Below are 56,969 nucleotides of genomic sequence, written 5' to 3'. Positions count from 1 at the left end.
CGGCACGGCCCACCCGGAGTTGAAGCTCCTGTCCGCCAACTAGGCCGCCTGTGCTGACGATTCACACGGCGGACGAGGGCGGTGCCGTCGCCGTCGAGGGTGCCCGGGTCGTGGGTGTGGGGACGCTGGCGGAGGTCCAGGAGCGGTTTCCGGGGGCGAGGGTGCGGAGTTGGCCCGGTGTGCTGGGTCCCGCCCGCGTCCACGAGGGCCCACTTCCGGACGCCCCGAGCCCCCGGGAGCGGATCCACGCCGTGCTCAAGTCGGGCGCGACGGCTGTCTTGGAGAAGTACGTCGACTCGGCCGAACTCCGGTCGGCGGCGAAACGGAACGACGTCCAGATCCTCACTCACCCAACCGCCGCCGACCAGGGCCGTGCCGACCTCGCCGTATTCGACGAGGCCGGCGAGTGCATCGCGACGGTGTGTGCAGGGCGGCTAGTCCACAGACGCCGGTAGGTGTGGGTCTTTTGTCTTCAGGGGCGCGGGGAACTGTGCGCCCAGCCACAACGCACCGTCACTCGGCAACGCACCCGTCACCCGGCAAACGCTTCCCCGAACGCCCCGGCCGTCTGACTCACCCCACTGCAATCGGTCGCCGCATCATCATCGGACGACCCGCTCTCACACTGCTGATCCCGGAACGTCGACCACATCGACACCCACGCGATCTTCTTCGACTCGGCGAACGCCCGCACCTGCGCCGCATCCGAGAGCGAGAACGTCTCCCCGGAGACATCGTTCACGCCGATCATCGACGTGAGCGCCATCCCCTGCCAGGCCCCCGCGTCCGACAGCCCGAACACCTTCTTCAGCTGGGTGTGCGTGGCCGTCGCCGACGTGATCGCGTAGTCGCCCATGTCATCCGTGTACGACTCGCCGTAGTTCATCGTCATGATGTTCACCGTGGAGACCTCGACCGCGTTGTCGTTGGCGGACTCCAGCAGCGCCAGGCTGTCGGAGTCGAGGCCGGACGGCATCACGGGCAGGGTGAAGGAGACCTTGAGGTCGGTGCGCTCCTTCTGGAGCAGGGCTATCGCCTTGGAACGCAGGGCGACCGACGTGGAGTCGGTCAGCGCGTCACCCTCGATGTCGAAGTCGGCCTGGGCGGAGCCGGCTGCGTCCAGCGCCTCGCCGTACGCCTTCGCGAGCGCCGTCGCGCTGGTGCAGGTCTCCGCCAGCTCCTTGCCGGACGCCCCGCCGAAGGAGACCCGGACCGTGGCCCCGGAGGTCTTCAGCGCCGAAATCCTGGACTTCACCGCCGAGTTGTCGATCGCGGTCGTACCGTTCCACTCCGGCGCGCAGGTGCTGCCCTTGGCGATGGCGAAGGACAGGTTGTACGTCGACGGCGACCCCTTGCTGTCCATGTCCGCGGCCGTCGTGGCGCTGACGTACGGGGCGTAGGCCGTGGTCGACGACGAGTCCGACGAGGCGGATGACGAAGGCGTCGACGACGGTGTCGGCGTAGCGCTCTCCGTCCCACCGGAGGACGAGTCCGACGAGTCACCGGAGCTGGAGGAGCATCCGGTGACCGCGAGGGCAAACAAGCAGGTGAGCCCGGCCGCCGGTTTCAGGAAACTCCTCATATGAGCATGCACCCTTTCCGTCTCGGGACGGTGATTTCTGTCTCAGGATGGAAACAGAGTCGGTTTCCGAAGGCTAAATGAAGCACATGGGGCTGTGTCTCACGAAGACAGAAAGAACATAGAGTACCCACGGGTATCGGCGCACGAAACGGTCAAGCCGGGCGGCGAAGCGGAAAATTGGGGACACTACTGACACCGGCCGCTCATAAGGCTTTTCCTGGGTTCTCTAAGGGAAGCCACAGCTTCCGCCTTTTTTCTTGGCGGGCTCACAAGAGAATCAGAGTTTTGGTCACATAAAGGCGGCCTAATGTCTGGGGAATGCAATCCGAGTCCGCCATCGAAAACCGCGCCTCTGCGCGGGGTCGCCGCCGCAAAGCCGGCAACGGGTCCGCTGAAGGTCCCGTGTTCGTTGACAACTCCGGCCGCCGGTCAAAGGTGCTGCGCCGGATCGGCCTCCTCATGGGCACCGTCTGCCTCGGGTACGCGTTCGTACTCGGCATGGCGTTCATGGGCTGGGGCATCTCGATCAACCCCTCCTCGCTGCTGCCGTTCGGCGGCGGCCAGGCCGGTTCCGCTCCCGGCGGCGGCAACGCCCCGGGCGGAGGCAGAGGCGGCGTAGCGCCCTCCGGTGTTCCGACCGGCGCCCCGACCGACATCCCCTCGGGCGCCCCCACGGGTGCGGCCCCGTCCGCCTCAGCCACCGCACACTGACCGGAGCACCACCGCACTCATGACTACGACGACTCCTTCGCGCGGGCGCCGACGCGCCCCCACCCGGATGGAACGCGCGGCCGGCAAGGCCGCCGCGCTCCAGCGACCCCGGGTGATACTCGCCCTGCTGCTTCTCCTCGGCCTCACCTGCGTGATGCTGCTCGACGGCTACCTGCGCGCGGAAGTCGGCGGCGACCAGCGCGTCCGGGACGGCGCGAGCGCCAGCAAGGTCCCCGACAAGGTCCTCTACGGCGGCCCGATCCTGACCTTCCGCAACGGCAAGCCGACCACCCAGACCATCCCGAAGAAGACCATCGTCCTCACCTTCGACGACGGCCCGAACCCCACCTACACGCCCACGGTCCTGAAGATCCTCAAGAAGTACGACGTGCCGGCCACGTTCTTCCTGGTGGGCTCGATGGTCTCGCGCTACCCCGACATCGTGAAGCAGATGGTCGAGCAAGGCGAGGAGGTCGGCATCCACACGTTCACCCACGTCGACCTCTCCTACCAGAGCGACGCCCGCATCAAGCGCGAGATGGAGCAGACCCAGCTCGCGCTCGCCGGCGCGGCCGGCATCACCACCACGCTCTTCCGCGCGCCGTACTCCTCGGAGACGGACGCCATCGACAACTACAGCTACCCCGTCTACAAGAAGCTCGGCGCCTCCGGCTACACCACCGTCTTCGTCGACACCGACAGCGACGACTGGAAGCAGCCCGGCGTCTCGAAGATCATCAAGTGGGCGACGCCGTCCGGGACTTCGGGCTCCTCGGTGCTGTTCCACGACGCCGGCGGTGTGCGCTCGCAGACCATGAAGGCACTGCCCAAGTACATCGAGAAGATGAAGGCGAAGGGCTACACGTTCACCACCGTGAGCGGCGCCATCGCCAAGAACAACGACGCCAGCCGGCCCGTCACGAGCACGGGCGCGGCCGCCGGGACGAGCACCGGCACGGTCGAGGCCGGCGGGCAGCCCTCCGCCGCTCCCACCGCCGACGCGCAGCCCACCGGCGCACCCACCGGCGCACCCACCGGCGCACCCACCGGCGCGCCCGGTGGCACCCAGACGACGGTCGGTTCGGCCGTCGGCGGCGCCGCGGGAGGAACGGGCGGCACCGGCTCCGGCACCGGCCGGACCTCGGTCCTTCAGGGCGCCCACCGCGAGGCCACCGGCATGACCCTCTACGAGGGCAAGGCGCTCATCTACGCCGTCACCGTCGCGGAGTGGGTGGTGCCGGGACTCGCGGCGGGCCTCACCGTCGTCGGCGTCGCCGTCATGAGCCGCTTCGGGATGATGCTGATCCTCGCCCGGCGCCATTACAGACAGCGCAACAAACGCAGGTTCAGCTGGGGGCCGACCATCACCCGCCCGGTGACCGTCATCGTCCCGGCGTACAACGAGAAGGAGTGCATCGCCAACACCCTTGAGTCGCTGGCGAAGAGCACCCATCCGATCGAGGTCATCGTCGTCGACGACGGTTCCTCGGACGGCACCTCCGAGATCGCCCGCGAGGCGGCCCGCTCCTTCGGCATGACGAACGTCCGGGTCATCCGCCAGGAGAACGCGGGCAAGCCCGCCGCCCTCAACAACGGTGTGCGCAGCGCGAGTTACGACATCGTCGTGATGATGGACGGCGACACCGTCTTCGAGCCCGACACCGTACGGCACCTCGTGCAGCCCTTCGCCGACCCCGAGGTCGGCGCGGTCGCGGGCAACGCCAAGGTCGGCAACCGCAACACGGTCATCGGCGCCTGGCAGCACATCGAGTACGTGATGGGCTTCAACCTCGACCGCCGCATGTACGACCTGCTGCGCTGCATGCCCACGATCCCGGGCGCGATCGGCGCGTTCCGCCGCGAGGCCGTGCTCCAGGTCGGCGGCATGAGCGAGGACACGCTCGCCGAGGACACGGACATCACCATCGCCATGCACCGCGAGGGCTGGCGGGTCGTCTACCAGGAGCACGCCAAGGCCTGGACCGAGGCCCCGGCCTCGCTGAAGCAGCTGTGGTCGCAGCGCTACCGCTGGTCCTACGGCACCATGCAGGCGCTGTGGAAGCACCGCAAGTCCCTTACGGACAAGGGTCCTTCGGGCCGCTTCGGCCGGGTCGGCATGCCTCTGGTGGTGATCTTCCAGATCATCACGCCGGTCTTCGCCCCGCTGATCGACGTCTTCACCGTCTACTCGATGATCTTCGTCGACTTCTGGGCGTCCCTCGCGATGTGGTTCGCGGTCCTCGGCATCCAACTCCTGTGCGCGGCCTACGCGTTCAGGCTGGACCGGGAGAAGTACCGCTACCTGCTGATGATGCCGCTCCAGCAACTGGCCTACCGCCAGATGATGTACCTGGTCCTCATCCACTCCAGCATCACCGCCCTGACCGGCGGCCGGCTGCGCTGGCAGAAACTCAAGCGGACCGGCGAGGTCGGCACACCGGCGGGGGCGAGCTGATGACCTGGGAGCAGCAACAGCAGGGGTACGGCGGCGGCTACGGCCAGCCGCAACAGCCCCAGCAGCCCCAACACCCGTACGGCTACGACGGGTACGGGCAGCCTCAGCCGTACGGCCAGCCCCAGCCCCAGTCGCCGTACCCGTATCAGCAGCAGCCGTACCCCCAACAACAGCAACAGCCGCCGTATCCGCAGCAGTACGCGGGGACGGACCACGGGCAGGGCGCGGGGGCGGCCGTCGTAGGGGAGACGGCGACGCTGCCCGCGGTGGAACCGGAGGCCGAGCCGGAGCCGGTGGCGGCGGAGGTCGTCGAGGAGCCTGCCGAGCAGCCCGCGCCCCGACCGGTGGGCCGGGACCGGTACTTCGACACCCTGCGGGCCGTCGCACTGATCCGGGTCGTGACCTACCACACCTTCGGGTGGGCGTGGTGCGGGATGGTGTTCCCCTCGATGGGGATCATGTTCGGGCTGGCCGGGACGCTGATGGCGAAGTCGCTGGAGCGGCCGGCGTTCAAGGTGGTCAAGAGCCGGATGCGGAGGCTGCTGCCGCCGTTCTGGTTCTGGGGTTTCTTCGTGCTCGTGGCGATGATGATCCACGACTGGATGCCGGGCTGGCAGATCGTGTTCTGGATCGTGCCCCTCGGTGATCCGCCGGGCAACGCCTGGGGCATGCAGGCCTGGGAGATCCTCTGGTATCTGCGGACGTATCTGTGGTTCGTGATGCTGTCGCCGGTGCTGCTGTGGATCTTCCGCAAGGCGCCGATTCCCGTGCTGCTGTTGACCCTTGTGCCGATCGTGATCCTCAAGTTCGTGTGGTCGGGGCCGGACAACCGCTTCGGCAACGCGCTCTGGGACCTGTCGACGTACCTCTTCTGCTGGATCCTCGGCTTCGCGCACCGCGACGGTGTGCTCCAGAAGCTGAAGCCCTTCCTGGTGGTCACGCTGTCGGTCGCAGCGATCGTCTTCGGCGGCTGGTACGCCTTCACGCACCAGGCCGAGGCCGGCGGCACCTACGACCTGGACGAGAGCCCGCTCGCCCAGACCTACTGGTCGGCCGGTTACGTCATGCTGCTGATGTGGGCCAAGGCCTACTTCAACATCGACTTCGCCTGGCTGACCCGGTTCAAGAAGCTCGACCGGATCGTCACGATCTTCAACGCGCGGGCCGTGACGATCTATCTCTGGCACGAGATCGCGCTGGTGCTCGCGGTGCCGCTGACCGACCAGTTCTGGAAGGTGCCCGCCTTCGAGAAGTGGCTGCCGCTGGAGAGCCAGTGGTTCATGTTCGGCATCGGCTGGATTCTGATCGCCGTGTTCATCGTGCTCTGCGGCTGGGTGGAGGACGTGGCGGCGAAGAAGAAACCGAGACTCCTGCCGTCGTGAGCGTGTGTTGGTGGGTGAGTGCGGGCCGGGCGCCTTCGGGATGCCCGGCCCGTACTGCCACAATGGGCCCGTGACCCGCGCATCCCTGGACAAGCAGCCGCACGAAGTCGCCTCGATGTTCGACGACGTGGCGGAACGGTACGACCTGACCAACGACGTGCTGTCGCTCGGCCAGGACCGCCGATGGCGCAAGGAGGTCACGAAGGCGGTCGACGCCCGCCCCGCGCAGAAGATCCTGGACCTCGCCGCCGGCACGGCGACCTCGTCCCTCCCCTTCGCCCGCAGCGGCGCCTATGTCGTGCCCTGCGACTTCTCCCTCGGCATGCTCCAGGTCGGCAAGAAGCGCCACCCCTGGCTGCCGCTCACGGCCGGCGACGCCACGAAGCTGCCGTTCAAGGACGACACGTTCGACGCCGTGACGATCTCCTTCGGGCTGCGCAACGTGCAGGACACGGACACCGCGCTGCGCGAGCTGTACCGGGTGACCAAGCCCGGCGGCCGGGTGGTGATCTGCGAGTTCTCGCACCCGACCTGGGCGCCCTTCCGCACGGTCTACACCGAGTACCTGATGCGCGCGCTGCCGCCGGTCGCCCGGACGGTCTCCTCGAACCCGGACGCGTACGTCTATCTCGCCGAGTCCATCCGTGCCTGGCCCGACCAGCCCGCGCTGGCCGAACGGCTGCGCAAGGCCGGCTGGTCGAAGGTCGCCTATCGCAACCTGAGCGGCGGGATCGTGGCCCTGCACCGGGGCTTCAAGCAGGCCTGAATGCGGCTTCGGGGGCGGGGGCCCGGGCAGGGTTTCGCGGGCGGGGCTTCGGCGGCGGGGCCTGAGCAGGGCTCCGCGGGCGAGGTCTTGAGCAGGGCTTCGGGGCGCGGGTGGCGTCCCTGTGCCGGGGTGCCGAGTGCGCCTGCGCGGCCGCTCCTGGCCCCCCGGTCGGCGTCCTCTCGCCTCCCTGTGCGGCTCCCTCTTACCTGATCACCGTCTCGAAGAACGCGTCGCCCGGCGGCTCGTCCAGCTCGCGCTGCATCCCGCCGCTCGGCGGCCGGGGTATGCGCGGCTCACGCATACCGCCCCCGCCGTCCCCCTCACCGAAGTCGAACCACACGTAGATCACGGAGTCCCGCGGCACCTCGGCGTCGGGCTGCGGGTACTGCCGTACGACGTAGTCGACGACGGCGAGATGGAAGTCGGGCCGGTCCGGCGAGTTGATGAACAGCCCGCGCGACTGGGCCGTCTCGCGCGCGTCCACGGCCATCAGGCCGACGAGCCGTGGCACGCGCACTTCGGGTGTTTTGGGTGTTATGCGCACAGATGTCACCCCCAGCGGTACCGGAAGGGTAACCCCGGTCCGGCCCCGACCGGAAGCGTCAAGTGTCGTTCTGTAGCGGATAGTTACTCTGAGTTACAGTTCGAGCCGGTAGCAGTGTCCCGTCTCCTCGCGCGAGGGCGTGGTGAAGACCTCGGCGAGGTGCATGCCCAGCCGCTGGGTCACCGCGATGGACCGGGTGTTGCGGGCCAGGACCATCGCCACCACGCTCGGCACCCCGGCCGCCCGCACCCGCTCCAGTGTCATCTCCGCGGCCGCCGTGGCATACCCCTGGCCCCAGAACTCCCGCCCCAGCCGCCAGCCGATCTCGATCTCACCCTTCGGTCCCCAGTCCCGCGGCCAGGGCTGGGCGCCGGTGAAGCCGATCACCCGGTCCTCGGCGTCGAGCATGGTCCACAGGCAGAAACCGCGCTCCGCGTCGTGCCGGCGCTGGCGGGCGGTGAGCTCCTCGTAGACGGACAGCTCCGCGGCTTTCCCGCCGTGGAACTCCATGACGTCCGGGTGGGCGAAGGTCCGATGCCAGGCGACGGCGTCCTCGTCGGTGGGGACGCGAAGCCGTACTGCGGGGAGAGCTCGGTTCACGGGGCAGCCCTTCAGCCTGGTGATCAGTGGCGCTGAATAGACTGCCCATGTCCAGTGCCGGTCGGCACGCAGATTTCGAACTTGGGGAGATCCCGCCGTGACCGAGCCCCTCTCCGAAAACACCGCCGATGTGATCGTCGTCGGCGCGGGGCCAGCCGGCTCCGCCACCGCCTATCACCTCGCCAAGTCCGGACTCGACGTACTCCTGCTGGAGAAGACCGAGTTCCCGCGCGAGAAGGTGTGCGGCGACGGACTCACCCCGCGCGCCACCAAGCAGCTCGTGGCCATGGGCATCGACATCTCCGAGGAGGCCGGCTGGCTGCGCAACAAGGGCCTGCGCATCATCGGCGGCGGCGTCCGCCTCCAGCTTGACTGGCCGGAACTCGCCTCCTTCCCGGACTACGGCCTCGTCCGCAAGCGCGACGACTTCGACGAACAGCTCGCCCACAACGCCCAGAAGGCCGGCGCCCGTCTCTACGAGCGCTGCAACGTCGGCGCCCCGATCATCGACGAGCGCACCGGCCGGATCACCGGCGTGAACGCAAAGCTCGGCGAGGAGAAACGCGAAGTCACCTTCCACGCGCCCCTGGTGGTCGCCGCCGACGGCAACTCCACCCGCCTCTCCCTCGCGATGGGCCTGCACCGCCGCGAGGACCGCCCGATGGGCGTGGCCGTGCGGACCTACTTCACCTCGCCCCGCCACGAGGACGACTACCTGGAGTCCTGGCTGGAACTGTGGGACCGCCGCGGCGCCGAGGACCGTCTCCTGCCCGGCTACGGCTGGATCTTCGGCATGGGCGACGGCACCTCCAACGTCGGCCTCGGTGTCCTCAACACCTCCGACTCCTTCAAGGAGCTGGACTGGCGGGAGGTCCTGAAGGCGTGGTGCGCGTCCATGCCCGAGGACTGGGGCTACACCCCCGAAAACATGACCGGCCCGATCCGCGGCGCCGCCCTCCCGATGGCCTTCAACCGCCAACCCCACTACACGAAGGGGTTGTTGTTGGTCGGCGACGCCGGCGGCCTGGTGAACCCCTTCAACGGCGAGGGCATCGCCTACGCCATGGAGTCCGGCCAGATCGCCGCCGACGTCATCGTCCAGGCCCACGCCCGCCCGACCCCCGCGAGCCGCGAACTCGCCCTGCAGCGCTACCCGCAGGTCCTCAAGGACACCTACGGCGGCTACTACACGCTGGGCCGCGCCTTCGTGAAGCTCATCGGCAACCCGAAGGTCATGAAGATCGCGGCCCAGCGCGGCCTGACGCACCCCCTGCTGATGAAGTTCACCCTCAAGATGCTGGCCAACCTCACCGACCCCACGGGCGGCGACGCGATGGACCGCATCATCAACGGGCTGAGCAAGGTGGCGCCGAAGGCGTAGCCGTAGCTCCGGTCCTGGTGGTGATCAGGCAGGCAGGGCCTTCGTCTTGGCGGCCCGGCGGGCGAACACCTCGTCGCGCCGGTCCGCCACCTGCCGCAGCGCCTCCTTGCGGTCCCGCTTGGAGAGCCGGTCCAGATACACCTGGCCGTTGACGTGGTCGGTCTCGTGGGCGAGGCAGCGCGCGAAGTACCCCGTGCCCTCGATCACCAGCGGCTCGCCGTCCTTGTCGAGCCCGCGCACCACGGCCCGGTCCGGACGCGGTACGTCCATCATGGCACCCGGCACCGACAGGCAGCCCTCGCCCTCGTCGAGCAGCCGGCGCCCGGCCGGGTCGAGCGGGTCGAGGACCGGATTGACGACGTGTCCGACATGCCGGACACCGTCGTCGTCGGGGCAGTCGTACACGAACAGGCGCAGATCCACGCCCACTTGGTTGGCCGCGAGGCCGGCCCCGTCGGCGACGTACATGGTGAGGAACATGTCGTCGATGAGCGCGGCGAGGTCGGGACCGAACTCGGTCACGTCCCGGCAGGGGCGGTGCAGGACCTCTTCGCCGACCTCGGTGACGCGTCGCACGGACCCGCGTCGGGCCTCGGGTGCGGGCCGGGGGTAGGAGTCGACGGGGCTGCCCTGGACGAAGACACGTGGCATGGCTTGCTCTCCTCATGTTTGGCGTCCGGCCGTCTGGTCAGCCGGACTTGAGAACCTTGAGAAGAGAGCCTTTCAGGAGAGCCGCGAACTCCGGTAGTGGGAACGCCCCGTGGGTCCGGGGCGACCGGAGGTACGCCGAGGGGACCGCTGCCCCCGAGCGGCAGCGGCCCCATGCTCACGGCGTCGTGCGCGGGTTCAGAGCACCCGCACCGCGCCGGTCGGCATGTCGTACGACAGCGGCCTCTCCACGATGCCGGTGGAGGGGTTCTGCGCGCCGACGAACATGCCGTCGCCCACGTACACCGCCACGTGGTAGGCGCTGCCCGCGCTGCCCCAGTACAGGATGTCGCCGGCCTGAAGGTTGCTCAGGGACACCTGAGTTCCCGCGGTCGACTGGTCCTGGGAGACACGCGGCAGGCTGATGCCCACCTGCTTGAAGGCGGCTCCGACGAGTCCGGAGCAGTCGTACGCGCTGGGGCCGGTGGCGCCCAGGACGTACGACTTGCCGATCTGGGCCTTCACGAAGGACACGATGGCGGCGGCCGACCCGGTGGCCGTCGACCCGCTCGTGCTGGTGCTCGTGGAGGCGCTTGTGGACGTCGAAGCGGACAGGGTGGTCCGCTCGGAGCTGCGCGAGGCCGCCTGCGCCGCAGCGGCCTTGCGAGCGGCCTCCTGGGCCTTCTTCTTGGCCTCCGCCTTCTTCTTTGCGTCCGCGAGGTCCGCCTTCGCCTGCTTCGCGGCGTTTGCGGCGGCCGTGTCGCGCTCGGCCTGCAGCTGGTAGTTCGCTGCGGCCTGCTGCGTGGCCTCGGCGGACTGCGCGACCTGGGTGGCCAGGTCGGCCGTCAGGGTGGGCAGTTGCATGGTCTGTGTCGTCTCGGCGGCGTTGGCCGTGGCTGCACCCGCCGCCGCCATGCTGAGAACGCCACCGGCAACTCCGGCCCGCACGGCGATGTTCGTCGTCGCGCTGCGGCGGGGTTTCCGGTGGCTGCGTATGTGAGCGGTGTGGGACATGAGACCAACCGGTATCAGGGGCTCCTCCATACCTTCAAGAAACGTGTGCTGCGCCACAATTGTTCAACGGGCCCCATCAACCCCGGGTGTGTCGTTCCTTATTGACGCCGTAACGGACATTGCGGACCTGGGTGATCAGGCGTGTGATCACGGTCTTTCGTCGGTACGCCCGAATTGCCCGCTGCTTACCACCTGTTGGGACCGGTGGCCAAGCCCCGTTCTCATGCGCCTCTCATGGGTGTGGCGGAGGTCACGGAACGGTTACCGGAATGCGTGCGTCCTGCGTGGGTACCGCGGGCGGGTGACTTCGTGAACGTGTGCACGCGTCCACACCGTGCCGCGGGCCTCCCCCTGATGTGTGAACGGGCCTCCACTATCAAGCCGCCCCGTCCAACTCCAATTTGCATGCAAGGGAAGCCTCTTGATATTGAGACGCCGCCCTCGGGCTGCGATGACGGGCGGAAATGTCACCTCTGGTGACCGGTCGGGCGCTTCATGTGCGAAGATCGCCGCCCGTCCGACGCGATGATCCTTCGCTGGGTGGTGGAGATCACAAAGCTTGTGTAATACCCCGTGTCGCAGATCACAGAGCCCCGGGCATAAGATGCGGGGCAGTTGGGCTTGTGACCTGCTTCACATGTTCTCGATCTTCGTTGGGACGAACGGGGTTTGAGCGGCGCGTGAGCCGGAAGCGGACCCGATGCCATCGCCAGCAGTCAGTGCCGACTGAGAGGAGCGAGGAGCGGTGAACGCGTATGCGCCCATCCTCGTACTGGGAGCCCTCGGGGCAGGCTTTGCGATCTTCTCCGTGGTCATGGCCACGCTGATCGGTCCGAAGCGGTACAACCGGGCCAAGCTCGAAGCGTACGAGTGCGGCATCGAGCCGACCCCAACGCCAGCCGGCGGCGGGCGCTTCCCCATCAAGTACTACCTGACGGCGATGCTCTTCATCGTCTTCGACATCGAGATCGTCTTCCTCTACCCCTGGGCCGTCACCTTCGACGCCCTGGGTGTTTTCGGGCTCGTGGAGATGCTGCTCTTCGTGCTCACCGTCTTCGTCGCGTACGCGTACGTATGGCGGCGCGGCGGCCTGGAATGGGACTGAGGGGCCTTTAACTCATGGGACTCGAAGAAAAGCTGCCGAGCGGTTTCCTGCTGACCACCGTCGAGCAGGCCGCTGGCTGGGTGCGCAAGTCGTCCGTCTTCCCGGCCACGTTCGGCCTCGCCTGCTGCGCCATCGAGATGATGACGACCGGCGCCGGACGGTACGACCTCGCGCGCTTCGGCATGGAGGTCTTCCGCGGATCACCCCGCCAGGCGGACCTGATGATCGTCGCGGGCCGGGTCAGCCAGAAGATGGCGCCGGTGCTGCGGCAGGTCTATGACCAGATGCCGAACCCCAAGTGGGTCATCTCCATGGGCGTCTGCGCGTCGTCGGGCGGCATGTTCAACAACTACGCGATCGTGCAGGGCGTCGACCACATCGTCCCGGTCGACATCTACCTCCCGGGCTGCCCGCCACGGCCCGAGATGCTGATGGACGCGATCCTCAAGCTCCACCACAAGATCCAGACCTCCAAGCTCGGTGTGAACGCCGAGGAGGCGGCCCGTGAGGCGGAGGAGGCGGCGCTCAAGGCACTGCCCACCATCGAGATGAAGGGCCTGCTGCGGTGAGTGACGCGAACGGCACCAACGGAGCCAACCCGGAAAAGGACCTGAGCGCCTCCAACCTCCCCGGCCAGCGCGGCGACGGCGGTGAGGAGATCCGCGTCCAGCGCGGCATGTTCGGCGCCAGCAACGGCGGCGACACCTCCGGTTACGGCGGCCTGGTCCGCTCGGTCCGCCTGCCGGGCGAGGCGAGCCGGCCCTACGGCGGGTGGTTCGACGAGGTCGCGGACGAGCTGGAGGGCGCCCTGGAGGAACAGGGTCTGCTGCCCGGCAACGCGATCGAGAAGACGGTCGTCGACCGCGACGAGATCACCTTCCACATCGAGCGCGAGCACCTGGTGCGCGTCGCCCAGACCCTGCGCGACGACCCGGCCCTGCGCTTCGAGCTCTGCACGGGCGTCAGCGCGGTGCACTACCTGCACGACAAGGGCCGCGAGCTGCACGCCGTCTACCACCTGCGCTCGATCACCCACAACCGGCTGATCCGCCTCGAAGTCAGCGCCCCGGACAGTGATCCGCACATCCCGTCCCTGGTCCCGGTCTATCCGGCCAACGACTGGCACGAGCGCGAGACGTACGACTTCTTCGGGATCGTCTTCGACGGTCACCCGGCCCTGACGCGGATCATGATGCCGGACGACTGGCAGGGCCACCCGCAGCGCAAGGACTACCCCCTCGGCGGCATCGCCGTCGAGTACAAGGGCGCCCAGATCCCGGCTCCGGACCAGCGGAGGTCGTACTCGTGAGCACGCAGTCAGCATCCGCCTCAGCCGCTTCCGCGCGCGAGACCACCGAGGGGACCGTATATACGGTCACCGGTGGCGACTGGGACGAGGTCGTCCAGTCCGCGGCCAAGGCCGACGACGAGCGCATCGTCGTCAACATGGGGCCCCAGCACCCCTCCACGCACGGTGTGCTCCGTCTGATCCTGGAGATCGACGGCGAGACGGTCACCGAGGCCCGCTGCGGCATCGGCTACCTGCACACCGGTATCGAGAAGAACCTCGAATACCGCACGTGGACGCAGGGCACCACGTTCGTGACGCGCATGGACTATCTGACGTCCTTCTTCAACGAGACCGCCTACTGTCTCGCCGTCGAGAAACTCCTCAGCGTCGAGGACCAGATCACCGAGCGGGCGAAGATCATCCGGGTGCTCCTGATGGAGCTGAACCGGCTCTCCTCCCACCTGGTGTGCATCGCCACCGGCGGCATGGAACTCGGCGCCACCACGATCATGATCTACGGATTCCGCGATCGTGAAATGATTCTCGACATCTACGAGCTCATCACGGGCCTGCGGATGAACCACGCGTACATCCGCCCCGGCGGACTCGCCCAGGACCTGCCGCCCGGCGCGGTGGACCAGATCCGCGAGTTCGTGAAGAAGATGAAGAAGAACCTCCCCGAGTACGACAAGCTCGCCACCGGGAACCCCATCTTCAAGGCCCGTATGCAGGACGTCGGTTACCTCGACCTGGCCGGCTGCATGGCCCTCGGCGCCACCGGCCCGATCCTGCGCTCCACTGGCCTCCCGCACGACCTGCGCAAGGCACAGCCCTACTGCGACTACGAGACGTACGACTTCGACATCCCGACCGCCGACACCTGCGACTCCTACGGCCGCTTCCTCATCCGCCTGGAGGAGATGCGCCAGTCGCTCAGGATCGTCGAGCAGTGCCTGGACCGGCTGCAGCCCGGCCCGGTCATGGTCGCCGACAAGAAGATCGCCTGGCCCGCCCAACTCGCGCTCGGGCCGGACGGGTTGGGCAACTCGCTCGACCACATCAAGCAGATCATGGGCACCTCCATGGAGGCCCTGATCCACCACTTCAAGCTGGTGACCGAAGGCTTCCGCGTGCCGCCGGGACAGGCGTACGCGGCGGTCGAGTCGCCCAAGGGCGAACTCGGGGTGCACGCCGTCTCCGACGGAGGCACCCGCCCCTACCGGGTCCACTTCAGGGACCCGTCCTTCACCAACCTTCAGGCCATGGCGGCGATGTGCGAGGGCGGCCAGGTCGCCGACGTCATCGTCGCCGTCGCGTCCATCGACCCCGTGATGGGAGGCGTCGACCGGTGACCACCAGTTCTTCGGAGCAGGGCGTCAGTCTGGGCATGCCCCAACTGCCCGCGCCCGCCTACCCGGACGACGTCCGGGCCCGGCTGGAGGCCGACGGGCGGGAGATCATCGCCCGCTACCCGGACTCCCGCTCGGCCCTCCTGCCGTTGCTGCACCTCGTGCAGGCGGAGGAGGGTCATGTCACGCGCACAGGGCAGCAGTTCTGCGCGACCCTGCTGGACCTGACGACGGCCGAGGTCGCCGCCGTGGCGACCTTCTACTCCATGTACCGGCGCCGGCCGAGCGGTGCCTACCAGGTCGGGGTCTGCACCAACACCCTGTGCGCGGTGATGGGCGGCGACGCGATCTTCGAGTCCCTCCAGGAGCACCTGGGCGTCGGCAACGGTGAGACCACCGACGACGGCAAGGTCACCCTGGAGCACATCGAGTGCAACGCGGCCTGCGACTTCGCGCCGGTGGTGATGGTCAACTGGGAGTTCTTCGACAACCAGACCCCGGCCAGCGCCCGCCGCCTCGTCGACGACCTGCGCGCGGGCGCTCCGGTGGAGCCCACGCGCGGGGCGCCGATGTGCACCTTCAAGGAGACCGCGCGGATCCTCGCCGGCTTCCCCGACGAGCGGCCCGGGGCCGTCGGGGCGAGCGGCGGTGCGGGACCCGCGTCGCTGGTGGGCCTCCGCCTGGCCAGGGGAGAGACCGCACCCGCGCGCGTGGTCCATCCGCGGGGCTCCTCCGCGGTGCCGCAGGACCAGTCGCCGACGACCGAGCACCTCAGCTCGCACGATGCGCCGCAGGACACGTCGGCCTCCGACCCCGCCCACCCGGCGGGGCCTGTCGCCGAGGAGGGGGAGTGATGACCTTGGCACCCGAACTGAAAGACCACAGCCCCGAGAAGCTGCTCGCACCCGTGCTGTCGGCCTTCTGGGACGAGGACGAGTCCTGGACTCTGGACACGTACCGAAGGCACGAGGGATACGAGGGGCTCCGCAAGGCGCTCGCCATGTCGCCGGACGACCTCATCGCGTATGTGAAGGACTCCGGTCTGCGCGGTCGCGGTGGCGCCGGCTTCCCCACCGGAATGAAATGGCAATTCATTCCCCAAGGGGATGGAAAACCACACTATCTAGTTGTCAACGCCGACGAGTCGGAGCCGGGAACCTGTAAGGACATCCCGCTCCTGTTCGCGAACCCGCACAGCCTCATCGAGGGCATTGTCATCGCGTGTTATGCCATCAGGTCGTCGCATGCCTTCATCTATCTGCGTGGTGAAGTCGTCCCCGTATTGCGGCGGTTGCACGAGGCCGTACGCGAGGCGTACGACGCGGGCTACCTCGGCGAGAACATCCTGGGCAGCGGACTGGATCTCCAGCTCACCGTGCACGCGGGCGCGGGCGCGTACATCTGCGGTGAGGAGACCGCGCTGCTCGACTCGCTCGAAGGCCGCCGTGGACAACCGCGGCTCCGTCCCCCTTTCCCTGCGGTCGCGGGCCTCTATGCGTGCCCGACTGTTGTGAATAACGTCGAGTCGATCGCGTCAGTTCCCGCCATTCTGCAAAAAGGCAAGGAATGGTTCAGGTCGATGGGCAGCGAGAAGTCCCCGGGCTTCACGCTCTACTCGCTCAGCGGCCATGTCACCAGTCCCGGTCAGTACGAGGCGCCGCTCGGCATCACGCTCCGCCAGCTGCTCGACATGAGCGGCGGCATGCGGGCCGGGCACCGCCTCAAGTTCTGGACACCGGGCGGGTCTTCCACGCCGATGTTCACCGACGAGCACCTCGACGTCCCTCTTGACTACGAAGGAGTGGGTGCCGCGGGTTCCATGCTCGGCACCAAGGCTCTGCAATGTTTCGACGAGACGACCTGCGTCGTGCGTGCCGTCACCCGCTGGACCGAGTTCTACGCCCACGAGTCCTGCGGCAAGTGCACACCGTGCCGTGAAGGGACGTACTGGCTCGTGCAGTTGCTGCGCGACATCGAGGCCGGCAAGGGCGTCATGTCCGACCTCGACAAGCTGAACGACATCGCCGACAACATCAACGGCAAGTCCTTCTGCGCCCTCGGCGACGGCGCCGCCTCGCCGATCTTCTCCTCGCTCAAGTACTTCCGCGAGGAGTACGAGCAGCACATCACGGGCCGGGGCTGCCCCTTCGACCCGGCCAAGTCCACGGCCTGGGCCGACCGCACGGAGGTGAACGCATGACGGTGACCACGAGCGCTCCCTCGGGTGGGGGAGAGGCGGCGGTCCCGCCGGAAGATCTCGTCTCGCTGACCATCGACGGCGCCGAGATCAGCGTGCCCAAGGGCACCCTGGTCATCCGCGCCGCCGAGCAACTCGGCATCGAGATCCCCAGGTTCTGCGACCATCCCCTCCTCGACCCGGTAGGCGCCTGCCGCCAGTGCATCGTCGAGGTCGAGGGCCAGCGCAAACCGATGGCGTCCTGCACGATCACGTGCACCGACGGCATGGTCGTCAAGACCCAGCTCACCTCGCCGGTCGCGGAGAAGTCCCAGCACGGCGTGATGGAGCTGCTCCTCATCAACCACCCGCTGGACTGCCCGGTCTGCGACAAGGGCGGCGAGTGCCCGCTGCAGAACCAGGCGATGTCCCACGGCAACGCCGAGTCCCGCTTCGAGGGCAAGAAGCGGACCTACGAGAAGCCCGTCCCGATCTCCACCCAGGTGCTCCTGGACCGCGAGCGGTGCGTGCTGTGCGCCCGCTGCACCCGCTTCTCCAACCAGATCGCGGGCGACCCGATGATCGAGATGGTCGAGCGGGGCGCGCTCCAGCAGATCGGCACCGGTGAGGGCGACCCCTTCGAGTCGTACTTCTCCGGGAACACCATCCAGATCTGCCCCGTGGGCGCGCTCACCTCGGCGGCGTACCGATTCCGCTCCCGCCCCTTCGACCTGGTCTCCACGCCCTCCGTGTGCGAGCACTGCTCCGGTGGCTGCGCGACCCGCACCGACCACCGGCGCGGCAAGGTCATGCGGCGCCTGGCCGCCGTCGACCCCGAGGTCAACGAGGAGTGGGTCTGCGACAAGGGGCGCTTCGGCTTCCGGTACGCGCAGCAGCGCGACCGGCTGCAGACGCCCCTGGTGCGCAACGCGGACGGTGTCCTGGAGCCCGCGTCCTGGCCGGAGGCCCTGGAGGCCGCCGCCCAGGGACTGTCGGCCGCGCGGGGCCGCACCGGTGTCCTGACCGGCGGCCGCCTCACGATCGAGGACGCCTACGCGTACAGCAAGTTCGCGCGCGTGGCGCTCGACACCAACGACATCGACTTCCGCGCGCGCGTGCACAGCAGCGAGGAGGCCGACTTCCTGGCCGCCCGGGTCGCCGGACGCGGCCGGGACCTCGACGGCGACGGCGTCACGTACACCTCCCTGGAGAAGGCGCCCGCCGTCCTGCTGGTCGGGTTCGAGTCCGAGGAGGAGGCGCCCGGCGTCTTCCTGCGGCTGCGCAAAGCCTCGCGCAAGCACGGGCAGCGGGTGTTCTCGCTCGCCACCCACGCCACGCGCGGACTGGAGAAGGCGGGCGGCATCCTGCTGCCGGCCGCTCCCGGCACCGAGACCGAGTGGCTGGACGCGCTCGCCAGCGGGTTCGGTCTGGAGGACGACGGCGCCCGCGCCTCCCAGGCGCTGCGCACCGAGGGCGCGGTGATCGTCGTCGGCGAGCGGCTGGCCGCCGTCGCCGGGGGCCTCACCGCCGCCGTACGGGCCGCGTTCGCGACCGGTGCCCGGCTGGTGTGGATTCCGCGCCGGGCCGGGGAACGGGGTGCGATCGAGGCGGGCGCGCTGCCGTCGCTGCTCCCGGGCGGGCGTCCGGCCACCGACCCACGCGCGCGTGAGGAGGTCGCCGTCGCCTGGGGCGTCGCCGAACTCCCGCACCGCTACGGCCGCGACGCCGGCCAGATCGTCGAGGCCGCCGCCGGTGGTGAACTCCGGGCGCTGCTTGTCGCCGGTGTGGAGCCGGGCGACCTGTCCGACCCGGCACGCGCGCGTGCCGCACTGCACGAAGTCGGCTTCCTGGTGTCGCTCGAACTGCGGCCCAGCGAGGTCACCGAGCACGCGGATGTCGTCCTCCCGGTCGCGGCGGTCGCCGAGAAGGCGGGCGCCTTCCTCAACTGGGAGGGCAGGGTCCGCTTCTTCGACGCCGCGCTCAAGCCCGACCAGATGACCCGCACCCTCGCCCCCACCGACGCGCGCGTGCTGCACATGCTGGCCGACGCCATGGACGTACACCTGGGTCTGCCCGATCTGCGCACCACGCGCGCGGAGTTGGACCGGCTCGGTGCGTGGGACGGACCGCGGGCCAGTGACCCGCTGGAGACCGCGGGCGTGCTGCCCCGGCCGGCCGCCGGGGAGGCCGTGCTCGCCGGACACCGGCTGCTGCTCGACCAGGGCGCGCTCCAGGAGGGCGACGAAGCGCTCGCCGGGACCCGGCACGCCGCCCACGCGCGCGTGTCGGCCGCCACGGCCGCCGAGGCGGGCGTCAAGGACGGCGACGCGCTCGCCGTGACCGGCACCTCCGGAACCGTCGAACTCCCGCTGCGGATCACCGAGATGCCCGACCGCGTGGTCTGGCTCCCGCTGAACTCCACCGGCGGGGGCGTCGCCTCCGACACCGGGGCGCTGCCCGGCGCACTCGTCCGCATCGGCCCGGCCACGCTCGCGGGCGAGGCCCCCAAGGAGGTGGAGGCATGAGTCCCTACGGCATGAGCCCGTACCTCGCCGCGGAAGACCTCTCGATGTTCGGCCGCGACCCCTGGTGGCTGGTCGTCGTCAAAGCGGTGTTCTGCTTCGCGTTCCTGATGATCACCGTGCTGTTCTCGATCGTCTGGGAACGCAAGGTCGTCGCCTGGATGCAGCTGCGTATCGGACCCAACCGGCACGGCCCCTGGGGCATGCTCCAGTCGCTCGCCGACGGCGTGAAGCTGATGCTCAAAGAAGACCTGATCGTCAAGCGTGCGGACAAGCTGATCTACATCCTCGCGCCGATCGTCGCGGCCGTCCCGGCCTTCATGGCGATCGCGGTGATCCCCTTCGGGCCCGCCGACAACGAGGTCTCGATCTTCGGCCACCGCACCACGATGCAGCTCACCGACCTCCCGATCGCGATGCTCTACATCCTCGCGGTCGCCTCGGTCGGCATCTACGGCATCGTGCTTGCGGGCTGGAGCTCCGGCTCCACCTACCCGCTGCTCGGCGGACTGCGCTCCTGCGCGCAGATGATCTCCTACGAGATCGCGATGGGCGCCGCGTTCGCCTCGGTGTTCCTCTACTCCGGGTCGATGTCGACCTCGACGATCGTTGAACAACAGCACGACCGCTGGTACATCATCCTGCTGCCGGTCTCCTTCATCATCTACATCATCACGATGGTCGGCGAGACCAACCGCGCCCCCTTCGACATGCCGGAGTCCGAGGGCGACCTGGTCGGCGGCTTCAACACCGAGTACTCGTCCATCAAGTTCGCGCTCTTCATGCTCGCCGAGTACGTGAACATGGTGACGGTCTCCGCGGTGTCGACCACGCTCTTCCTGGGCGGCTGGCGGGCCCCGTGGCCGATCAGCTCCTTCTGGGAGGGCGCGAACCACGGCTGGTGGCCGATGCTCTGGTTCGTCGTCAAGGTCCAGCTGCTGCTGTTCTTCTTCATCTGGCTCCGAGGCACCCTCCCGCGCGTGCGCTACGACCAGTTGATGAAGCTCGGCTGGAAGGTCCTCATCCCGGTCTCCGTCGTCTGGCTGATGCTCGTCGCGACCGTGCGGACCCTGAAGAACGAGAACTACGACTTCGCCGACATCGCCCTCTACATCGGCGGCGGTGTGCTCGTCCTGCTGTTGCTGTCCTTCATCGCGGACATGTTCCGCCAGAAGGCCAAGGACGACGCGCAACCGGCCGAGGAACCCGCCGGGTTCGACGCGATGGCGGGCGGATTCCCCGTACCGCCGCTGCCGGGACAGGAGTTGCCACCGGTGCCCCGGCGCCCCTCGCGCCGCGAGCGGGAGTTGATTGTCAGTGGCGGGTCGGACACTGGCAGTGACGGATCTCTGGATGGAAAGGAGGCGTCCGATGGCTGAGGAGCCCAAGGAGACCAAACCCGGTTTCCAGAACCCCGTGGCCGGCTTCGGCGTGACCTTCAAGGCCATGTTCAAGAAGCGGCTGACCGAGCAGTACCCGGAGCAGGAGAAGACCACAGCCCCCCGGTTCCACGGACGGCACCAGCTCAACCGCCATCCGGACGGCCTGGAGAAGTGCGTCGGCTGCGAGCTGTGCGCCTGGGCCTGCCCCGCCGACGCCATCTATGTGGAGGGCGCCGACAACACTGACGAGGAGCGCTACTCGCCGGGCGAGCGGTACGGCCGCGTCTACCAGATCAACTACGCCCGCTGCATCCTGTGCGGCCTGTGCATCGAGGCGTGCCCCACGCGCGCGTTGACGATGACCAACGAGTTCGAGCTGGCGGACACCAGCCGCGCCAACCTCATCTACACCAAAGAACAGCTGCTGGCCGGCCTGGAGGACACCATGGTCGACAGCCCGCACGCCATCTATCCGGGGATGGACGAACAGGACTACTACCGGGGCCTGGTGACGGAGGCCGCGCCCGGCACGGAGCGTCAAGTGGCGCTCTCCAAGGGCGAGGTCCCGCAGGAGGCGTCCTCCACCTTCGGCGAGGACGAGCCGGCGTCCGGGAAGGTGATCGGCCGATGACCGCGCAGTTCGCCGCCGCCTATTCCACCTCCACCGGCGAGGCCTTCCAGTTCTGGGTCCTCGGCACGGTCGCGGTGATCGGCGCCCTGTCCACGGTCCTCATGAAGAGGGCGGTGCACAGCGCCCTCTCCCTCGCCGGGACCATGATCGTCCTGGCGGTCTTCTACCTCGCCAACGGCGCCTACTTCCTGGGCATCGTGCAGATCGTCGTCTACACCGGCGCGATCATGATGCTGTTCCTCTTCGTGGTGATGCTCGTCGGCGTCACGGCCGCCGACTCCCTGACGGAGACCATCAAGGGTCAGCGCTGGCTGGCCCTTCTCTGTGGGCTCGGCTTCGGCGTCCTGCTGTTCGCGGGCATCGGCAACGCCTCGCTCACGCAGTTCGACGGGCTGAGCACGGCCAACGCGAACGGCAACGTGGAGGGACTGGCCGCCCTCATCTTCACGAAGTACGTGTTCGCCTTCGAAATCACCGGCGCTCTGCTGATCACGGCCGCCGTCGGCGCCATGGTGCTCACGCACCGCGAGCGCACCGAGCGGCCCAAGACCCAGCGCGAGCTGTCCGAGCAGCGCGTCCGCGAGGGCAAGCACGTCCCGCCGCTCCCCGCCCCCGGCGTCTACGCCCGGCACAACGCGGTGGACATCGCGGGCCTGCTGCCCGACGGCACCCCGTCCGAGCTCACGGTCAGCAAGACGCTCCGTGACCGCGGCCAGATCCGTGACGTGTCCAGCGAGGCGCTCAACGACCTGCGGGCCCTGGAGCAGCGCGCCGAGGAGCGTCTGGAGCGCACCGAGATCGAGCCGGCGAACCTCAAGCGGACCGAGGAGGCGTCGAAGTGAACCCCGTCAACTACCTCTATCTCTCCGCCCTGTTGTTCACGATCGGCGCCACCGGGGTGCTGATCAGGCGGAACGCGATCGTCGTGTTCATGTGCATCGAGCTGATGCTCAATGCCTGCAACCTCGCGTTCGTCACCTTCTCCCGGATGCACGGCAACCTCGACGGTCAGGTCATCGCCTTCTTCACGATGGTCGTCGCCGCCGCGGAGGTCGTGGTCGGGCTCGCGATCATCGTGTCGCTGTTCCGTTCCCGCCACTCGGCCTCGGTCGACGACGCCAGCCTGATGAAGCTCTGAGGGGTCGCTGAATCGTGGAGAACCTGATTGCGCTGCTCGTAGCGGCGCCTCTGCTCGGAGCGGTCGTCCTGCTGTGCGGCGGCCGGCGGCTCGATGCCGTCGGCCACTGGATCGGCACGATCCTCTCGTCCGCCTCCTTCGTGATCGGTGTCGTCCTCTTCACCGACCTGCTGGGGAAGAACGCCGAGCACCGGACGCTCATGCAGCACCTGTGGACCTGGGTCCCCGTCGAGGGCTTCCAGGCGGACGTCACCTTCCGCCTCGACCAGCTGTCGATGACCTTCGTCCTGCTGATCACCGGAGTCGGCTCGCTCATCCACCTGTACTCGGTCGGGTACATGGAGCACGACGAGCGCCGGCGCCGTTTCTTCGGCTATCTGAACCTGTTCCTCGCGGCGATGCTGATCCTCGTCCTCGCCGACAACTACCTGCTCCTGTACGTCGGTTGGGAAGGCGTCGGTCTCGCCTCCTACCTGCTGATCGGCTTCTGGCAGCACAAGCCCAGCGCGGCGACCGCCGCGAAGAAGGCCTTCCTGGTCAACCGGGTCGGCGACATGGGCCTGTCGATCGCCATCATGCTGATGTTCACGACGTTCGGGACCTTCGCCTTCGGGCCGGTCCTCAGCCACGTCGGTGACGCCTCCGAGGGCAAGCTCACGGGCATCGCCCTGATGCTGCTGCTCGCCGCCTGCGGCAAGTCCGCCCAGGTGCCGCTGCAGTCCTGGCTCGGCGACGCGATGGAGGGCCCGACCCCGGTCTCGGCCCTCATCCACGCGGCGACCATGGTCACCGCCGGCGTGTACCTGATCGTCCGCTCCGGAGCGATCTTCAACGCGGCCCCCGACGCCCAACTCGTCGTCACCGTCGTCGGTGCCGTCACGCTCCTGTTCGGTGCGATCGTCGGTTGCGCGAAGGACGACATCAAGAAGGCCCTCGCCGGCTCGACCATGTCGCAGATCGGCTACATGGTCCTCGCCGCGGGCCTCGGCCCCATCGGCTACGTCTTCGCGATCATGCACCTGGTGACGCACGGCTTCTTCAAGGCCGGGCTGTTCCTCGGCGCCGGTTCGGTCATGCACGGCATGAACGACGAGGTCGACATGAGGAAGTACGGCGGCCTCAGGAAGTACATGCCGGTCACCTTCATCACCTTCGGCCTCGGCTACCTCGCCATCATCGGCTTCCCGGGACTGTCCGGCTTCTTCTCCAAGGACAAGATCATCGAGGCGGCCTTCGCGAAGGGCGGCACCGAGGGCTGGATCCTCGGCGGCAGTGCCCTGCTGGGCGCGGCCATCACCGCCTTCTACATGACCCGCGTGATGCTGATGACGTTCTTCGGAGAGGAGCGCTGGCGCAACCAGCCGACTCGCTCGCCCGACGCGCCCAGCGCGGAGCCGGTCGCCCAACACCGCGGCGAGCACGCTGAGCCGCACCCGCACGAGTCCCCGAAGTCCATGACCATTCCCATGATCGTGCTGGCCGTCGGCTCCGTCTTCGCCGGTGGGTTCTTCAGCATCGGCGACCGCTTCCTGCACTGGCTGGAGCCGGTCACCGGCCACAGCGAGGGCGACTCCCCGCTCAGCGCCGCGACCGTCACCGGCGCGACGATGGTGTGTCTGCTCATCGGTGTCGGCATCGCTTGGGCGCAGTACGGCCGCCGTCCGGTCCCGGCCGTCGCCCCGCGCGGGTCGCTGCTCACCCGGGCCGCCCGCCGCGACCTCCTCCAGGACGACTTCAACCACGTCGTCCTGGTGCGCGGCGGCGAGCACCTCACCCGCTCCCTGGTCTACGTCGACCACACCCTGGTCGACGGCGTCGTCAACGGCACGGCGGCCTCCATGGGCGGCCTCTCCGGAAGGCTGCGCAAGCTGCAGAACGGCTACGCGCGGTCGTACGCGGTCTCGATGTTCGGCGGTGCGGCCATCCTCGTCGCCGCGACCCTGCTGATGAGGGCGGTCTGATACCGATGTCCTTTCCCCTCCTGACAGCGACGGCGGCGCTCCCGGCCCTCGGGGCGGTGGCCACGGCCGCCGTCCCGGCCGCCCGGCGCACCGCCGCGAAATGGCTGGCGCTGCTGGTCTCGCTGGCGACGCTCGCGCTGGCCATCACGATCCTGGTGCGCTTCGACCCGGGCGGCGACCGCTACCAACTCACCGAGTCCCACGCCTGGATCGCCGACTTCGGGGTCCGCTACGAGCTGGGTGTCGACGGCATCGCGGTCGCGCTCCTCGCGCTCACCGCCCTGCTGATCCCGTTCGTGATCCTGGCCGGCTGGCACGACGCCGACCCCCTGGAGACGGGCAACAAGCGCTGGCGGCCCACCCAGGGCTTCTTCGCTCTCATCCTTGCGGTGGAGGCGATGGTGATCATCTCCTTCGAGGCCACCGACGTCTTCCTCTTCTACATCTTCTTCGAAGCCATGCTGATCCCGATGTACTTCCTCATCGGCGGCTTCGGGGACAGCGCGCACGAGCACGGCGACGAGGCGGCGGCCACCCAACGGTCGTACGCGGCGGTCAAGTTCCTGCTCTACAACCTGGTCGGCGGGCTCATCATGCTGGCGGCCGTGATCGGCCTCTACGTAGTGGCCGGGAACTTCTCGCTCGCGGACATCGCGCAGGCTCGGGCCGACGGTTCGCTGCACATGGCGACCAACACCGAACGCTGGCTGTTCCTGGGCTTCTTCTTCGCCTTCGCGGTGAAGGCGCCCCTGTGGCCGCTGCACACCTGGCTGCCCAACGCTATGGGCGAGGCGACGGCGCCGGTCGCCGTACTGATCACGGCAGTCGTCGACAAGGTCGGCACCTTCGCGATGCTCCGCTTCTGCCTCCAGCTGTTCCCGAACGCGAGCAAGTGGGCGACGCCCGTGATCCTCGTCCTCGCCGTGATCAGCATCATCTACGGCGCGCTGCTCGCGGTCGGGCAGCGGGACATCAAGCGGCTGGTGGCGTACGCCTCGATCTCGCACTTCGGGTTCATCATCCTGGGCATCTTCGCGATGACCAGCCAGGGCCAGTCCGGCGCGACGCTCTACATGGTCAACCACGGTATTTCCACGGCCGCGTTGATGCTGGTCGCCGGGTTCCTGATCTCGCGGCGCGGCTCGCGTCTGATCGCCGACTACGGAGGGGTGCAGAAAGTCGCCCCGGTGCTCGCGGGCACCTTCCTGATCGGCGGACTGGCCACGCTGTCGCTGCCGGGACTCGCGCCCTTCGTGAGCGAGTTCCTGGTCCTGGTCGGCACGTTCTCGCGCTACCCGGCGATCGGGATCATCGCGACCTTCGGCATCGTCCTCGCCGCGCTGTACACCCTCGTCCTCTACCAGCGGACGATGACGGGCCCGGTGAAGCCCGAGGTCGCCTCGATGCCGGACCTGCGCGCGCGTGAACTCGTCGTCGTCGCCCCGTTGATCGTGCTGCTGGTCTTCCTGGGCGTCTACCCGAAGCCCGTCACGGACATCGTGAACCCGTCGGTCAAGCAGACCTTGTCCGACGTGCACAAGAAGGATCCCAAGCCCTCGGTGGAGGCGGCCAAGTGAGCGCAACAGCCGTCCACAGCCTGTGGACAACGGCGGCAACCGCGGCCGACCCGATCTCCAAGATCGACGCGCCGAAGATCGAGTACGGGCAATTGTCGCCCACCTTGATCATCCTCGGCGCGGCCCTCATCGGGGTCCTGGTCGAGGCGTTCGTCCCGCGCAAGTCCCGTTACTACGCCCAGGTGTTCGTGTCTGCCGTAGCGCTCTGTGCCGCCTTCGCGGCGGTCGTGGCGCTCGCGGCGGACGGCTACGGCACCACCAAGGCGCACATCGCGGCGATGGGCGCGATCGCGGTCGACGGACCGGCCCTGTTCCTCCAAGGCGTGATCCTGCTGTCCGGACTGGTCGGCCTGTTCACCTTCGCGGAACGGCGACTCGACCCCGAGGCGCACGGCAACCGCGTCGACTCCTTCGCCGCGCAGGCCGCCTCCGTACCGGGCAGCGACAGCGAGAAGGCCGCGGTCAAGGCCGGGTTCACCACCACGGAGGTGTTCCCGCTCCTGCTCTTCGCGGTCGCCGGCATGCTCGTCTTCCCGTCGGCCAACGACCTGTTGACCCTGTTCGTGGCGTTGGAAGTCTTCTCGCTCCCGCTCTACCTCCTGTGCGCCCTGGCCCGCCGCAAGCGGCTCCTGTCGCAGGAGGCCGCGGTCAAGTACTTCCTCCTCGGCGCCTTCGCCTCCGCGTTCACCCTCTTCGGCATCGCACTGCTCTACGGCTACGCGGGCTCGATGTCGTACGCCACGATCTCCCAGGTCGTCGACGGCTCCATCACCAACATCAACCCGGCCCTCGCCGACACCATGGGCAACGACGCGCTGCTGCTCATCGGCGGCGCGATGATCGTCATGGGGCTGCTGTTCAAGGTCGGTGCGGTGCCGTTCCACATGTGGACGCCCGACGTCTACCAGGGCGCGCCGACCCCGGTCACCGGCTTCATGGCCGCCGCGACCAAGGTCGCCGCCTTCGGAGCGCTGCTCCGGCTGCTCTACGTCGTGCTGCCGGGCCTGCGCTGGGACTGGCGGCCCGTCATGTGGGGCGTGGCGATCATCACGATGCTGGGCGGCGCGATCGTCGCGATCACCCAGACCGACATCAAGCGGCTCCTGGCGTACTCGTCGATCGCGCACGCGGGCTTCATCCTCGCGGGTGTCATCGCGACCACCCGGGACGGCGTCTCGTCGGTGCTCTTCTACCTGGGCGCCTACTCGTTCGTGACGATCGGCGCGTTCGCGGTCGTCACGCTCGTCCGGGACGCGGGCGGCGAGGCGACGCACCTGTCGAAGTGGGCGGGGCTCGGGCGGAGGTCGCCGTTGGTCGCGGCCGTGTTCGCGGTGTTCCTGCTGTCCTTCGCGGGCATTCCGCTGACGGCCGGCTTCGCCGGGAAGTTCGCCGTGTTCAAGGCGGCGGCGGCCGGCGGCGCGGCCCCGCTGGTCGTGGTCGGTGTGCTCTCCTCCGCCATCGCGGCGTTCTTCTACATCCGCGTGATCGTGCTCATGTTCTTCAGCGAGCCGAGGCCCGACGGCCCCACCGTCGCGGTCCCGTCCCCCCTGACCATGGCGACGATCGGGGTGGCGGTGGCGGCCACGCTCGTCCTCGGTGTGGCCCCGCAGTACTTCCTGGACCTGGCCAACCAGGCGGGAGTCTTTGTTCGCTGAGGGCAGGCCGAAGGCCCCGGTTCCCCATGAGGGAGCCGGGGCCTTCGGCTGTGTGAGGTCAGGCCTTCGGGCAGACGACCTCGGGGTTCCAGGGTGCGAACAGGCCCTTGGGGTTGGGCTTGTAGATCCAGGCGTGAAGGGTGAAGTAGCCGGGGAGTTTCGGGTCCTTCTGGAAGGTCTGCCCGAACAGCGTCGGCGCGGTCGTCTGGCCCGTGTCCTTCACCATCCACTCCACCGCGACCAGTCGGCGCCCTTCGACGAAGTCGGACCCGTCCGCGTACAGCAGGGCCGCCGGTTTCGCCGGATCGACTGAATCGATGTTCGCCGGGTTGATGTAGTGGTAGCCCATGCCGCCCTCGGGCGGCTTGGCGACGCAGTCGTCGGAACGTTGGTATCCGGCGCTCGGGACAAGCGCGAACGCCTCGTACCCGTACTTCGCCGTGGCCTGGTACGTCTTGCTCAGCGTGGTCCACGCGGACGGGTCGGGGTCGGACGCGGCCTGGGCCGGGGCGGCGGTCAGCGCGAAGGCCGCGGCCGTCGCCACCGCGAGGGCGGTCTTGACGGCGCTCCGCAGGGGCCGCGAGGACAGGGGCCGAGGGGACATGGTGGGGCTCCTTGGACTTTCGGGAGGCGTCCGCACGCACGGCGCGCCGTCCGTTCGGGGCGTGGCGGGCCTCCGCGGTCCCGCCCGAGCAGCATGTTCCGGCCGTGGTGGTCGCGCCATGTGACGGACGCCATTCGAATGACCACACTCGGTCACGACAGCCAGCCTGTGGATAACTCCGACGGTGTCAGCGCGGAGCCCTATCGTGGACGCAGTGGTCGAGGGACGACGTACGGGGGACGAGCGATGCACGGGATGGGCGGGACGGTTGTGACGACCGAAGTACGGACGCCGGCGGCACAGGGCGAGAGCGAGGCACTGGCCACGCTCCACCGCGTCTTCGGCTACGACAGCTTCCGCGGCGAGCAGGAAGAGGTCATCGAGCATGTGGTGGCGGGCGGCGACGCCGTCGTCCTCATGCCGACCGGCGGCGGCAAGTCGTTGTGCTACCAGATCCCGTCCCTGGTCAGACCCGGTACGGGAGTGGTCGTCTCGCCGCTGATCGCGCTGATGCAGGACCAGGTGGACGCGCTGCGGGCGCTCGGGGTGCGCGCCGGGTTCATGAACTCGACGCAGGACTTCGACGAGCGGCGCGTGGTCGAGGCGGAGTTCCTGGCGGGCGAGCTGGACCTGATCTATCTCGCGCCGGAGCGGCTGCGGCTCGACAACACGCTGGACCTGCTGTCGCGCGGCAAGATCTCGGTGTTCGCGATCGACGAGGCGCACTGCGTCTCGTCCTGGGGTCACGATTTCCGCCCGGACTATCTGTCCCTCTCGGTGCTCGGCGAGCGCTGGCCGGACGTCCCGCGGATCGCGCTCACGGCGACGGCCACGGACGCGACGCACAAGGAGATCACCCAGCGGCTGAACATGCCGAGCGCCCGGCACTTCGTGGCGAGCTTCGACCGGCCCAACATCCAGTACCGGATCGTGCCGAAGGCCGACCCCAAGAAGCAGCTGCTGAGCTTCCTGCGCGAGGAGCACGCGGGCGACGCGGGCATCGTGTACTGCCTGTCGCGCAAGTCCGTCGACACGACCGCCGAGTTCCTGTCGCGCAACGGCATCGAGGCGGTGCCGTACCACGCGGGCCTGGACTCGGGCACGCGCGCGGCGCACCAGTCCCGGTTCCTGCGCGAGGACGGGCTGATCGTCGTCGCGACCATCGCCTTCGGCATGGGCATCGACAAGCCGGACGTACGGTTCGTCGCCCACCTCGACCTGCCCAAGTCCGTCGAGGGCTACTACCAGGAGACAGGTCGTGCCGGGCGAGACGGAATGCCCTCCACGGCATGGATGGCGTACGGCCTGAACGACGTCATACAACAGCGCAAGATGATCCAGTCCAGCGAGGGCGACGAGGCGTTCCGCCGCCGGGCCGCCTCGCACCTGGAGGCCATGCTCGCGCTGTGCGAGACCGCGCAGTGCCGGCGCGGCCAACTGCTCGCCTACTTCGGGCAGGACCCGGACGCGGCGGGCTGCGGCAACTGCGACACGTGCCTCACCCCGCCGGAGACCTGGGACGGCACGGTCGCCGCGCAGAAGGTGCTGTCCACGGTGGTGCGGCTGCAGCGGGAGCGGGGCCAGAAGTTCGGCGCCCTGCAGATCGTCGACATCCTCCTGGGGCGCCGGTCGGCCAAGGTGATCCAGTTCGACCACGACCAGCTGTCCGTGTTCGGCATCGGCCAGGACCTGGCCGAGGGTGAATGGCGGGGCGTCGTACGGCAGTTGCTGGCGCAGGGGCTGCTCGCGGTCGAGGGGGAGTACGGCACGCTGGTGCTCACCGAGGCGAGCGGCACGGTACTGCGGCGCGAGCGCGAGGTACCGCTGCGCAAGGAACCGAAGAAGCCCGCCGGCTCCTCCCGGTCGGGGTCCTCGTCCTCGGGCCGGGGCGAGCGCAAGGCCAAGGCGGCGGCGGTGGAGCTGCCGGAGTCGCTGCAACCGGCCTTCGAGGCGCTGCGAGCCTGGCGTGCGGAACAGGCTCGCGAGCAGGGGGTTCCGGCGTACGTCATCTTCCACGACGCCACGCTGCGGGAGATCGCGACGGTCTGGCCGACGTCGGTGGGGCAGCTCGGCGAGATCAGCGGCGTCGGCGAGAAGAAGCTGGCGACGTACGGGGAGGGCGTGATCGGGGTGCTGGCTTCGCTGGGTGAGGCCCCGGCCATGCCTCCGGCCGCGGTGCAAGTGCCGGCACAGGCACAGGCATCGGCACCTGCGTCGGCACCCGCGTCGGGGCGGGCGGCGAAGGATGTTGACCCCGGGGCGGACTACTGGCCGGAGATGGATGCGGAGCCGGAGCCCGAGGACTGGATGTAGGGGCTGGGACCGGGGTGTTGGGGCCCGGACGCGGGCGTGAGCGGTCCCCGTACGGTCCCCAGCCCAGCCCAGCCCAGCCCAGCCCAGTGCGGTCAGGCGGGGAACGTCGGCGCGGCGTCGTAGGTCCGGGGGCCGGGATGCAGGGAATTTGCTACGGCCGTCGGTCCAGGGTCGGCAGCGTCTGGCGCTCAGCCCAGGACAGTGAGCCCGGGTCCTCAGCCCAGTGCCGTGAGCCCCGGCGCGAACACGATCAGCAAGGGCAGCAGCGGGACCAGGGTCGCCACCGTCGTCGTCAGGGCTCGGTGGCGGCGGCCCAGCCTCGGGCGGGGGTCCAGGAGACGGTTGACGCGTTCGCCCAGGAGGCGGTGGCTGGAGGCGCAGGAGAGGACGCCTCGGTGGTTGTTGAGCTCGATCAGGGCCAACGCCGTGGTCAGGTGGCCGCATTGGCGGGAAGCCGTGTCGTCGGCGGCCAGCTCGACCAGGCGGTGCGTCTGGTCGCAGAAGTGGGCGAAGAGCGGGACGTGCGGGAAGCCCGAGGCCAGTGCGGTCGACAGGTGCAGGAGCCAGTCGTGGTGGGCGCGGGCGTGGCCGCGTTCGTGGGTGAGGACCGCGTCGAGCTGGTGGCCGGTGAGGCGGTGCAACGCGCCTGTGGTGACGACCAGTTGGGGCGGGTGGCCGGGCATCCACCAGGCGTCCGGGTACTCGTCCTCCAGGACCAGGAGGGGGCCGCGCGCCGGGGGCAGGCCGGCCGGCAGGTCGGGGGCGCGTTCGCGGAGATGGGCGCGGGCCTGGCCCCGCCGGCGGCGGGCCTCGGCGAGTTCGCGGGCCAGCATCGCGGTGGTCCATGCGGCGCCGCAGGCGAGTGACAGCGTGAGGGCGACCGCCCAGACGGGGGCGGCGGAGAGGTCGTAGGCCGCGGTGACGGCCGGGGGAGCAGGGGCGAAGACATGATCGCGGACGGTGTGGAAGACGGCGGCCGCGCCCAGGACCAGGGCGCCCAGGCAGCACAGCAGGACCGTGGCGACCAGGCACTGCCACACCCACAGGCCGATCACGGGTTCCCGTTCGGGCCACACCGCCCGGGTCAGCGCGCGCGGAGCCGGCACGGCGGCCGAGAGGGCGACGACGCTCAGCAGGAGCAGGCAGACAGTCATGCCACGGGCTCCGGATCCTGGTCGGCGGAACGAACGGAACGAACGGAACAAACAGGGGGAGACGAAGGTGCGGGTGCGGCTGTACCCGAGGGCGGGCGCACGACATGTGTGCCGCCCGCCGTCAGTATGACTGCACGGGCGGCTGGAGTCAGGTGTACAGAGACCACCGGACTCATCTCACCCACCGCCCCTCGCGCCTCAACCCCGCGCCACGATCAGCCCGCCGGCCCTGTCGCCTCAGCCCCGCGCCACGATCCGCCCCGTGACATCGCCCAGCCCCACGCGCGTGCCGTCCGCGCCCGGGGCCCATGCCGACAGGGTCACGACATCGCCGTCCTCCAGGAACGTCCGCTTGCCGTCCGGGAGTTCGAGGGCATCGCGGCCGTTCCAGGTCAGCTCCAGGAGCGAACCCCGCTCGCGTTCGGTCGGGCCGCTGACCGTGCCGGAGCCGTAGAGGTCGCCGGTGCGGAGGGAGGCGCCGTTGGCCGTCATCTGGGCGAGCTGCTGGGCGGCGGTCCAGTACATGGTGGAGAACGGCGGCTCGGACACCGGGTGGCCGTTGATCGCGACGGTGATGCGGAGGTCGTAGCCGCCGGGTTCCTCGGCCGAGTCGTCCAGGTAGGGAAGGAGGTCGTGCGTGCGCTCCGGCGGTGCTACCCGCGACTCCTCCAGCGCGTCCAGCGGGGTGATCCACGCCGACACGGACGTGGCGAAGGACTTGCCGAGGAACGGGCCGAGGGGGACGTACTCCCAGGCCTGGATGTCGCGTGCCGACCAGTCGTTGAGGAGGCACAGGCCGAAGACGTGTTCGCGGAAGTCGGCGAGCGGCACCGGCCGGCCCATCGTCGACGGCGCGCCGACCACGAAGCCGACCTCCGCCTCGATGTCCAGGCGGACCGACGGGCCGAAGACCGGCGTGGGGTCGGCTGGGGACTTGCGCTGGCCGGACGGGCGTACGACATCCGTGCCCGAGACCACGACCGTGCCGGCGCGGCCGTGGTAACCGATGGGCAGGTGCTTCCAGTTGGGGGTCAGGGAGTCGGGGGCGTCGGGGCGGAAGATGCGGCCGACGTTCCGGGCGTGGTTCTCCGAGGCGTAGAAGTCGACGTAGTCCGCGACCTCGAAGGGGAGGTGCAGGGTCACCGACGAGAGGGGGTGGAAGTACGGGGCGATCGTGTCCTGGTGGGACGGGACCGTCACCCACGCGGTCAGCGCGCGGCGGACGTCGGACCAGGCCGTGTGGCCCGCGGCGAGGAGCGGGGTGAGGGTGGGGTGCGCCAGGAGGGAGGCGTACGGCGAGCCGAGCGCCTCCGCTGCCGCCCCCGCGTCGAGGACGTGGTCGCCGAGCCGGACGCCGACGGTCCGGTCGGCCGAGCCGACGGGCGAGAAGACGCCGTAGGGAAGGTTGTGCGGGCCGAAGGGGTCGCCTTCGGGAAGATCGAAGGGGGGCATGGGTGCTGCCTCACTCTCGTGCGTACGCGCATGTGGCCGCGCCACACGTTACGGGTGAGTTGCGGGAACCGGCAGTGTCTAAAGAGTTCGCAATGTCCGAATAGGCCTTGTCGGAAGCGGCAATTCCGGCTTAGCGTCCTTTGGGGGACACGGACGGGGTGGGTCCGGTCCGTAGGGGGGACACGTGGGGGGACCCGTGGCCAAGCGCTCCAGCAGCGTGCCTTTCGAGGCCGACCGCGAAGTGCCGGGCCTGATCGTGAAGTTCGGCGACTATCCGCTGCATCACGGCGGGGTGGGCGCGATCCGGAGTCTCGGGCGCCTCGGCGTGCCGATGTATGCGATCACGGAGGACCGTTACACGCCGGCGGCCGCGTCCCGATATCTGGAGCGCGCGTTCGTGTGGCCGACGACCGGCACGGAGGAACCCGGGCGACTGGTGGAGGGTCTGCTGCGCATCGGGCGCCGCATCGGCCGGCCCACCGTCCTCATCCCCACGGACGAGGAGGCAGCCGTCCTGATCGCCGAGCACCAGGACGCACTCGGCTCCCGCTTCCTCTTCCCGCGTGTGGAACCGAAGTTGCCGCGTCACCTCGCGAGCAAGCAGGGGCTGCACGAACTCTGCGTGGAACACGGCATCCCCAGCCCCGCGGCGGCCTTCCCGCAGTCGTACGACGACATCGTCGAGTTCGCCGAGAAGGCCCGCTTCCCGCTGGTGGCCAAGAACAGGGAGGCGTTCGTACGGCGCTCCCGGCCGGCCGTGAACGGTACGACGAGGATCACGACCCGCGAGGGGCTGCTCACACTGGCCCGGGACTGGGGCGAGCACCCCGGGGTGATCCTCCAGGAGTACCTGCCGAGGGAGGACGCCGAGGACTGGATCGTGCACGCGTACTTCGACCAGGACTCGACCCCGCTCGCCATGTTCACCGGCGTGAAGGTGCGCTCCTGGCCGCCGCACGCGGGCATGACGGCACATGCCTATGTCGTGGACAATCCGGAACTCGCGGACCTCGCCGCACGTTTCATCAAACAGATCGGCTTCACCGGAGTCATCGACCTCGACCTGCGCTTCGACCGGCGCGACGGTCAGTACAAACTGCTCGACTTCAACCCCCGCATGGGCGCCCAGTTCCGGCTCTTCGAGAACGAGTCGGGGGTGGACGTGGTCCGCGCCATGCACCTCGACCTGACCGGCCGCTCCGTCCCCGAAGGGGAACAGCGCGCCGGCCACCGGTACATCGTGGAGAACATCGACCTGCCCGCCCTCCTCGCCTACCGCCGCAGCGGCTATACGACGCCGCACGCACCGGCGCGGGCGAGCGGGACGGAGCTGGCCTGGCTCGCGGGTGACGACCTGCGGCCGTTCTTCACGATGCTGGCCCGCTTCGTGCGGCCGGGCGCGAAGCACCTGTATCAGCTGTGGCGCACCAACCGGCGCGGCAGCGGCATCAGCAGAGGCAAGCAGTAACTCCAGCAGCAAGTAGCTCAAGGGGCCCGAGAGTTGGATCAGCGGCCCAGCACGAAGTGACGAATTGACGTCCTGGGGAGGGACTTCGTGATTCAACCGGTAGCAGTCATCGGCGCCGGGCCGTTCGGCCTGTCCACCGCCGCGCATCTGCGGGCACGCGGCATTCCGGTCCGTGTCTTCGGCGAGCCCATGGTCAGCTGGCGTGACCACATGCCCGCCGGGATGCTCCTGAAGTCGACCCCCGCCGCCTCCAACCTCGACGCCCCGCAGCCCGGCCACAACCTCGTCGACTACTGCGACGCGGCCGGCATCCCCCGCCTGGTCACCGACGAGGACATCATCCCCGTGGAGACCTTCATCGCCTACGGCGAGTGGTTCCAGCAGAAGCTGGTGCCCGAGCTGGAGCGGGTACGGGTCGTCTCCGTGGACCGGAAGGCGGGCGGCGGCTTCGAACTCAAGCTGGACTCGGGGGAGTTGTGCACGGCGAGGGCGGTCGTGGTCGCGACCGGCCTGTACGGCCTGGCCCACCTCCCGCCGGAGCTGGCCGCGGCGGCGGTCGACGGGCCCGCGCCCGCCGCTCCCGTCTCGCACAGTTCGCAGCACCACGACCTGAGCGCGTTCAAGGGCAAGGAGCTGATCGTCGTCGGCGCCGGTCAATCCGCCCTGGAGACAGCGGTGTTGGCGGCCGAGGCGGGCGCGAACGTGCGGATCGTCTCGCGCGGGCACGGCCGGGTCGCCTTCGGCGCACCTCCGTGGAAGCAGCCGAAGCTGCGCCCCGAGTCGCCGTTCGGGCGGGCATGGTCGCTGTGGGCGCTGAGTTACCACCCCCAGCCGTACCGCTACCTCCCCGAGCAGACCCGGCACTACCTGGTCCGCCGGGTGCTCGGGCCGCTCGGGGCGTGGTGGCTGCGCGAGCGGTTCGACGAGAAGGTGCAGGTCAGCGAGGTCGAGCGGATCGTACGGACGGAGGCGGGCGGCGGCGCGGGCGCGGCGAACGGCGGCCCGGTACTCACCGTCGCGACGCCGGGCGGGAGGACGCAGCAACTCACCGCCGACCACGTCATCTCCGCGACGGGGTACCGGGTGGACATCGCGGCGATGGACTTCCTCGGGCATGAGCTGCGCACCCAGCTGGCGGTGAGCCGGGGTACGCCGAAACTCGGCGCCGGGTATGTGTCGTCCGTGCCGGGGGTCTACTTCACAGGGCTGCCGTCGGCGTCGTCGTACGGGCCGGTGATGCGCTTCGTGTGCGGGACGGAGTTCGCGTCGCCGAGGCTGGCGAACCATCTGGCGGCCGCGCACGGGTAGGTGAGCGCCGGGGAGGGCGGCGCACGGTTCGGTCGGGGCAGGGGCTCAGTGGGTCACAGGCCCACTGGGCACGGAACGGGCGACGCGGAAGCCGACGTCGTCCACGCGGAAGGTCGGGTGGCTCCGGCGGCGTACGGAGGCGCGGCAGCTCCAGTGCTCGTCGAACCAGCCGCCGCCGCGCAGTACCCGGTAGGTGCCGTAGACCTCGGGGTCGTAGAGATCCCAGCACCATTCCCATACGTTGCCCAGCATGTCGTGCAGGCCCCAGGGGTTGGGGAGTCGGGCGCCCGGTTCGTGGGGCCGCTCGTCGGAGTTGCCGCGGTGCCAGGCGATGTCGTCGAGGGGGCCGTAGCGCGGGCCGCTCGTCCCCGCCCGGCAGGCGTACTCCCACTCGGCTTCGGTGGGGAGGCGGTAGCCGTCGGCGGAGGGGTCCGGCTGTACGGCTGCCTCGCCGTGCGCGTCGAAGGCGTACACGGGCTTCAACTCCTCTTGCAAGGAGAGGGAGTTGCAGAACAGAACCGCGTCCCGCCACGACACGGTCTCCACGGGGAGGCGGTCGTTGCCCTGTGCGGTGCTGGGGCGTTCGCCGGTGACCTGGGCGTACTGCTCCTGGGTGACGGGGAGGGTGCCGAGGTGGAAGGGGGCGAGGTCGACTGTCCAACTCCGTTGCGTGCGGCGGTCGGAGAGGGTGACCCGGCCGGGCGGGACGGGGGTGAGATCGAGGTGGGTGGTTCTACCCATGGGTTACGTCAGCTCCGTGAGCATCGGGCTCAGCCGGACGGCGAGTTGAGGGTCGGAGAGGTCGAGTTCCGCTGCCGTGGCCGTGATTGTCGCGGTGAGCGCGCGACGGAGTTCCGGTTCCGTGAGGGAGCGGATGAGGGTGGACTCCAGCGGGGTCGTCACCTCGTCCGGCAGCAGGTGGGCGCCCTTCGAGTAGGCGGTGGGGAGACCGAGGCGTAGGCAGGCCAGGGCGATCAGTTGGTCGCGCAGGGCGTTGATCCAGTGTGCGGCCTGCCAACTGCGGCCCCGTTCAAGGCAGATGCGGGCGTGCAGGGCGTGGTGCCAGGCGTAGCCGATCAGGGTGTTGCGGTCGGGCGGGGGAAACGGCGGCTGTTCGTGTGGGGTGCCGAAGTGTGTCTGCCAGGCCGGACCCCGCGCGCCGAACTCCGGCTCCGGGGCGAAGGTGAGGTCCAGCTCCACCCACCCGGGCAGCAGGAACACGCGGATGACGCCGGTGCCGCCCACGTCGAGATCCCAGTGGTGCCGGGCGTCGAACTCGTCGTGGATCCACGCCGTCCAGCGACCCACGGCCTCGGCGACATCGCCCCGCACGGCCAGCACGACGTCCGTGTCCGACCAGCGGTCGCCGGTACCCGTGGCGTGCGAGCCGGTGTAGGCGAAACCGGTGATCGAGTCGTCGGCCTCGGCGTGGGCGAGGAGTCGGGCACGGGTGCGGTCGCGTTGTCCGGGGGTGAACATGCCTCGATGATGCATTCCAGGTCATCGCGACGCGTTGTCAGTGGGGCAGGGCATGATCCGGTGGATGCGCTGTACGACGTGGACTTCGGACCGGATGTTCGTCTCCTACGGGCAGTACTACCTGCAGGGCGACGAATTTCTCAGCGAGTACGACGACGCCGACACGGTCAGGCGGATCTTCGAGGGAAACAGCCTGGCGGCAGGGGGCCCGGAACACCTCACGGTGCTCGCGGGCACCCACACCGGCTGGATACGCCTGACCACCCAACACCGCGCGGACGAACCACCGTTGCCGGGCGAGGAGTGGGAGACGGTGGTGGACGTGAGCATCTGCAGCACAAGTGGCAGCCTGTGGCTGTTCCGGTGGGGCGGTGACGTCGAGGAGGACGCCGGGAACTTCGCGACGGTCGGCGCGGGCTGGTATCGCGTCCGCGTGCAGACACGGGGACGCGATGAAGGCGACGGGCACGCGGGCGACACCCCGGTGGAAGAGCACTTCCTCAGCGTGTGGCCGGCACCGCCTGAACCCGACGCCGTGCACCGGGCGAACGACACGCTCGCCCGCACGCACTACGACCCAACCCGGCCTCCCGGCCAGCCTGTTCAGCCCTGAGCCGCCTTGCCCGCGGCATTACGACCGGTAGCCGCCCAGTGTCCTCAACCCCGGCAGCGCCTTGTCCTGGAAGTCGAACAACGCCAGGTTCTCCCACGCGTTGCCCGATGTCGGGTCGGTCGGGTCCCAGCCGTCACCGGCCCGGTACGTCCAGACGCCTTCCCAATAGCAGTAGCCCAGCCCCTTGTTGCCGGGAACGTTCGCCATCAGGTCGGCCACCGTGCGGAGCCACGCCGCCTGGCCGGCCGGGGTCGCCGGATAGCCCTCCGTGAGCTGCGAGGGGTCGTACATGATGTCGTTCGTCGCGTCCTCGCTCTCCAGCGTGAACGGGTACGCCGTCTCCGCGATCAGCACAGGCTTGTCGTAACGGGCCGCCAGATCCGCCAAGTTGGCCGCCGCGGCCTCCGGGGCGCCGTGCCAGAACGGGTAGTACGACTGGGCGATGATGTCGAAGTCGACGCCGTCGGCGACCACGTTGTCGTACCACCAGCGTGACGTGCCGTTGTCGCCGCCGGAGGCGATGTGGAGCATCGTGCGGATGCGCGGGGTCGTGTCGCGCGCCGCGTTCAGGCCCGCCTTGAGGAACGTCGTCAGGTTGCCCCAACCCCCGCTGTCGTCACCCCAGTTCTTGCCGGTCGGCCAGAGCAGCCCGCCGTTGATCTCGTTGCCGATCTGCACCAGGTCCGCCGGGGTGCCCTGGCGGCGCAACGCGCCCAGCACGTCGGCGGTGTGGTCGTAGACCGCGCGCGTCAGGCCCGCCACGTCCAGGTCCGCCCAGGCCGCCGGCTTGGTCTGGTGGGACGGGTCCGCCCACGTGTCGGAGTAGTGGAAGTCGACCCAGATGCCGATCCCCGCCCGGCGCAACCGCTTCGCCAACGGCAGGATGTGCCTCTTGTTGTTGTAACCGTCGGCCGGGTTCACCCAGACCTTGAGGCGCGCGTGCGTCACGCCCGCGTCCGCCAGGATGCGGATCGGGTCGTCCCGGCGCCCGTCCGCACGGCGGTAAATCGCCCCGCACGCCTCGTCCTTGGGAAGCGACGAGATGTCCATCCCCCGGATCTCCAACCGGCGCCGGTCCGACCCACCCCCGCTCGACGTGCCGGTACCGGTGCTCGCCACGGCCGGTGCCGCGCCCAACACCGGCACCGCGAGTGCCGCCGCCCCCGCCGCCGTAAGAACACTGCGTCTGCGCATCACAAAGCTTCCCTTCAGTAAGTGACCAAAGAAACAAGCGAGTTGAGCCGAGCCGACCGAGCCGAGTGGAGGTCAGCGCGGGTCCCGGAAGACCTCCACCCCGCCCGCCGGCACCGCCGCCCGGCTCCCGTCCGGCAGCACCACCTTCACCTCGCTCCCGGTGTGGTTGACCGCGAAGCGAAACGTCCCCGACTCGCCCTCCCGAACGACGAGTTCGACATCGCGGGGCAGATCGACCGGCGTGATCCCGGCGTCCGCGAGGGCGAGGTCGACGACGGCGGCCAGGCCGGCCCCCGTCAGCCGCGTCGCGAGATACCACGCGGCCCCCGACCCCACCGCGTGCCGCGTCAGCGCCGCCCCTCCCGCCGTACGCCCGTCCGCGAAGACCGCGACCGTCTCGCAGCCCGCACCCGGAATCACGACCTCAGACCACAGATCGGCCTCGTACACCGCGCCGTCCGCCCCCCGGACCGACACCGTCTCGCCCGGCAGCAACGGATCGAACTCCTCGACGGTCAGCCCGAGTACGTCCCGCAACGCCCCCGGATACGCGCCCGGATGCAACGTGTCGTTCTCGTCGACGATCCCGGAGAAGAAGGAGACCAGCAGCGTCCCGCCCCGCGAGACGTACCGCTCCAGGTCCGCCCCCATCCCGACCGGTGCCGCGTACAACTGCGGTACCACCAGCAGCGGATACCGCTCCGGGTCCAGGTCGGACAGCCCCGTCGGCGGCAGGAAGTCCACCGTCAAGTGCCGGTCGTACAGGGCCTCGTAGAACGAGTCCAACCGTTCCCGCGCGTCCAGGTCCTGGCTCGGCCGCCACTCCAGGCTCTGCGCCCACCAGGAGTCCCAGGACCACACCATCGCCACGTCACCCCGGGTCCGCGTACCCCGCAGACCGGCCCGGCTCAAGTCGGAGACCCGGCGCCCGAGTTCCGTCACCTCGCGCCAACCCCGGTTGTCCGTACCGGAGTTCGCCAACATCGCGGTGTGGAACTTCTCCGCGCCCGACTGCGACTGCCGCCACTGGAAGAACATCGCGCCCTCGGAGCCCCGGGCCACATGCCCGAGTGAGTTCCGCGCCATCTCACCGGGACGCTTCGCGGGGTTGTACGGCTGCCAGTTGACCCCTGACGTGGCGTGTTCCAGCAGCAGCCACGGACCCCCGCCCGCCACCGAGCGCGTCAAGTCCGCGGCCAGCGCCAGGTTCACGTGGGTGCGGCGGCCGTCCGTCATCAGGTAGTGGTCGTTGGTGACGAGGTCGACCTCCTTCGCCCAAGCCCAGTAGTCGACGGTCTGGCCCTGGCTCGGCGCGACCATGAAGTTGGTGGTGACGGGGACGCCGGGGGAGAGGCGGTGCAGGATGTCCCGCTCGGCGACGAAGTTGGCGCGGGCCTGCGCGTCGGCGAAGCGGTGGTAGTCGAGTTGCTGGGTGGGGTTGCATACGGACGGGGTCGCCCGGGGCGGAGTGATCTCCTCCCAGTCCCCGTACTGCTGGCCCCAGAACGCCGTCCCCCAGGCCTGGTTGAGGGCATCGAGGGTGTCGTAGCGCTCGCGCAGCCAGCCCCGGAAGGCCGACGCGCACACATCGCAGTAGCACGCGAGCACCGGGGCGCCGTACTCGTTGTGGACGTGCCACAGGACCACGGCGGGATGGCTGCCGTAGCGCTCGGCCAGCGCCGTCGTGATCGTGGCCGCCGCCGCCCGGTACTCGGGGTTCGAGTGGCATATCGCGCCCCGCGAGCCGAAGGCGAGGCGCACGCCCTCGCGGGTCACGGGCAGCGCGGAAGGGTGCGCGCGGTAGAACCACGCCGGCGGTACGACGGTCGGTGTGCCGAGGTTCACGGAGATCCCGGACGCGTGCAGCAACCCGACGACCGTGTCGAGCCACTCCCAGTCGTACTCACCGGGACGCGGCTCCATCCGGGCCCAGGAGAAGACACCGAGGGACACGGCTGTGACACCGGCCTCCCGCATCAGCCGTACGTCCTCCTCCCAGACCTCCTGCGGCCACTGCTCGGGGTTGTAGTCACCTCCGAAGGCGAGCGGCAGACGGTCGTGCGGGGCGGGGGACGGCATGGGTTCACTCCCGGGGATCGGAGGAGAAAGTCAGGTGTTTCTGTGATCGTGCACATGGATGGTTGCGACGTCCATCCGTCAGCAACAAGTAGGTAACCCCACGGTTCATCCATTGACAAGGGTCCGAAACAATTCTCTACTGTGCACGGTCACAGAGCCGTGCGGAGCAGATGGGACACATCCGAGGCCGGCTCGCACTCAGTCAGGGGAGATGAAGATGTCGATCCACCGCCACCAGTTCAGCAGGCGCAGCATTCTTGCCGGGGCAGCAGCCGTAGGCCTCACGGGCACCCTCGCCGCCTGCGGCGGTTCCGACGACGACTCCGGCAAGAGCAGCGGGCCCGTCAAGCTGACCTACTGGGCCTGGGCGCCGAACATGGACAAGGTCGCCGCGATCTGGAACAAGAAGAACCCGGACATCACGGTGACGGTGTCCAAGCAGGCGGCCGGCAAGGACATCGTCTCCAAGCTGATCACCGCGAAGAAGGCGGGCAACGCCCCCGACCTGATCCAGGTCGAGTACCAGTCGCTGCCGACGCTGGTCTCGAACGACGTGCTCGCGGACATCTCGAAGTACGCGAAGTCCGCCAAGTCCCAGTTCGCCGAGGGACTTTGGAGCATGGTCACGCTCGGCACCGACGCGGTCTACGCGATACCGCAGGACTCCGGGCCGCTGATGTTCTTCTACCGCGAGGACCTGTTCAAGAAGCACAACCTGACGGTCCCGGCGACCTGGGACGACTTCGCCAAGACCGCCCGCGCCGCCAAGAAGGCAGTCCCGGACGCCTACTTGACGACGTTCTCCGCCAACGACCCCGGTCTGTTCGCGGGGTTGGCGCAGCAGGCCGGTGCCAAGTGGTGGACCGTGGGCGACGGCGGCAAGTGGACCGTCGGGATCGACGACGCGGCGACGAAGAAGGTCACCGACTTCTGGGGCGGGCTCGTCCAGGAGGGCGCGATCGACAACCAGCCGATGTACACGCCGGCTTGGAGCAGCGCGCTGAACAAGGGCACCCACCTCGGCTGGGTCTCCGCCGTGTGGGCGCCCGGCGTGCTGATCAGCTCGGCCCCCGACACCAAGGGCAAGTGGCGGATGGCGCCGCTGCCGCAGTGGAGCGCGGGCGAGGACGTCACCGGCAGCTGGGGCGGCTCCTCCACCGGTGTCTCCACCGACTCCAAGCACGCCGAGGCCGCGGCCAAGTTCGCGGCCTGGCTGAACACCGACGCGGAGGCGCTGGCCGCCCTGGTCAAGGAGGCCTCCATCTACCCGGCGGCCACCAAGGGCCAGTCCGGCTCGGTGCTGACGGCTCCCGCGTTCTTCCCGAACCAGACCGACTTCTACGACACGGCCGCGAAGATCGCCGCGACCACGGCCGCCTCCGCCTGGGGCCCGAACGTCCAGGTCGCCTACGACACCTTCAGCGACGCGTTCGGCAAGGCCACCAAGGCGAAGAAGGCGGCGCAGTTCGACACCGCGCTCGCGACCATGCAGTCGTCGACCTTCACCGACATGAAGAAGCAGGGCTTCAAGGTGACCGAGGCATGACCAGCACTCCGCTCAAGGGCACCGACCGGCCGACGGTCGGGCCCTTGGCGGACGGCACCGCCACCTCCGTCCGCCCCCGCCGCCTCCGTCGCCGTGGCCGCAGCGCGCCGTACTGGTTCCTCGTACCGGCCGTGCTCCTGTTCGCCGCCTTCACCGTCGTACCGATCGGGTACGCGGTGTGGCTCAGTCTCCACAAGGTCCAGGTCAAGGGCATCGGCCTCGGCAAGGGCGCCCGCCAGCAGGTCTGGAACGGCATCGGCAACTACACCGACGTCCTGCACGACTCCGAGTTCGGCCACAGCGTCCTGCGCGCCTTCGGTTACGGCCTGATCGTCATCCCCACGATGCTCGGTCTGGCGCTGGTCTTCGCGCTGATGCTGGACACCCCGCAGGCACGCAGCGCCAAGTTCGCCCGGCTCGCGATCTTCCTGCCGTACGCCGTGCCCGGCATCATCGCCGCCCTGATGTGGGGCTTCCTGTACCTGCCGACGGTCAGCCCGTTCTACTACCTGCTCCGCGAGTTCAACCTCCCGCAGCCGGACCTGTTCGACGGCGGCAACCTGTACCTCTCCTTCGCGAACATCGCGGTGTGGGGCGGCACCGGCTTCAACATGATCGTCATCTACACCGCCCTGCGCTCGATCCCGCAGGAGATCTACGAGGCCGCCCGCATCGACGGCGCGTCCGACCTGAAGATCGCCCTGCGGATCAAGATCCCGATCGTGATGCCGTCCCTCGTGCTCACGTTCTTCTTCTCGGTCATCGCCACGCTCCAGGTCTTCACCGAGCCCATGGCCCTCAAGCCGCTGACCAACGGCCTCTCCAGCTCCTGGAGTCCGCTGATGGCCATCTACGACGCCGCCTTCCTCAGGTCGGACATCTACGGCGCCTCCGCCACCGCCGTGGTGCTGGCTCTGGCGACCTTCGCGCTCTCCTTCACGCTGCTGCGCGTCTCCGACCGCTACACCCGGGAGGACCGGGCATGACCCCCCTCACCCTCACCGCCACCGACGCCCGCCCGGGCCCGAGCAAGCCGAAGCGCACCGCGTGGGTGCCCACCCTCGTGCTGGTCCTCGGCTCCCTGTACTGCCTGATCCCCGTCGTCTGGGTGGTCATCGCAGCGAGCAAGGGCCGTAGCGAACTCTTCTCCACGTTCACCTTCGCCCCCGGCTCCGGCTTCCTCGACAACATCAAGGACCTGAGCGCCTACCGCGACGGCATCTACTGGCAGTGGATGGTCAACTCCCTCTTCTACGCGGGCTTCGGCGCCCTGCTCTCCGCAGCGGTCTCGGCAGCCGGCGGCTACGCACTGGGCCGATTCGCCTTCAGGGGACGGGAGTTCATCTTCAAGCTGATGCTGGCCGGCGTCCTCGTCCCGAGCATCGTCCTGACCGTCCCCCAGTACTTCCTCCTCTCCAAGCTGGGCCTGGCCGACTCGTACTGGTCGATGCTCCTCCCGTCGATCCTCTCCCCCTACGGCGTCTACCTCGTCCGCATCTACGCGGCCGCGTCCGTGCCCGCCGAACTCCTCGAAGCCGCCCGCATGGACGGCGCGAGCGAGTGGCGGATCTTCTCGCGGATCGCGGTGCCGATGATGATGCCGGGGCTCATCACGGTGTTCCTGTTCCAGTTCGTCGGCATCTGGAACAACTTCCTGCTGCCGTACGTGATGCTCGCGGACGACACCAAGTTCCCGCTCACGCTGGGCCTTTACACCCTGCTCAACCAGGGCGCCTCCCAACCCGCGCTCTACACCCTGGTCATCATGGGCTGCTTCCTCGCGATCCTGCCGCTGATCGCGCTGTTCCTGGTGATCCAGCGGTTCTGGTCACTGGATCTCCTGAGCGGATCGGTCAAGGCGTGAGCGCTCCGCTGGAAGCGCCGTGATGGGCAGTCGCTCGTCCGCCGCGCCGTCGTGGCTGGTCGCGCAGTTCCCCGCGCCCCTTCAGGGCGCGGCCTGATCGCTGCCGACTTCCCACGACCTGCCCAGGAACCGGGCGGCCCCCACAGCCGACCGCCCCCCCACCACGAACGAGGAACATGACCACCAGCTCGAACGGCCGCCGCAAGCCGCCCACGATCCACGACGTGGCCCGCGAGGCGGGCGTGTCGCGGGGCACGGTCTCCCGGTTCCTGAACGGCGGTCACTACGTCTCACCGGCCGCCCGCACCGCGGTGGAGACGGCGATCAGGAAGACGGGCTACGTCGTCAACCGGCACGCCCGTTCCCTGAGCACCGGACGGTCGGACTCGGTGGCGTTCCTCCTCACCGAGCCGCAGGAGAAGTTCTTCGAGGACCCCAACTTCAATGTCCTGCTGCGGGGTTGCACCGAACACCTGGCCCGCCACGACATCCCGCTGCTCCTGATGCTGGCCTCGTCGAAGGACGAACGCCGCCGCCTGACCCGGTACATCACCTCGGGCCACGTGGACGGCGTCCTCCTCGTCTCCAACCACAGCGGCGACCCGGTGGCGGCCGAACTCCGGGACGCGGGCATCCCGTTGGTGGCCTGCGGTAAACCGCTCGGCACCGCCTCCAAGTACAGCTACGTCGCCGCGGCCGACCGCGACGGTGCCCAGGAGATGGTCCGCCACCTCATCGCCGCCGGCCGCCGCCGCATCGGCATGGTCACCGGCCCGCTCGACGCCCCCGGCGGCCCCGACCGCCTGGCCGGCTACCGGGACGTCCTCACCGAGGCGGGCCTGCCCCACGACCCGGCCCTCGTGGTGGAGGGCGACTATCGCCGCACGGGCGGCGAGGAGGCGGCCCGCAGACTCCTGTCCCAGGCCCCGGACATAGACGCGGTCTTCGTAGCCTCCGACCTGATGGCCCTGGGAGTCGTCAACACCCTTCAACAATCCGGCCGTTCGGTCCCGGATGACATCGCTGTCGGAGGCTTCGACGACTCGGCGGCGGCCACGTCCATCACCCCGGCCCTCACGACCATGCGCCAGCCCTACGACCGCATCAGCGCCGAGATGGTGCGCATGCTCCTGGCCCAGATCGCGGGCGAGGACACGGCGGGCGTGATTCTCCCTACGGAACTGGTGGTACGGGAGTCGGCATAACGGTCGTAACTGTCAAACCAACCGGAACAAGGGTCAACGCATGTGAAGGCAGGAGCCGTCCGGTTCGTGTCGAGTCGGTGGGGCGTTCCATCCGTATTCTCTGATCATGGCCGCACCCCTCGCATATGCACTGATCGCCACGGACCTGGACGGGACGCTGCTGCGCGGCGACGACACACTCTCCGACCGGTCCCTCACAGCGCTCGCGCGGGTGGCGGCGGCCGGTGCCCAGCACCTCGTCGTCACCGGCCGGCCCGCTCCGAGGGTGCGGCCCCTCCTCGACGACCTCGGCTCCCGGGGGCTCGCGGTGTGCGGACAGGGCGCGCAGTTGTACGACGCCGGCGCGGACCGTCTGCTCTGGTCCGTCACCCTGGACCGGGAGTTGGCGGAGACCGCGCTCGGCAAGATCGAGGCGGAAGTGGGCCAGGTGTACGCGGCCGTGGACCAGGACGGCGTGGACGGCCTGACCCTGATCGAGCCCGGCTACCTGATGCCGCACCCGACGCTCCCCGCGGTACGGGTGGGCAAGCGCGACGACCTCTGGTGCGAACCCATCAGCAAGGTGCTGCTCCGTCACCCCGCCCTAGAGGACGACGAGTTGGCCTCCACGGCCCGCTCGGTGGTCGGTTCCCTGGCCTCGGTCACCATGTCGGGCCCCGGCACCGTCGAACTCCAGCCACTCGGCATCACCAAGGCAACGGGCCTGGCTCTCGCCGCCCGCCACTTGGGCCTGACCCCGTCCGACACCATCGCCTTCGGCGACATGCCGAACGACATCCCGATGTTCGACTGGGCGGCGCATGGAGTGGCGATGGCCAACGCTCATCCCGAACTCAAGGCGGTGGCGGACGAGGTGACGTCATCGAACGAGGACGACGGAATCGCCGTGGTCCTAGAAAGACTCCTCAGCGAAGTCTTTTAGGGGCGCGGGGAACTGCGCGACCAGCCACGACGGCGCTGCAGACAAACAACAACCCGTCGTGGCTGATCCAACAGTTTCTAGTAAGCGCCGTACACGTTGTCGATGGACCCGTACACCGCCGCCGCGTAGTTGCAAGCAGCCGTGATGTTAGCGACCGGGTCATACGGATCAAACGAAGTCCCGGCAACGTGATACGCGTTGAACGTCGGGTCGATCACCTGGAGCAGCCCCTTCGACGGCGTACCGGCCGCCGCGTTGGAGTCCCAGTTGTTGATCGCGTACTGGTTACCGGACGACTCACGGATCACGTTCCGGTAGATCCCGTTGTACGTACCCGGAATCCCCTTCTGCGCCATGATCGCGAGCGACTCCCGAATCCACCCGTCAAGGGTGTTGGGGTACCCGGCGAGCGTGGTCGAGGCGGCGGTGGTCGACGTGGTGGCCGCCGACGCGGTGGTCGCACCGACGACGGGCAGCGCGAGGATCGCGACACCGGTACCGGCGACAACGACACGGCGGACGAGGCGGGCGCGGCGGGACTGAGCGGTTGCAGGCATGACGAGGTTCCTCTCCGTCGCCTGCGAGGTGAGCTGTCGGGTTCGGGCTGGGAGGTGCCCGGCCGCGCCCTTGCGGACGTGACTTAACCCCAAGCCGTTCCGGTCGCGATGACCGGCCCGGCGACTTACCTGGTTCCCCCGCTCCTGCCGTGCGAGAAGTTCGTGACTGGGATGCCGGGCGGCGGCAGGATTCGGCGTTCCGCTCGACAGGCCGGGAAACTATGCGAGAGCACATGTCCGGAACAAGTGGCGGAATCACACCTAACCCCTATTGACCTTGGTCTGAGGCGTATGGGGCACTTGATCCTTTGCGCGAGCCAAGGGTCAACTGTCAAATGCCGTAAGGGAGAACGCGGGCAGACCAGGACACAGGTCACGCACAGAAACGCGTGACCCAACTCACGGGGGGATTAAGAACGGCAAATCGGGCATTCGCCCTCAACTGGCAGTTCTCGGAATCCTTTTCTCCCAGGTGCGGTGGAAGATCACTTCTCCACCCTCGGTGCAGATGACCTCATTTGAGGTAAGAAAGTCCGTTTGGTCGCAAGTAATCTCCGACCGCGTACGCACGCTCGTGTCCCACCCCAGCTCCGGCCGGTGCAGCCGGATCGACCACTCGGAGAGCGTGCGCGCCGACAACGGGTCGGACTCGTCGATCGTGTACGTCTCCAACGCGTCCTCGGTGAACTCCAACCCGTCCGGGTACACACGCGTGCCGCCGTACCGGGGGTCCACCTCCAGCCGCCACTCGCCCTTCGCGACGTCCCGCACGACCAGCCGCTCGGGCCGCGGTTCGTCCAGCGTCGCCGGGTAGTTGACCCCGAGCGGCTCGGCCTCCTCGGGTTCGTCGAAACGAATGTCCTCCGTCAACTCCTGCTCCCGCACCGGGAGTTCGAGCGCACTCCCCTCCGGGTCCAGCGTGAACCCCGCCGAAGACTCCGGCTGGGGCCAGATCCACGGCCAGTACGCCGACGACACCGCGAGCCGGATGCGATGCCCGGGCGGGAACGCGTGCCCGATGCCGTTCAGCTCGAAGGTGACGTCCTCGGTGGTGCCCGGCGTCCACGGCACCGCCCGGTCCCGCCCGTGCCGCGCCGACAGGTTCAGCACACCCCGGGTGACGAGGGTCGAGGCGCCGTCGGGGGCCACGTCGCACAGCCGGGCGATCACCTGCCCGCGCAGCACCTCGCAGGTCAGCCGCAGCCGTACCCTCGGCCGCCCCAGCACCCACGTCTCGGCCGGCACCTCGAACTCGAAGCAGGCCGACCGCGCGTCCTCGTCCCGCTGGTCCGGCGGCAGATCGGCGTCGTTCCCGAAGGGGAAGAAACGGCCCGCGTCCACACCGGTGTGCATGGGGGAGCGGACGATCACGGGCGCACCCCGGAGGCCGTACGTCGTCGTCTTCACGTGCGGCGAGGGCCACGCGGGCTCGCCGACCCAACGGCCCGGGAGGGCGTCGTAGACGGTGGCCGGGGGGTGGGAGTCGCTGACGTAGGCCCGTAGGAGGGGGTCGGTCATGACGCCTGTGTCCTCGCCCTTCAGCCAGTGGTCCCACCAGCGGAGGGTCTCCTGGAGGAAGCCGATCGCGGGGCCCGGTGGCAGGCCGCGGTCCGGGTACTGGTGCGACCAGGGGCCGATCAGGCCGCGTACGCGGTCCGGCGGGAGGTGTTCGACGAGCCGTAGGACCGTGTCGCGGTACGGGTCGTTCCAGCCGCCGACCGCGAGGACGGCCGCGTCGATGGCGGTGTAGTCCTCGCAGACGCTGCCGTGCTTCCAGTAGTCGTCGCGGAGCTGGTGGGCGAGCCAGGTGTGGATGAACGGGTCGATCTGTTCGAGGCGCTTGAGCCACATGTCGCGCCAGATCAGGCCCGTGTACTCGGGGTCCGGCGGGCGCGCGACGAAGGCGAGCATGGTGGCCGCCCAGGCGTGCAGGTCGACGGCGAGGGGGGAACCTCCCATGTAGTGCACGTCGTTGTCGTAGCGGTCGTCCGTGGAGCAGACCGTGACGATCGCCTTGAGCGGCTCGGGTGCGAGGGCCGCGATCTGGAGGGAGTTGAAGCCGCCCCAGGAGATGCCGAACATGCCGACCTTGCCGGTGCACCAGGGCTGCGCGGCAAGCCAGTTGACGACTTGCACGCCGTCGGCGAGTTCCTGGGCGTCGTACTCGTCGCCGGGGGCACCCTCACTGTTGCCGTGCCCGCGCACGTCGACCCGGACGGAGGCGTAGCCGTGGCCCGCGTACCAGGGGTGGCGCTGGGCGTCCCGGGGTGCGGTCCAGTCGGTCAGGCGGTACGGGAGGTATTCCAGGAGCGCGGGGACGGGTTCGTCCGTCACCGGACGCCACACGCGCGCGTAGAGGAGTGTTCCGTCGGGCAGCGGGATACGGAGGTCCTCGTGGGTCGTCTCGTGAGGGAAGGACGTACGGATGCGCATGAGGGACCCCTCGGGTTCAGTGGACCGGGTGCATCGTGCGGCGCAGCCACGGCGCGGCGGCCATCACCGCGAGGCCCGCGGCCACCGCGATCGCGCCGTTGACGCCGAAGTAGGCCGGTTTGGAGACGTCGTCGTAGAGCTTCACCGTCTGGGCCTGGATGCCGTTCGCGAGGGCGAGGGACAGGAACCAGAGGGACATGGTCTGGCTGGAGAACGCGGCCGGGGCGAGCTTCGTGGTGGCCGACATGCCGGAGGTCTCCAGGAGGATGTCGCCGAGGCCGAGCAGGAAGTACGAGCCGACGATCCACCAGGCCGACATGCGGTAGGCGTCGCCGCTGTGCCCGCTGGTCGGCAGGACCATCAGCAGGAACGACAGTCCGCCCAGGACGACCCCGATCGCGATCTTGTTGGAGGCGTGCGGCTGGCCGCTGCCCATGCGGACCCAGAGCGCGGCGACCACGGGCGCGAGCCCGACCTCGAAGGCGCCGAGCGCGCTCGCGTACCAGCCCGCGGGGAAGTCGAAGCCCAGGATGGTCGTCTCGGCGTTCGACGCGGCCAGCAGCATCATCGTCGAATAGGCCTGGAAGAGGATGAAGTTGAAGACGGTCGAGGCCAGGAAGAGCACGACGTACGGGCGCAGGCGGCCGCGTTCCTCGGCGGTCACCCGCGGGCTCATGAACATCACCGCGAAGTACACGACCGGCGCGATCACGGAGATCACCGTGAGGAGGTCGACGAAGCGGCCCATCGTCAGCCGGCCGGCGGTGGCCAGCCCGGTCGCGAGCACGGCGGCCACCAGGATGCCTACGACGATCAGCCGGACCGCGCGGCGCATCGCGTCCGGCGCGAGCGCGAACTCCGCGGTGTTCTTGCGGCCGGCCAGGTGACGGCGGCCCGCGACGTACTGGATGAGCCCGAAGGTCATGCCGACCGCGGCCGCCGAGAAGCCCCAGTGCCAGCCCTTGTGGTCGCCGAGCCAGCCGGTGATCAGCGGGCCCGCGAAGGCACCGATGTTGATCGCCATGTAGTAGAGCGCGAAACCGGCGTCCCGGCGCTCGTCGTCGGTGCGGTAGAGCTTGCCGACCATGGTGGCCACGTTGGGCTTGAGCAGGCCGGTGCCGGCGCTGATCAGGCCAAGTCCGACCCAGGTCATCGTGGCGGTCGGGACCGCCATCGAGTAGTGCCCGCAGGCGATGAGGATGCCGCCCCACAGCACCGCGCGGTACGAACCGAGGATCCGGTCGGCGAGCCAGCCGCCCGCGACCGAGACGAGATAGACCAGCGTTCCGTAGGCTGCCGATACGGATGCGGCCGTTCCGGACGACATGCCCATGCCGCCGTGCGCGACGGTATCCGCGAAGTAGAGGACGAGGATGGCCTGCATGCCGAGGAACGAGAAGCGCTCCCAGACCTCAAGTCCGGAGAGCGTGAGCAGCCCTGTGGGCTGCCCGAAGAAGGCGTGGTCGTCCTCTGGGGGCGGTTGGCCGTCGGGTTCGGCTTCCAGTGCGGTTCGAGACACCATCCACCACTTCCGCGTAAGTCGATAAATATCCGTTCTTATCAGGTGATCGAAAACATACCGGCCGTGATCCGATACCGCCCCTGCTGGACGGGGTAGGCGGCATGGGTGATCGAAAGCTGACCGGATACGCTGACTTGAGTGATGCCAGCGACCTATCGACAAACCGTGTGACCGCCCAGGGACACCAGCAGACAGGAGACCCCTCGTGACCGTCGTCGGGCCGTTCGGGCTGAGCGTGCGGGACCAGGCTCTGGAAGCCGATGTCCAGGCCGGATTGGCGGCAGTCGAGGAGGGTCTGCTCGAAGCCACCAAGAGCGAGGTCCCCTTCATCACGGAGGCCGCCCAGCACCTCGTGCGCGCGGGCGGAAAGCGGTTCAGGCCGCTCCTCGTGATGCTCGCCGCGCAGTTCGGCGACCCCTACGCGCCGGGTGTCGTGCCCTCGGCCGTCGTCGTCGAACTGACCCACCTCGCCACGCTGTACCACGACGACGTGATGGACGAGGCGACCGTACGGCGCGGGGTGGAGAGCGCCAACGTCCGCTGGGGCAACTCGGTCGCGGTCCTCACCGGCGACTTCCTGTTCGCGCGCGCGTCGCACACTCTGGCCGACCTCGGACCCGAGGCGGTGCGGGTGCAGGCCGAGGCGTTCGAACGCCTGGTCACCGGCCAGATCCTGGAGACCGCCGGTCCGTCCGACGGGCGCGACCCGGTCGAGCACTACCTCGACGTGCTCGGCGGCAAGACCGGCTCCCTGGTCGCGGTCGCCTGCCGCTTCGGCGCGATGATGTCCGGCTGCGACGACACGATCGTGGACGTCCTCACCCAGTACGGCGAGCGGCTCGGCGTCGCCTTCCAGCTCGCCGACGACGTCCTGGACATCGCCTCCGACGGGGAGGAGTCCGGCAAGACCCCGGGCACGGACCTGCGCGAGGGCATCCCCACGCTGCCGGTGCTGCTGCTCCGCGAGCGGGCGGACCGCCTCGGTCTCGCCGAGGACATCGCCCTGTGCGAGCTGCTCGACTCCGACCTCACGGACGACGCCCGGCACGCCGAGGCCCTCGCCCGCCTCCGTGTCCACCCGGCCCTGGAGCAGGCCCGCCGGGACACCGTCCGCTACGTGGAGGACGCCCGAGCGGCCCTCGCGCCGCTCCCCGAGTGCGACGCGAAGGTCGCCCTCCTGGAGATGTGCGACGCGGTGGTGCACCGCGCGGGCTGAAGTCCTCAGCAACTGCCGTACACAGGCGGCGTCTTCCCCTAGGGGTTCGGGGAGGCGTCGCTTCCGTGTGTCATACCCCAGGCGTACGTGGAGTTGGCTCCCCGGTCTGACGCTTATGCGTGGCGGATTTGGTCAGATGGAGAACAGAGAAAACACCACTCCTCACCGATTCGGGTGAGAATGGCGGCTCAGGGTGGGACGAGTGCACGACGGATTGGCCGCCGCCGACGACGGAGGTAAGGCAGACATGGCACCGTACGAAACCGACGACAGCACGGAAACCGGAGAGCGCGACGAGCTCCGGGCCGGGCGGCGCAGGGCGGCGCGGTACATCGTCCCGGTCACCGTGGTGGGGGTGGCGGCCGCGACCATCGGACTGGTCCCGGCGCTCGCCGACTCCGGCGACCCGAACCTTCCCAAGGTCACCGCTCAGCAGCTCATCGACAAGATCGCAAAGTCGGACGTCCAGCAGCTGTCCGGCACGGTGAAGATCAGCACGGACCTCGGCCTGCCCGACCTCGGCGGCCTGGAGAGCAGCATGCTGTCCGGCGCCACGAAGTCCGGCGACGGCTCCTCCGCCGACCCGACCACCAAGCTCACCGAGCTGGCCACCGGCACCCACACCCTGCGCGTCGCGGCCGACGGCCCCGACAAGCAGAAGGTCTCTCTGCTGGAGAACGCGGCGGAGTACAGCCTCATCCACAACGGCAAGGACGTCTGGGGCTACGACAGCCAGACGAACGAGGTCTTCCACGGCACGACCGCCGCGGACGCCTCCGGCGCCTCCAAGAGTGACGAGACCCGGGCAACGCCGAAGGGGCTCACCGACGAGGCGCTGAAGTCTGTCGACGACACGACGTCCGTCACGGTCGACGGCACCGAGCACGTCGCGGGCCGGGACGCCTACAAGCTGCTCATCAAGCCCAAGCAGACCGGTACGACGGTCGGCACGATCAGCGTCGCGGTGGACGCGAAGACCGGCCTGCCGCTCAAGTTCACGCTCACCCCGGCGAGCGGCGGCGCGGCCGTCGTCGACGTCGGCTTCACCCAGCTCAGCCTCGCCAAGCCGGCCGCCTCGACCTTCGACTTCAAGACGCCCAAGGGCGCGAAGGTCACCACGGAGGACAGCGCGAGCAAGGCGGCCCCGGACCACTCCGCCCCGTTCGGCAAGGACGACAAGGCGGACAAGGGCCTCGCCAAGGGCGCCGACGATCCCACGGTCATCGGCAAGGGCTGGAACTCCATCGCCGTCTTCGAGACCGGCGGCCAGGGTGTTCCGACCGGCTCCTCGTCCGGCAGCGGTGACCTCGGCGGGTTCCTCGGCTCGCTCGGTGACCAGGTGAAGGGCGACTTCGGCAAGGGCACGGTGTTCTCGACCCGGCTGGTGAACGCCCTGGTCACGGACGACGGCAAGGTGTATGTCGGCGCGGTGACCAAGAGTGCGCTGGTCAAGGCTGCGGACGCGGCGAAGTAAGTTCCTTGTGGGCACGGTGAATTGAGGGAGTCGATGGGCGAACCGTCCGCTGAAGTGCCGGAACAGGTGGACGCGGGTGACGGCATCATCGCCACCCGCGGTCTCACCAAGCGCTTCCGCGGCGGGCAGCTCGCCGTGGACGGTCTCGACCTGACCGTCCCGGCGGGCAGCGTCTTCGGCTTCCTCGGGCCCAACGGCTCGGGCAAGACCACCACCATCCGCATGCTGATGGGGCTGATCGAACCCACGTCTGGGACGGCCCGTGTTCTGGGGCGGCCCATGCCCAGGTCCGTGCGTACGGTTCTGCCGCGTGTGGGCGCTCTGATCGAGGGGCCCGCGCTGTACGGCTTTCTCTCCGGCCGCGACAACCTGCTTCGTTACGACGCCGCCGACCCGACCGCCGATCCGCGTACCCGGCGGGATCGTGTCGCCGCCGCGCTGGACCGGGTGGGGCTGACGGCGGCCTCCGGGAAGAAGGCGAAGGCGTACTCCCTGGGGATGAAGCAGCGGTTGGGGCTCGCGTCCGCGTTGCTTCAGCCCCGGCAGTTGCTTGTTCTGGACGAGCCGACCAACGGGCTCGACCCGCAAGGTATGCGTGAAATTCGGTCTCTGATCCGGGAGTTGGCCTCCGACGGTACGACCGTTTTTCTGTCTTCCCATCTCCTCGACGAGATCGAGCAGGTCTGCACGCATGCGGCGGTGATGGCGCAGGGCCGGCTGATCACGCAGGGGTCGGTGACCGAGCTGGCTGCGGGGAGCAGGGGGCGGCTGTTCGTGGCTACGCCCGACACCGGGGACGCGGCACGGGTGCTGAAGGAACTGGGGCTGGCCGACGTGGTCGTGGCGGAGGAGCGGGTGACTGCCGAGCCGCCCGATCGTGAACTCGCCGAGGTGAACAAGGCGTTGGTGACCGCCGGCGTGCGGGTGCGGGGCTTTGGGGTTGAACGGGCTTCTCTGGAGGACGCGTTCGTGGCGCTCACGGGGGAGGGGTTCGATGTCGCGGGCTGAGGTGGTTGCTTCCGCTGGTTCTGGACCGGTTGGCGTGCGTGCTCCCCGGTTTCTCTGGACCTTCGGGCTGTTGCGCAGCGAGTTGGTGACGACGTTCCGGCGGTGGCGCACGCTCGCGTTGCTCGGGGTGTTGGCCGCCGTGCCGATCCTGGTCGGGATCGCGGTCAAGCTGGAGACGCAGGACGGGGGCGGGCCCGGGCGCGGGGACGGTGGCGGAGGGCCCGCGTTCATCGCGCAGATCACCAACAACGGGCTGTTCCTGGTGTTCACGGCGCTGGCCGCCACGCTTCCGTTTTTTCTGCCGATGGCCATCGGGGTCGTCGCGGGTGACGCGATCGCGGGCGAGGCCAGCGGGGGGACCCTGCGGTATCTCCTGGTGGCTCCGGCCGGTCGCACCCGGTTGCTTCTTACCAAGTACGCGACCGTGATGACGTTCTGCGTGGTGGCGACCCTGGTCGTGGCGCTGTCGGCGCTGACGGTGGGGGCGTTGCTCTTTCCGCTGGGTGATCTGACGACTATTTCCGGTACGCAGATCAGTTTCGCGGAGGGGCTGGGGCGGGCGCTGTTGATCGCCTTGGTCGTGGCCGCGTCTCTTGTCGGTATCGCGGCCCTGGGGTTGTTCATCTCGACGATGACCAGCAGTGGGATCGCGGCGATGGCCACGACCGTGGGGCTGCTGATCACCGTCCAGATTCTTGACCAGATTCCTCAACTGCACGCGCTCCAGCCGTACTTCTTCTCCCACTACTGGCTGTCCTTCGCCGACCTCATGCGTGAGCCCGTGTACTGGGACGACCTGGTGAAGAACCTGGGCCTTCAGGCGTTGTACGCGGCGGTGTTCGGGTCGGCGGCGTGGGCGCGGTTCACGGCGAAGGACATCACGGCGTAGGGAAGCGGGCGAGCGGGGCTTCCTGGGCGAAGTACGTCTTCGCTCGGGTCAGTGCCTCGGCGTCCTTCAGTACGTCGCCGGGGGCGCTGCCGTTCCCGGTGAGGAGTCCGCCGAAGCGCATCTTCATGTACGCGGCCGAGTTGTTGAGCGTGCCGGCCACCGGGTCGGCGACCACGGGTTCTTTGTCGGCGAGGGCGGAGATGCCCCAGAGGGTGCGGCCGGCCATCGTCGCCTTGAAGTCCGCGCCGGGGACGCGCAGCCAGTCGGACCAGTAGTCCAGGTAGCGCTTGGTGAGACCGGAGAGCGAGTACCAGTAGACCGGCGAGGCGATCACGATGTCCGTCGCGGCGAGGGTGGCGTCCAGGAGCTGCCGGATGGTGTCGTTCTCGGTGGGCTGGATCGCCCCGACGACTCCGTCGTGCCGGATGTCCAGGAAGTCGGGGAGCGGGTGGTCGGCCAGGCGTATCCACTCCTGCTCGACGTCCGGAGGCAGCTGCTCAGCGGCCCTGCGGGCCAGCAGTTCGGTGTTGCCGTCCAGGCGGGCGCTGCCCAGGACGAAGAGGAAGCGGCGGGTCATGGGTCCCCCAGGGGTAATCGGCGTGCGGCGGTTACAGCTGTATGCATTATATGCGCGCGCAATCATCTGTCCATGGGGTGCCGAGGGGTGCCCGGGGTGCCTAGGGGTGCCCGCAGGGGTGGTGGGTGGGTCGGGGGGGGGGGGGGGGGGGGGGGGGGGGGGGGGGGGGGGGGGGGGGGGGGGGGGGGGGGGGGGGGGGGGGGGGGGGGGGGGGGGGGGGGG

At 69.1% G+C, this 56,969-nt stretch carries 50 protein-coding genes and 1 riboswitch (1 of these 51 running past the window's edge); of the genes, 34 read left to right on the top strand and 16 right to left on the bottom strand.

What is annotated here, in order from left to right:
- Positions 1 to 43, top strand: partial view of a cyclic dehypoxanthinyl futalosine synthase gene (gene mqnC, locus ACGFY9_RS44560; protein WP_033282491.1) — the final stretch only. The gene continues 1,157 nt to the left of window position 1, outside the view; only the last 43 of its 1,200 coding nucleotides appear in the window; the start codon falls outside the window, past its left edge; it ends in the stop codon at positions 41 to 43.
- A 7-nt stretch (positions 44 to 50) separates the two neighbouring features.
- Entirely contained in the window at positions 51 to 455 is a 405-nt protein-coding gene (locus ACGFY9_RS44555) for a hypothetical protein (protein ID WP_393764194.1), read from the top strand.
- A gap of 77 nt (positions 456 to 532) precedes the next feature.
- Here the strand turns inward: ACGFY9_RS44555 and ACGFY9_RS44550 are convergent, their stop codons facing one another.
- A complete protein-coding gene (locus tag ACGFY9_RS44550) occupies positions 533 to 1,582 on the bottom strand; it encodes a chitinase (protein ID WP_393764192.1) in 1,050 nt (349 codons plus the stop codon).
- Between the two features lie 402 nt (positions 1,583 to 1,984).
- On the opposite strand from ACGFY9_RS44550, the gene ACGFY9_RS44545 reads away from it, so the two are divergent.
- The 4 genes from ACGFY9_RS44545 (at position 1,985) to ACGFY9_RS44530 (ending at position 6,896) form a co-directional block, all read left to right on the top strand.
- Positions 1,985 to 2,293, top strand: a complete 309-nt coding sequence (locus tag ACGFY9_RS44545; RefSeq protein WP_393764191.1) for a hypothetical protein — start codon at positions 1,985 to 1,987, stop codon at positions 2,291 to 2,293.
- Positions 2,294 to 2,312: 19 nt separating this feature from the next.
- Positions 2,313 to 4,748, top strand: a complete 2,436-nt coding sequence (locus tag ACGFY9_RS44540; RefSeq protein WP_393764189.1) for a glycosyltransferase — start codon at positions 2,313 to 2,315, stop codon at positions 4,746 to 4,748.
- Positions 4,748 to 6,130, top strand: coding sequence for an acyltransferase family protein (locus ACGFY9_RS44535; RefSeq protein ID WP_393764187.1), 1,383 nt, complete (start codon positions 4,748 to 4,750; stop codon positions 6,128 to 6,130). Before ACGFY9_RS44540 ends, ACGFY9_RS44535 begins: the two co-directional genes overlap by 1 nt.
- 70 nt (positions 6,131 to 6,200) lie before the next feature.
- Positions 6,201 to 6,896: a demethylmenaquinone methyltransferase gene (locus ACGFY9_RS44530; RefSeq protein ID WP_363099606.1), complete on the top strand. Its 696-nt coding sequence runs from the start codon at positions 6,201 to 6,203 to the stop codon at positions 6,894 to 6,896.
- Between the two features lie 202 nt (positions 6,897 to 7,098).
- Here the strand turns inward: ACGFY9_RS44530 and ACGFY9_RS44525 are convergent, their stop codons facing one another.
- On the bottom strand, positions 7,099 to 7,413 hold the full coding sequence (locus tag ACGFY9_RS44525; protein ID WP_318018114.1) for a PASTA domain-containing protein: 315 nt from the start codon (positions 7,411 to 7,413) through the stop codon (positions 7,099 to 7,101).
- A 120-nt stretch (positions 7,414 to 7,533) separates the two neighbouring features.
- A complete protein-coding gene (locus tag ACGFY9_RS44520) occupies positions 7,534 to 8,040 on the bottom strand; it encodes a GNAT family N-acetyltransferase (RefSeq protein ID WP_393764184.1) in 507 nt (168 codons plus the stop codon).
- A 97-nt stretch (positions 8,041 to 8,137) separates the two neighbouring features.
- Here ACGFY9_RS44520 and ACGFY9_RS44515 point away from each other — a divergent pair, with 97 nt between their 5' ends.
- Entirely contained in the window at positions 8,138 to 9,421 is a 1,284-nt protein-coding gene (locus ACGFY9_RS44515; protein ID WP_393764182.1) for a geranylgeranyl reductase family protein, read from the top strand.
- Between the two features lie 24 nt (positions 9,422 to 9,445).
- Here the strand turns inward: ACGFY9_RS44515 and def are convergent, their stop codons facing one another.
- Positions 9,446 to 10,072, bottom strand: coding sequence for a peptide deformylase (def, locus tag ACGFY9_RS44510; RefSeq protein ID WP_393764180.1), 627 nt, complete (start codon positions 10,070 to 10,072; stop codon positions 9,446 to 9,448).
- A 195-nt stretch (positions 10,073 to 10,267) separates the two neighbouring features.
- On the bottom strand, positions 10,268 to 11,083 hold the full coding sequence (locus ACGFY9_RS44505) for a C40 family peptidase (protein ID WP_393764178.1): 816 nt from the start codon (positions 11,081 to 11,083) through the stop codon (positions 10,268 to 10,270).
- A gap of 745 nt (positions 11,084 to 11,828) precedes the next feature.
- Here ACGFY9_RS44505 and ACGFY9_RS44500 point away from each other — a divergent pair.
- Genes ACGFY9_RS44500 through nuoN form a run of 14 tightly spaced genes read left to right on the top strand, consistent with a single transcriptional unit; the run spans position 11,829 to position 27,870 of the window.
- A complete protein-coding gene (locus tag ACGFY9_RS44500; RefSeq protein WP_007383963.1) occupies positions 11,829 to 12,188 on the top strand; it encodes an NADH-quinone oxidoreductase subunit A in 360 nt (119 codons plus the stop codon).
- Between the two features lie 14 nt (positions 12,189 to 12,202).
- Positions 12,203 to 12,757 (top strand): NADH-quinone oxidoreductase subunit B family protein, encoded by a 555-nt coding sequence (locus tag ACGFY9_RS44495; protein ID WP_043442859.1) that lies wholly within the window; start codon positions 12,203 to 12,205, stop codon positions 12,755 to 12,757.
- Complete coding sequence (locus ACGFY9_RS44490; protein WP_393764176.1) at positions 12,754 to 13,497, top strand: NADH-quinone oxidoreductase subunit C; 744 nt, start codon at positions 12,754 to 12,756, stop codon at positions 13,495 to 13,497. The genes ACGFY9_RS44495 and ACGFY9_RS44490 overlap by 4 nt, the downstream gene beginning before the upstream one ends.
- Positions 13,494 to 14,831: an NADH-quinone oxidoreductase subunit D gene (locus ACGFY9_RS44485; RefSeq protein ID WP_393764174.1), complete on the top strand. Its 1,338-nt coding sequence runs from the start codon at positions 13,494 to 13,496 to the stop codon at positions 14,829 to 14,831. The genes ACGFY9_RS44490 and ACGFY9_RS44485 overlap by 4 nt, the downstream gene beginning before the upstream one ends.
- On the top strand, positions 14,828 to 15,682 hold the full coding sequence (gene nuoE, locus ACGFY9_RS44480) for an NADH-quinone oxidoreductase subunit NuoE (protein ID WP_393764172.1): 855 nt from the start codon (positions 14,828 to 14,830) through the stop codon (positions 15,680 to 15,682). The genes ACGFY9_RS44485 and nuoE overlap by 4 nt, the downstream gene beginning before the upstream one ends.
- Positions 15,682 to 17,028, top strand: coding sequence for an NADH-quinone oxidoreductase subunit NuoF (gene nuoF / locus ACGFY9_RS44475; protein ID WP_393764170.1), 1,347 nt, complete (start codon positions 15,682 to 15,684; stop codon positions 17,026 to 17,028). The genes nuoE and nuoF overlap by 1 nt, the downstream gene beginning before the upstream one ends.
- Positions 17,025 to 19,529 (top strand): NADH-quinone oxidoreductase subunit G, encoded by a 2,505-nt coding sequence (locus ACGFY9_RS44470; protein WP_393764168.1) that lies wholly within the window; start codon positions 17,025 to 17,027, stop codon positions 19,527 to 19,529. The genes nuoF and ACGFY9_RS44470 overlap by 4 nt, the downstream gene beginning before the upstream one ends.
- 11 nt (positions 19,530 to 19,540) lie before the next feature.
- Entirely contained in the window at positions 19,541 to 20,905 is a 1,365-nt protein-coding gene (nuoH, locus tag ACGFY9_RS44465; protein ID WP_393764327.1) for an NADH-quinone oxidoreductase subunit NuoH, read from the top strand.
- The gene (gene nuoI / locus ACGFY9_RS44460) at positions 20,898 to 21,539 is read left to right on the top strand and encodes an NADH-quinone oxidoreductase subunit NuoI (protein WP_393764166.1); all 642 of its coding nucleotides are present in this window, start codon (positions 20,898 to 20,900) and stop codon (positions 21,537 to 21,539) included. The genes nuoH and nuoI overlap by 8 nt, the downstream gene beginning before the upstream one ends.
- Positions 21,536 to 22,381 (top strand): NADH-quinone oxidoreductase subunit J, encoded by an 846-nt coding sequence (locus ACGFY9_RS44455; protein WP_393764164.1) that lies wholly within the window; start codon positions 21,536 to 21,538, stop codon positions 22,379 to 22,381. The genes nuoI and ACGFY9_RS44455 overlap by 4 nt, the downstream gene beginning before the upstream one ends.
- Positions 22,378 to 22,677, top strand: a complete 300-nt coding sequence (gene nuoK, locus ACGFY9_RS44450; protein ID WP_016437642.1) for an NADH-quinone oxidoreductase subunit NuoK — start codon at positions 22,378 to 22,380, stop codon at positions 22,675 to 22,677. The genes ACGFY9_RS44455 and nuoK overlap by 4 nt, the downstream gene beginning before the upstream one ends.
- A 14-nt stretch (positions 22,678 to 22,691) precedes the next feature.
- Entirely contained in the window at positions 22,692 to 24,638 is a 1,947-nt protein-coding gene (gene nuoL, locus ACGFY9_RS44445) for an NADH-quinone oxidoreductase subunit L (protein WP_393764162.1), read from the top strand.
- 5 nt (positions 24,639 to 24,643) lie between these two features.
- Entirely contained in the window at positions 24,644 to 26,215 is a 1,572-nt protein-coding gene (locus ACGFY9_RS44440; RefSeq protein ID WP_393764160.1) for an NADH-quinone oxidoreductase subunit M, read from the top strand.
- Positions 26,212 to 27,870, top strand: coding sequence for an NADH-quinone oxidoreductase subunit NuoN (gene nuoN, locus ACGFY9_RS44435; protein WP_393764158.1), 1,659 nt, complete (start codon positions 26,212 to 26,214; stop codon positions 27,868 to 27,870). Before ACGFY9_RS44440 ends, nuoN begins: the two co-directional genes overlap by 4 nt.
- Positions 27,871 to 27,928: 58 nt before the next feature.
- Here nuoN and ACGFY9_RS44430 read toward each other — a convergent pair whose 3' ends face one another.
- The gene (locus ACGFY9_RS44430) at positions 27,929 to 28,474 is read right to left on the bottom strand and encodes a hypothetical protein (protein WP_393764156.1); all 546 of its coding nucleotides are present in this window, start codon (positions 28,472 to 28,474) and stop codon (positions 27,929 to 27,931) included.
- A gap of 255 nt (positions 28,475 to 28,729) precedes the next feature.
- Between ACGFY9_RS44430 and recQ the strand changes: the two genes are divergently transcribed.
- A complete protein-coding gene (gene recQ, locus ACGFY9_RS44425) occupies positions 28,730 to 30,787 on the top strand; it encodes a DNA helicase RecQ (protein WP_393764155.1) in 2,058 nt (685 codons plus the stop codon).
- A 215-nt stretch (positions 30,788 to 31,002) separates the two neighbouring features.
- Here recQ and ACGFY9_RS44420 read toward each other — a convergent pair whose 3' ends face one another.
- Positions 31,003 to 31,941 carry a M56 family metallopeptidase gene (locus tag ACGFY9_RS44420; RefSeq protein WP_393764153.1) on the bottom strand — a complete coding sequence of 313 codons (939 nt, stop codon included), beginning with the start codon at positions 31,939 to 31,941 and terminating at the stop codon, positions 31,003 to 31,005.
- Positions 31,942 to 32,178: 237 nt separating this feature from the next.
- Positions 32,179 to 33,393: a fumarylacetoacetase gene (fahA, locus tag ACGFY9_RS44415; protein ID WP_393764151.1), complete on the bottom strand. Its 1,215-nt coding sequence runs from the start codon at positions 33,391 to 33,393 to the stop codon at positions 32,179 to 32,181.
- A gap of 217 nt (positions 33,394 to 33,610) precedes the next feature.
- On the opposite strand from fahA, the gene ACGFY9_RS44410 reads away from it, so the two are divergent.
- Together ACGFY9_RS44410 and ACGFY9_RS44405 are read left to right on the top strand one after the other, a co-directional pair.
- A complete protein-coding gene (locus ACGFY9_RS44410) occupies positions 33,611 to 34,861 on the top strand; it encodes an ATP-grasp domain-containing protein (RefSeq protein ID WP_393764325.1) in 1,251 nt (416 codons plus the stop codon).
- Positions 34,862 to 34,948: 87 nt separating this feature from the next.
- Complete coding sequence (locus tag ACGFY9_RS44405; protein WP_393764149.1) at positions 34,949 to 36,169, top strand: NAD(P)-binding domain-containing protein; 1,221 nt, start codon at positions 34,949 to 34,951, stop codon at positions 36,167 to 36,169.
- A gap of 45 nt (positions 36,170 to 36,214) precedes the next feature.
- On the opposite strand, the gene ACGFY9_RS44400 is transcribed toward ACGFY9_RS44405, so the two are convergent.
- Both ACGFY9_RS44400 and ACGFY9_RS44395 read right to left on the bottom strand, forming a co-directional pair.
- The gene (locus tag ACGFY9_RS44400) at positions 36,215 to 36,910 is read right to left on the bottom strand and encodes a formylglycine-generating enzyme family protein (protein ID WP_393764147.1); all 696 of its coding nucleotides are present in this window, start codon (positions 36,908 to 36,910) and stop codon (positions 36,215 to 36,217) included.
- Positions 36,911 to 36,913: 3 nt separating this feature from the next.
- Positions 36,914 to 37,648: a hypothetical protein gene (locus ACGFY9_RS44395; protein WP_393764146.1), complete on the bottom strand. Its 735-nt coding sequence runs from the start codon at positions 37,646 to 37,648 to the stop codon at positions 36,914 to 36,916.
- A 64-nt stretch (positions 37,649 to 37,712) separates the two neighbouring features.
- On the opposite strand from ACGFY9_RS44395, the gene ACGFY9_RS44390 reads away from it, so the two are divergent.
- Complete coding sequence (locus tag ACGFY9_RS44390) at positions 37,713 to 38,261, top strand: hypothetical protein (RefSeq protein ID WP_393764144.1); 549 nt, start codon at positions 37,713 to 37,715, stop codon at positions 38,259 to 38,261.
- A gap of 18 nt (positions 38,262 to 38,279) precedes the next feature.
- Here ACGFY9_RS44390 and ACGFY9_RS44385 read toward each other — a convergent pair whose 3' ends face one another.
- Both ACGFY9_RS44385 and ACGFY9_RS44380 read right to left on the bottom strand, forming a co-directional pair.
- The gene (locus ACGFY9_RS44385) at positions 38,280 to 39,455 is read right to left on the bottom strand and encodes an arabinogalactan endo-beta-1,4-galactanase (protein ID WP_393764142.1); all 1,176 of its coding nucleotides are present in this window, start codon (positions 39,453 to 39,455) and stop codon (positions 38,280 to 38,282) included.
- A gap of 72 nt (positions 39,456 to 39,527) precedes the next feature.
- Positions 39,528 to 41,534 (bottom strand): beta-galactosidase, encoded by a 2,007-nt coding sequence (locus ACGFY9_RS44380; protein WP_393764140.1) that lies wholly within the window; start codon positions 41,532 to 41,534, stop codon positions 39,528 to 39,530.
- A 211-nt stretch (positions 41,535 to 41,745) separates the two neighbouring features.
- Between ACGFY9_RS44380 and ACGFY9_RS44375 the strand changes: the two genes are divergently transcribed.
- From ACGFY9_RS44375 to ACGFY9_RS44355, 5 genes are all read left to right on the top strand, one after another.
- Entirely contained in the window at positions 41,746 to 43,080 is a 1,335-nt protein-coding gene (locus ACGFY9_RS44375) for an ABC transporter substrate-binding protein (RefSeq protein ID WP_393764138.1), read from the top strand.
- Entirely contained in the window at positions 43,077 to 44,066 is a 990-nt protein-coding gene (locus ACGFY9_RS44370) for a sugar ABC transporter permease (RefSeq protein ID WP_366497371.1), read from the top strand. The genes ACGFY9_RS44375 and ACGFY9_RS44370 overlap by 4 nt, the downstream gene beginning before the upstream one ends.
- A complete protein-coding gene (locus ACGFY9_RS44365; RefSeq protein WP_393764136.1) occupies positions 44,063 to 44,944 on the top strand; it encodes a carbohydrate ABC transporter permease in 882 nt (293 codons plus the stop codon). The genes ACGFY9_RS44370 and ACGFY9_RS44365 overlap by 4 nt, the downstream gene beginning before the upstream one ends.
- Before the next feature lie 176 nt (positions 44,945 to 45,120).
- On the top strand, positions 45,121 to 46,149 hold the full coding sequence (locus ACGFY9_RS44360) for a LacI family DNA-binding transcriptional regulator (RefSeq protein ID WP_393764134.1): 1,029 nt from the start codon (positions 45,121 to 45,123) through the stop codon (positions 46,147 to 46,149).
- Positions 46,150 to 46,255: 106 nt separating this feature from the next.
- Complete coding sequence (locus ACGFY9_RS44355; RefSeq protein ID WP_393764132.1) at positions 46,256 to 47,071, top strand: HAD family hydrolase; 816 nt, start codon at positions 46,256 to 46,258, stop codon at positions 47,069 to 47,071.
- Positions 47,072 to 47,148: 77 nt separating this feature from the next.
- Here ACGFY9_RS44355 and ACGFY9_RS44350 read toward each other — a convergent pair whose 3' ends face one another.
- From ACGFY9_RS44350 to ACGFY9_RS44340, 3 genes are all read right to left on the bottom strand, one after another.
- Positions 47,149 to 47,628: a transglycosylase SLT domain-containing protein gene (locus tag ACGFY9_RS44350; protein WP_393764130.1), complete on the bottom strand. Its 480-nt coding sequence runs from the start codon at positions 47,626 to 47,628 to the stop codon at positions 47,149 to 47,151.
- A gap of 5 nt (positions 47,629 to 47,633) precedes the next feature.
- Positions 47,634 to 47,835, bottom strand: a riboswitch (cyclic di-AMP (ydaO/yuaA leader).
- A 231-nt stretch (positions 47,836 to 48,066) separates the two neighbouring features.
- Positions 48,067 to 50,061, bottom strand: a complete 1,995-nt coding sequence (locus tag ACGFY9_RS44345) for a CocE/NonD family hydrolase (protein WP_393764128.1) — start codon at positions 50,059 to 50,061, stop codon at positions 48,067 to 48,069.
- A 16-nt stretch (positions 50,062 to 50,077) separates the two neighbouring features.
- Positions 50,078 to 51,583: a peptide MFS transporter gene (locus ACGFY9_RS44340; RefSeq protein WP_393764126.1), complete on the bottom strand. Its 1,506-nt coding sequence runs from the start codon at positions 51,581 to 51,583 to the stop codon at positions 50,078 to 50,080.
- Positions 51,584 to 51,788: 205 nt separating this feature from the next.
- Here ACGFY9_RS44340 and ACGFY9_RS44335 point away from each other — a divergent pair, with 205 nt between their 5' ends.
- The 4 genes from ACGFY9_RS44335 (at position 51,789) to ACGFY9_RS44320 (ending at position 56,170) form a co-directional block, all read left to right on the top strand.
- Positions 51,789 to 52,799 carry a polyprenyl synthetase family protein gene (locus ACGFY9_RS44335; protein WP_393764124.1) on the top strand — a complete coding sequence of 337 codons (1,011 nt, stop codon included), beginning with the start codon at positions 51,789 to 51,791 and terminating at the stop codon, positions 52,797 to 52,799.
- Positions 52,800 to 53,046: 247 nt separating this feature from the next.
- Positions 53,047 to 54,273: an outer membrane lipoprotein carrier protein LolA gene (locus ACGFY9_RS44330; RefSeq protein WP_393764122.1), complete on the top strand. Its 1,227-nt coding sequence runs from the start codon at positions 53,047 to 53,049 to the stop codon at positions 54,271 to 54,273.
- Between the two features lie 33 nt (positions 54,274 to 54,306).
- Positions 54,307 to 55,281, top strand: coding sequence for an ABC transporter ATP-binding protein (locus ACGFY9_RS44325; RefSeq protein WP_393764120.1), 975 nt, complete (start codon positions 54,307 to 54,309; stop codon positions 55,279 to 55,281).
- Entirely contained in the window at positions 55,268 to 56,170 is a 903-nt protein-coding gene (locus ACGFY9_RS44320; protein WP_393764118.1) for an ABC transporter permease, read from the top strand. Before ACGFY9_RS44325 ends, ACGFY9_RS44320 begins: the two co-directional genes overlap by 14 nt.
- Here ACGFY9_RS44320 and ACGFY9_RS44315 read toward each other — a convergent pair.
- On the bottom strand, positions 56,160 to 56,747 hold the full coding sequence (locus tag ACGFY9_RS44315) for a flavodoxin family protein (RefSeq protein WP_393764116.1): 588 nt from the start codon (positions 56,745 to 56,747) through the stop codon (positions 56,160 to 56,162). The two genes, ACGFY9_RS44320 and ACGFY9_RS44315, sit on opposite strands and share 11 nt — an antisense overlap.
- Between the last annotated feature and the right edge of the window lie 222 nt (positions 56,748 to 56,969).

The sequence above is a fragment of the Streptomyces sp. NPDC048504 genome, from assembly GCF_043200035.1.
Taxonomy (GTDB): domain Bacteria; phylum Actinomycetota; class Actinomycetes; order Streptomycetales; family Streptomycetaceae; genus Streptomyces.
This window is presented reverse-complemented; position numbering and strand designations above follow the sequence as displayed.

Excerpts from the sequence above, each read along its gene's own strand:
- ACGFY9_RS44550 (WP_393764192.1), bottom strand. The coding sequence starts at position 1,582 with ATGAGGAGTTTCCTGAAACCGGCGGCCGGGCTCACCTGCTTGTTTGCC.
- ACGFY9_RS44540 (WP_393764189.1), top strand. The coding sequence starts at position 2,313 with ATGACTACGACGACTCCTTCGCGCGGGCGCCGACGCGCCCCCACCCGG.
- ACGFY9_RS44535 (WP_393764187.1), top strand. The coding sequence starts at position 4,748 with ATGACCTGGGAGCAGCAACAGCAGGGGTACGGCGGCGGCTACGGCCAG.
- def (WP_393764180.1), bottom strand. The coding sequence starts at position 10,072 with ATGCCACGTGTCTTCGTCCAGGGCAGCCCCGTCGACTCCTACCCCCGG.
- ACGFY9_RS44505 (WP_393764178.1), bottom strand. The coding sequence starts at position 11,083 with ATGTCCCACACCGCTCACATACGCAGCCACCGGAAACCCCGCCGCAGC.
- ACGFY9_RS44495 (WP_043442859.1), top strand. The coding sequence starts at position 12,203 with ATGGGACTCGAAGAAAAGCTGCCGAGCGGTTTCCTGCTGACCACCGTC.
- nuoF (WP_393764170.1), top strand. The coding sequence starts at position 15,682 with ATGACCTTGGCACCCGAACTGAAAGACCACAGCCCCGAGAAGCTGCTC.
- ACGFY9_RS44470 (WP_393764168.1), top strand. The coding sequence starts at position 17,025 with ATGACGGTGACCACGAGCGCTCCCTCGGGTGGGGGAGAGGCGGCGGTC.
- nuoH (WP_393764327.1), top strand. The coding sequence starts at position 19,541 with ATGAGCCCGTACCTCGCCGCGGAAGACCTCTCGATGTTCGGCCGCGAC.
- nuoI (WP_393764166.1), top strand. The coding sequence starts at position 20,898 with ATGGCTGAGGAGCCCAAGGAGACCAAACCCGGTTTCCAGAACCCCGTG.
- ACGFY9_RS44455 (WP_393764164.1), top strand. The coding sequence starts at position 21,536 with ATGACCGCGCAGTTCGCCGCCGCCTATTCCACCTCCACCGGCGAGGCC.
- ACGFY9_RS44440 (WP_393764160.1), top strand. The coding sequence starts at position 24,644 with ATGTCCTTTCCCCTCCTGACAGCGACGGCGGCGCTCCCGGCCCTCGGG.
- ACGFY9_RS44430 (WP_393764156.1), bottom strand. The coding sequence starts at position 28,474 with ATGTCCCCTCGGCCCCTGTCCTCGCGGCCCCTGCGGAGCGCCGTCAAG.
- recQ (WP_393764155.1), top strand. The coding sequence starts at position 28,730 with ATGGGCGGGACGGTTGTGACGACCGAAGTACGGACGCCGGCGGCACAG.
- ACGFY9_RS44420 (WP_393764153.1), bottom strand. The coding sequence starts at position 31,941 with ATGACTGTCTGCCTGCTCCTGCTGAGCGTCGTCGCCCTCTCGGCCGCC.
- fahA (WP_393764151.1), bottom strand. The coding sequence starts at position 33,393 with ATGCCCCCCTTCGATCTTCCCGAAGGCGACCCCTTCGGCCCGCACAAC.
- ACGFY9_RS44400 (WP_393764147.1), bottom strand. The coding sequence starts at position 36,910 with ATGGGTAGAACCACCCACCTCGATCTCACCCCCGTCCCGCCCGGCCGG.
- ACGFY9_RS44395 (WP_393764146.1), bottom strand. The coding sequence starts at position 37,648 with ATGTTCACCCCCGGACAACGCGACCGCACCCGTGCCCGACTCCTCGCC.
- ACGFY9_RS44390 (WP_393764144.1), top strand. The coding sequence starts at position 37,713 with ATGCGCTGTACGACGTGGACTTCGGACCGGATGTTCGTCTCCTACGGG.
- ACGFY9_RS44385 (WP_393764142.1), bottom strand. The coding sequence starts at position 39,455 with ATGCGCAGACGCAGTGTTCTTACGGCGGCGGGGGCGGCGGCACTCGCG.
- ACGFY9_RS44380 (WP_393764140.1), bottom strand. The coding sequence starts at position 41,534 with ATGCCGTCCCCCGCCCCGCACGACCGTCTGCCGCTCGCCTTCGGAGGT.
- ACGFY9_RS44375 (WP_393764138.1), top strand. The coding sequence starts at position 41,746 with ATGAAGATGTCGATCCACCGCCACCAGTTCAGCAGGCGCAGCATTCTT.
- ACGFY9_RS44370 (WP_366497371.1), top strand. The coding sequence starts at position 43,077 with ATGACCAGCACTCCGCTCAAGGGCACCGACCGGCCGACGGTCGGGCCC.
- ACGFY9_RS44365 (WP_393764136.1), top strand. The coding sequence starts at position 44,063 with ATGACCCCCCTCACCCTCACCGCCACCGACGCCCGCCCGGGCCCGAGC.
- ACGFY9_RS44360 (WP_393764134.1), top strand. The coding sequence starts at position 45,121 with ATGACCACCAGCTCGAACGGCCGCCGCAAGCCGCCCACGATCCACGAC.
- ACGFY9_RS44355 (WP_393764132.1), top strand. The coding sequence starts at position 46,256 with ATGGCCGCACCCCTCGCATATGCACTGATCGCCACGGACCTGGACGGG.
- ACGFY9_RS44350 (WP_393764130.1), bottom strand. The coding sequence starts at position 47,628 with ATGCCTGCAACCGCTCAGTCCCGCCGCGCCCGCCTCGTCCGCCGTGTC.
- ACGFY9_RS44345 (WP_393764128.1), bottom strand. The coding sequence starts at position 50,061 with ATGCGCATCCGTACGTCCTTCCCTCACGAGACGACCCACGAGGACCTC.
- ACGFY9_RS44340 (WP_393764126.1), bottom strand. The coding sequence starts at position 51,583 with ATGGTGTCTCGAACCGCACTGGAAGCCGAACCCGACGGCCAACCGCCC.
- ACGFY9_RS44330 (WP_393764122.1), top strand. The coding sequence starts at position 53,047 with ATGGCACCGTACGAAACCGACGACAGCACGGAAACCGGAGAGCGCGAC.
- ACGFY9_RS44325 (WP_393764120.1), top strand. The coding sequence starts at position 54,307 with ATGGGCGAACCGTCCGCTGAAGTGCCGGAACAGGTGGACGCGGGTGAC.
- ACGFY9_RS44320 (WP_393764118.1), top strand. The coding sequence starts at position 55,268 with ATGTCGCGGGCTGAGGTGGTTGCTTCCGCTGGTTCTGGACCGGTTGGC.
- ACGFY9_RS44315 (WP_393764116.1), bottom strand. The coding sequence starts at position 56,747 with ATGACCCGCCGCTTCCTCTTCGTCCTGGGCAGCGCCCGCCTGGACGGC.